At 73.6% G+C, this 46,837-nt stretch carries 44 protein-coding genes (1 of these 44 running past the window's edge); 25 read left to right on the top strand and 19 right to left on the bottom strand.

Going from position 1 to position 46,837, the window contains the following annotated elements:
- Nucleotides 1-7: 7 nt before the first annotated feature.
- Together AB0J46_RS30405 and AB0J46_RS30400 are read right to left on the bottom strand one after the other, a co-directional pair.
- Nucleotides 8-475 carry a nuclear transport factor 2 family protein gene (locus tag AB0J46_RS30405; RefSeq protein ID WP_364337658.1) on the bottom strand — a complete coding sequence of 156 codons (468 nt, stop codon included), beginning with the start codon at nt 473-475 and terminating at the stop codon, nt 8-10.
- Between the two features lie 12 nt (nt 476-487).
- A complete protein-coding gene (locus AB0J46_RS30400; protein WP_357976968.1) occupies nt 488-1,258 on the bottom strand; it encodes a MoaF C-terminal domain-containing protein in 771 nt (256 codons plus the stop codon).
- A gap of 66 nt (nt 1,259-1,324) precedes the next feature.
- Between AB0J46_RS30400 and AB0J46_RS30395 the strand changes: the two genes are divergently transcribed.
- Nucleotides 1,325-2,113: an SDR family NAD(P)-dependent oxidoreductase gene (locus AB0J46_RS30395; protein WP_364337657.1), complete on the top strand. Its 789-nt coding sequence runs from the start codon at nt 1,325-1,327 to the stop codon at nt 2,111-2,113.
- A gap of 67 nt (nt 2,114-2,180) precedes the next feature.
- A complete protein-coding gene (locus tag AB0J46_RS30390; protein WP_364337656.1) occupies nt 2,181-3,020 on the top strand; it encodes a DUF1206 domain-containing protein in 840 nt (279 codons plus the stop codon).
- A gap of 140 nt (nt 3,021-3,160) precedes the next feature.
- Here AB0J46_RS30390 and AB0J46_RS30385 read toward each other — a convergent pair whose 3' ends face one another.
- Complete coding sequence (locus AB0J46_RS30385) at nt 3,161-4,255, bottom strand: glycerophosphodiester phosphodiesterase (RefSeq protein WP_364337655.1); 1,095 nt, start codon at nt 4,253-4,255, stop codon at nt 3,161-3,163.
- A gap of 74 nt (nt 4,256-4,329) precedes the next feature.
- The gene (gene hpaE / locus AB0J46_RS30380; RefSeq protein WP_364337654.1) at nt 4,330-5,796 is read right to left on the bottom strand and encodes a 5-carboxymethyl-2-hydroxymuconate semialdehyde dehydrogenase; all 1,467 of its coding nucleotides are present in this window, start codon (nt 5,794-5,796) and stop codon (nt 4,330-4,332) included.
- A gap of 278 nt (nt 5,797-6,074) precedes the next feature.
- Between hpaE and AB0J46_RS30375 the strand changes: the two genes are divergently transcribed.
- From AB0J46_RS30375 to AB0J46_RS30340, 8 genes are all read left to right on the top strand, one after another.
- Complete coding sequence (locus AB0J46_RS30375; protein ID WP_364337652.1) at nt 6,075-7,334, top strand: ABC transporter substrate-binding protein; 1,260 nt, start codon at nt 6,075-6,077, stop codon at nt 7,332-7,334.
- Nucleotides 7,334-9,220, top strand: coding sequence for an ABC transporter permease (locus AB0J46_RS30370; protein WP_364337651.1), 1,887 nt, complete (start codon nt 7,334-7,336; stop codon nt 9,218-9,220). Before AB0J46_RS30375 ends, AB0J46_RS30370 begins: the two co-directional genes overlap by 1 nt.
- Entirely contained in the window at nt 9,217-9,906 is a 690-nt protein-coding gene (locus tag AB0J46_RS30365) for an ATP-binding cassette domain-containing protein (protein WP_364337650.1), read from the top strand. Before AB0J46_RS30370 ends, AB0J46_RS30365 begins: the two co-directional genes overlap by 4 nt.
- Nucleotides 9,903-10,589: an ATP-binding cassette domain-containing protein gene (locus AB0J46_RS30360; RefSeq protein ID WP_364337649.1), complete on the top strand. Its 687-nt coding sequence runs from the start codon at nt 9,903-9,905 to the stop codon at nt 10,587-10,589. Before AB0J46_RS30365 ends, AB0J46_RS30360 begins: the two co-directional genes overlap by 4 nt.
- On the top strand, nt 10,576-12,063 hold the full coding sequence (locus tag AB0J46_RS30355; protein WP_364337648.1) for a GMC family oxidoreductase N-terminal domain-containing protein: 1,488 nt from the start codon (nt 10,576-10,578) through the stop codon (nt 12,061-12,063). The genes AB0J46_RS30360 and AB0J46_RS30355 overlap by 14 nt, the downstream gene beginning before the upstream one ends.
- Entirely contained in the window at nt 12,060-13,496 is a 1,437-nt protein-coding gene (locus tag AB0J46_RS30350; protein ID WP_364337647.1) for an aldehyde dehydrogenase family protein, read from the top strand. The genes AB0J46_RS30355 and AB0J46_RS30350 overlap by 4 nt, the downstream gene beginning before the upstream one ends.
- Entirely contained in the window at nt 13,496-14,356 is an 861-nt protein-coding gene (hpaD, locus tag AB0J46_RS30345; protein WP_357976934.1) for a 3,4-dihydroxyphenylacetate 2,3-dioxygenase, read from the top strand. The genes AB0J46_RS30350 and hpaD overlap by 1 nt, the downstream gene beginning before the upstream one ends.
- 139 nt (nt 14,357-14,495) lie before the next feature.
- Nucleotides 14,496-15,188, top strand: coding sequence for a GntR family transcriptional regulator (locus tag AB0J46_RS30340; protein WP_352351279.1), 693 nt, complete (start codon nt 14,496-14,498; stop codon nt 15,186-15,188).
- An 81-nt stretch (nt 15,189-15,269) separates the two neighbouring features.
- On the opposite strand, the gene AB0J46_RS30335 is transcribed toward AB0J46_RS30340, so the two are convergent.
- Nucleotides 15,270-16,295, bottom strand: a complete 1,026-nt coding sequence (locus AB0J46_RS30335) for an acyl-CoA dehydrogenase family protein (protein WP_364337646.1) — start codon at nt 16,293-16,295, stop codon at nt 15,270-15,272.
- 153 nt (nt 16,296-16,448) lie between these two features.
- On the opposite strand from AB0J46_RS30335, the gene argG reads away from it, so the two are divergent.
- Both argG and AB0J46_RS30325 read left to right on the top strand, forming a co-directional pair.
- Entirely contained in the window at nt 16,449-17,897 is a 1,449-nt protein-coding gene (gene argG, locus AB0J46_RS30330; RefSeq protein ID WP_364337645.1) for an argininosuccinate synthase, read from the top strand.
- A gap of 77 nt (nt 17,898-17,974) precedes the next feature.
- A complete protein-coding gene (locus AB0J46_RS30325; RefSeq protein ID WP_364337644.1) occupies nt 17,975-19,108 on the top strand; it encodes a cupin domain-containing protein in 1,134 nt (377 codons plus the stop codon).
- Here the strand turns inward: AB0J46_RS30325 and AB0J46_RS30320 are convergent.
- From AB0J46_RS30320 to AB0J46_RS30305, 4 genes are all read right to left on the bottom strand, one after another.
- Nucleotides 19,082-19,681, bottom strand: coding sequence for a class I SAM-dependent methyltransferase (locus AB0J46_RS30320; RefSeq protein WP_364337643.1), 600 nt, complete (start codon nt 19,679-19,681; stop codon nt 19,082-19,084). The two genes, AB0J46_RS30325 and AB0J46_RS30320, sit on opposite strands and share 27 nt — an antisense overlap.
- Nucleotides 19,682-19,688: 7 nt before the next feature.
- On the bottom strand, nt 19,689-20,351 hold the full coding sequence (locus tag AB0J46_RS30315; protein ID WP_364337642.1) for a hypothetical protein: 663 nt from the start codon (nt 20,349-20,351) through the stop codon (nt 19,689-19,691).
- 10 nt (nt 20,352-20,361) lie between these two features.
- Nucleotides 20,362-20,817, bottom strand: coding sequence for a hypothetical protein (locus tag AB0J46_RS30310; protein WP_364337641.1), 456 nt, complete (start codon nt 20,815-20,817; stop codon nt 20,362-20,364).
- Nucleotides 20,818-20,918: 101 nt separating this feature from the next.
- Complete coding sequence (locus AB0J46_RS30305; RefSeq protein WP_358286146.1) at nt 20,919-21,095, bottom strand: hypothetical protein; 177 nt, start codon at nt 21,093-21,095, stop codon at nt 20,919-20,921.
- Between the two features lie 174 nt (nt 21,096-21,269).
- Here AB0J46_RS30305 and AB0J46_RS30300 point away from each other — a divergent pair, with 174 nt between their 5' ends.
- Genes AB0J46_RS30300 through AB0J46_RS30285 form a run of 4 tightly spaced genes read left to right on the top strand, consistent with a single transcriptional unit; the run spans nt 21,270 to nt 24,845 of the window.
- Nucleotides 21,270-22,184, top strand: coding sequence for an ATP-binding cassette domain-containing protein (locus AB0J46_RS30300; RefSeq protein WP_364337639.1), 915 nt, complete (start codon nt 21,270-21,272; stop codon nt 22,182-22,184).
- Entirely contained in the window at nt 22,181-22,975 is a 795-nt protein-coding gene (locus AB0J46_RS30295) for an ABC transporter permease (RefSeq protein ID WP_364337638.1), read from the top strand. Before AB0J46_RS30300 ends, AB0J46_RS30295 begins: the two co-directional genes overlap by 4 nt.
- A 32-nt stretch (nt 22,976-23,007) precedes the next feature.
- Nucleotides 23,008-24,210: a histidine kinase gene (locus tag AB0J46_RS30290; RefSeq protein WP_364337637.1), complete on the top strand. Its 1,203-nt coding sequence runs from the start codon at nt 23,008-23,010 to the stop codon at nt 24,208-24,210.
- The gene (locus AB0J46_RS30285) at nt 24,201-24,845 is read left to right on the top strand and encodes a response regulator transcription factor (RefSeq protein ID WP_358286154.1); all 645 of its coding nucleotides are present in this window, start codon (nt 24,201-24,203) and stop codon (nt 24,843-24,845) included. Before AB0J46_RS30290 ends, AB0J46_RS30285 begins: the two co-directional genes overlap by 10 nt.
- A gap of 13 nt (nt 24,846-24,858) precedes the next feature.
- Here AB0J46_RS30285 and AB0J46_RS30280 read toward each other — a convergent pair whose 3' ends face one another.
- On the bottom strand, nt 24,859-25,686 hold the full coding sequence (locus AB0J46_RS30280) for a metallophosphoesterase (RefSeq protein ID WP_364337666.1): 828 nt from the start codon (nt 25,684-25,686) through the stop codon (nt 24,859-24,861).
- Nucleotides 25,687-25,801: 115 nt separating this feature from the next.
- Between AB0J46_RS30280 and AB0J46_RS30275 the strand changes: the two genes are divergently transcribed.
- A complete protein-coding gene (locus AB0J46_RS30275) occupies nt 25,802-26,638 on the top strand; it encodes an aldo/keto reductase (RefSeq protein WP_364337636.1) in 837 nt (278 codons plus the stop codon).
- Between the two features lie 19 nt (nt 26,639-26,657).
- On the opposite strand, the gene AB0J46_RS30270 is transcribed toward AB0J46_RS30275, so the two are convergent.
- Entirely contained in the window at nt 26,658-28,007 is a 1,350-nt protein-coding gene (locus AB0J46_RS30270) for an amidohydrolase family protein (protein WP_364337634.1), read from the bottom strand.
- Nucleotides 28,008-28,192: 185 nt separating this feature from the next.
- On the opposite strand from AB0J46_RS30270, the gene AB0J46_RS30265 reads away from it, so the two are divergent.
- The 5 genes from AB0J46_RS30265 to AB0J46_RS30245 are packed head-to-tail and all read left to right on the top strand — an operon-like array spanning nt 28,193 to nt 33,636.
- Nucleotides 28,193-28,942, top strand: a complete 750-nt coding sequence (locus AB0J46_RS30265) for an ABC transporter ATP-binding protein (protein WP_364337633.1) — start codon at nt 28,193-28,195, stop codon at nt 28,940-28,942.
- Entirely contained in the window at nt 28,942-30,660 is a 1,719-nt protein-coding gene (locus AB0J46_RS30260; RefSeq protein WP_364337631.1) for an ATP-binding cassette domain-containing protein, read from the top strand. The genes AB0J46_RS30265 and AB0J46_RS30260 overlap by 1 nt, the downstream gene beginning before the upstream one ends.
- On the top strand, nt 30,657-31,808 hold the full coding sequence (locus tag AB0J46_RS30255) for an ABC transporter substrate-binding protein (protein WP_364337630.1): 1,152 nt from the start codon (nt 30,657-30,659) through the stop codon (nt 31,806-31,808). The genes AB0J46_RS30260 and AB0J46_RS30255 overlap by 4 nt, the downstream gene beginning before the upstream one ends.
- Nucleotides 31,808-32,680: a branched-chain amino acid ABC transporter permease gene (locus AB0J46_RS30250; RefSeq protein ID WP_357707625.1), complete on the top strand. Its 873-nt coding sequence runs from the start codon at nt 31,808-31,810 to the stop codon at nt 32,678-32,680. The genes AB0J46_RS30255 and AB0J46_RS30250 overlap by 1 nt, the downstream gene beginning before the upstream one ends.
- Nucleotides 32,677-33,636, top strand: coding sequence for an aldo/keto reductase (locus AB0J46_RS30245; RefSeq protein ID WP_364337629.1), 960 nt, complete (start codon nt 32,677-32,679; stop codon nt 33,634-33,636). The genes AB0J46_RS30250 and AB0J46_RS30245 overlap by 4 nt, the downstream gene beginning before the upstream one ends.
- A gap of 50 nt (nt 33,637-33,686) precedes the next feature.
- Here the strand turns inward: AB0J46_RS30245 and AB0J46_RS30240 are convergent, their stop codons facing one another.
- On the bottom strand, nt 33,687-34,880 hold the full coding sequence (locus tag AB0J46_RS30240; RefSeq protein ID WP_364337628.1) for a S8 family serine peptidase: 1,194 nt from the start codon (nt 34,878-34,880) through the stop codon (nt 33,687-33,689).
- Between the two features lie 37 nt (nt 34,881-34,917).
- Nucleotides 34,918-36,114: an MFS transporter gene (locus tag AB0J46_RS30235; RefSeq protein WP_364337627.1), complete on the bottom strand. Its 1,197-nt coding sequence runs from the start codon at nt 36,112-36,114 to the stop codon at nt 34,918-34,920.
- Nucleotides 36,115-36,178: 64 nt separating this feature from the next.
- On the opposite strand from AB0J46_RS30235, the gene AB0J46_RS30230 reads away from it, so the two are divergent.
- Together AB0J46_RS30230 and AB0J46_RS30225 are read left to right on the top strand one after the other, a co-directional pair.
- On the top strand, nt 36,179-37,138 hold the full coding sequence (locus tag AB0J46_RS30230; protein ID WP_364337626.1) for a LysR substrate-binding domain-containing protein: 960 nt from the start codon (nt 36,179-36,181) through the stop codon (nt 37,136-37,138).
- 66 nt (nt 37,139-37,204) lie between these two features.
- A complete protein-coding gene (locus AB0J46_RS30225) occupies nt 37,205-38,818 on the top strand; it encodes a benzoate-CoA ligase family protein (RefSeq protein ID WP_364337625.1) in 1,614 nt (537 codons plus the stop codon).
- 13 nt (nt 38,819-38,831) lie between these two features.
- Here AB0J46_RS30225 and AB0J46_RS30220 read toward each other — a convergent pair whose 3' ends face one another.
- From AB0J46_RS30220 to AB0J46_RS30195, 6 genes are all read right to left on the bottom strand, one after another.
- On the bottom strand, nt 38,832-40,343 hold the full coding sequence (locus AB0J46_RS30220) for an acyl-CoA synthetase (protein WP_364337624.1): 1,512 nt from the start codon (nt 40,341-40,343) through the stop codon (nt 38,832-38,834).
- 87 nt (nt 40,344-40,430) lie between these two features.
- The gene (locus AB0J46_RS30215) at nt 40,431-42,584 is read right to left on the bottom strand and encodes a choice-of-anchor J domain-containing protein (protein WP_364337623.1); all 2,154 of its coding nucleotides are present in this window, start codon (nt 42,582-42,584) and stop codon (nt 40,431-40,433) included.
- A 119-nt stretch (nt 42,585-42,703) separates the two neighbouring features.
- Entirely contained in the window at nt 42,704-43,675 is a 972-nt protein-coding gene (locus tag AB0J46_RS30210) for an LLM class flavin-dependent oxidoreductase (protein ID WP_364337622.1), read from the bottom strand.
- A gap of 29 nt (nt 43,676-43,704) precedes the next feature.
- The gene (locus tag AB0J46_RS30205; protein ID WP_364337621.1) at nt 43,705-44,463 is read right to left on the bottom strand and encodes an aminotransferase class IV; all 759 of its coding nucleotides are present in this window, start codon (nt 44,461-44,463) and stop codon (nt 43,705-43,707) included.
- On the bottom strand, nt 44,460-45,443 hold the full coding sequence (locus AB0J46_RS30200; RefSeq protein WP_364337620.1) for an adenylate/guanylate cyclase domain-containing protein: 984 nt from the start codon (nt 45,441-45,443) through the stop codon (nt 44,460-44,462). Before AB0J46_RS30200 ends, AB0J46_RS30205 begins: the two co-directional genes overlap by 4 nt.
- A 29-nt stretch (nt 45,444-45,472) precedes the next feature.
- Nucleotides 45,473-46,264 carry a GntR family transcriptional regulator gene (locus AB0J46_RS30195; protein WP_364337619.1) on the bottom strand — a complete coding sequence of 264 codons (792 nt, stop codon included), beginning with the start codon at nt 46,262-46,264 and terminating at the stop codon, nt 45,473-45,475.
- Nucleotides 46,265-46,353: 89 nt separating this feature from the next.
- Here AB0J46_RS30195 and AB0J46_RS30190 point away from each other — a divergent pair, with 89 nt between their 5' ends.
- Nucleotides 46,354-46,837: the 5' portion of an ABC transporter substrate-binding protein gene (locus AB0J46_RS30190; RefSeq protein ID WP_364337618.1), read on the top strand. The gene runs 1,016 nt beyond the window's last position; only the first 484 of its 1,500 coding nucleotides appear in the window; its start codon is at nt 46,354-46,356; the stop codon falls past the right edge of the window.

Below are 46,837 nucleotides of genomic sequence, written 5' to 3'. Positions count from 1 at the left end.
CATCGTCTTACGACTTCGCACGGACCTGTGTTTTTAGTAAACAGTCGCTTCCCCCTGGCCACTGCGACCCCCACCAGCTCCGAGTGCAAGACTCAGCCTCCCGGACCAGGGCCGTGTCGGTGAACTGCTCGAACCGGGTGGCCACGCCGTCCTCAAGGTGCCAGACGTGGGTGAAGCGCACCCTCATCGACTTGCCGGTGGCGCGGTAGGTGCCGCTGTAGTGGCCGATCACGACGACCACGTCGCCGCCGTCCACGAACTCCTCCGGCTCGGCCTGGTAGCCGTCCCACTCGCTGCCCAGCTTGGCGAACACCTCCGACAGCACCTGCTGCGGCCCCACGTACGTGCCCGCGTACGGGAAGCCGGCCATCTCCGTCCACCGGGCCGCCGGGCCCAGCAGGGACACGATGCCGTTCACGTCGCCGGCCGCCGAGGCCGCGTAGGAGGCGCGTACGGCGTCGAGATTGTCGCTCATCTGTGTTTCTCCTCAGACCGGTTCCTCACCGGCCGGATAGGTGACCTGACCCAGCGGCTCGATGTGCGCGCCGCCGGGGGAGTGGTGGATCTCGCCCTCGCCCGACAGGCCGAAGAAGGTGCCGACCGTGCGCAGGGCCGTCCAGTCGTAGAGCCAGGTGGCCGCGACCGGGATGCGGAACTCGCGGAAGGTGAACACGTACAGGCCGTCGGCGATCTTCCAGGCGGCGGCCAGATCGACGTCGCCGTGGCCGCGCTGCGCGCCGGCCAGGCACTGCCAGGCGTAGCGCTCGGAGCTGAGGTAGACGTGCTCGTAGAGGTGCTCGGGGCTGTAGCGGTACAGGGCCCGGCGGCCGATCAGCTCGCGGGTCGGCGCGGGCGGCTCGCCGGTGACCTCCCGGCCCTCGATCACGCCGGGCGTGAACGTCTGCGACACCCGCGGCTGCCCCGGGACCGGCTCGGGCGCGATGACCGAGACCACGCGCAGCGCCCGGCCCGTGCTGGTGTGCAGGACGGTGACCGTGTACTCGCGGGGCCGCTCGGCGTGCGCGCGGCCGACGTAGAACAGGTCCTCGCGCATGGCCACGGCCTCGTACGGCTCGGCGGGCCCGCCGTCGGCGTGCACCTTGTAACGACCGGCGAAGGCCAGGGACGTCTTGCTGCCGTCGTCGAAGGTGAGGTCCACCTCGGTGCCCGCGAGCGCGTACGTGGCCGGAAGGCGGTTCGTGGCGATCCCGGGCGCGAAATCGTCCATGTTCTTCCAACCGGCAGGGCGATCGGTCATGGCCGCTCCTTCCTCCACGAATTCGTCTATGAAATCATATAGCTTCCCGTTGTAAAGGAGTAGGCGATGAGGCTCAAGGGAAAGGTCGCGCTGATCACCGGGGCGGGCACCGGCATCGGCGCGGCGACCGCCCGCAGGTTCGCCGCCGAGGGCGCCTCGGTCATGCTGACCGGCCGCCGTCCCGGGCCGCTGGCCGAGGTGGCCGCGGACCTCGGCGACGCGGCGGCCGTGGCCTGCGCGGACATGTCCGACACCGGCCAGGCGCGGGCGGCGGTCGAGGCGTGCCTGGGCCGCTTCGGCGGGCTCGACGTGGTGGTGGCCAACGCGGGCGGCCACGGGGGCGGGCCGGTCGGCGAGACCGACGACGCGTCCTGGCGGCTCAGCCTCGACGTCAACCTCAACACCTGCTTCGTGACCTGCCGGGAGGCGCTGCCGGCGCTGGTGCGGTCGAAGGGGGCGATCGTGGTCGTGTCGTCGATCGCGGGCCTGGCCGCCGGCCCGGCCGTGTCCGGATATGTCACGACGAAACACGCACTCATCGGCCTGACCCGCTCGATCGCCCGCGACTACGGGCCCCAGGGCGTCCGGGCCAACTGCCTGTGCCCCGGCTGGGTGCGCACGCCGATGGCCGACGAGGAGATGGATGTGCTGGTCGGCCGGGACGGCATCACCCGCGACGCGGCGTACGAGCTGGTCACCAAGGACGTGCCGCTGCGCCGCCCGGCGACGGCCGACGAGATCGCCGCGATCTGCCTGTTCCTCGCCTCGCCGGACAGCGCCGTCATGACCGGCAGCGTGGTCGTGGCCGACGGCGGCGCCACCGCCGTTGACCTGCCCACCCTCGCCTTCGACTGATCGGCGACGCCTAGGACCCCGTTTCCCGGGCAAAGGGGAGTTCTTCCGCAAACCCCCAGGAGGAACGGTGAGCACCGCACAGAGCGCGGGCCGCGAAGCCATGGACGCGGGCCGCGAGGCCAAGAACGCGGCCCGCAGAGCAGCGGACAGCCCGGCGATGACCACGCTGGCCCGCATCGGGCTGGCCTGCCGCGGCGTGCTGTACGCGCTGATCGGAGTGCTGGCGTTGCAGATCGCCTTCGGCGACGGCTCGCGCCAGGCCGACAAGTCCGGAGCCATCACCACCATCGCCGGACTGCCCTTCGGCCAGGTGCTGCTGTGGATCATGACGGTCGGCTTCGCTGGGCTGGCGTTGTGGCAGGCGTCGGAGGCGCTGTTCAGTCACCGCAAGGCGAGTGACCGCGCGCAGTCGGCCTTCCGCACCGGCGTGTACGTCCTGATCTGCGTGACTTTGCTGAGCGTGCTGCTGGCCGGCCAGGCCAAGTCCGACGACAAGCAGTCGCAGAACCTGACGAGCAAGCTGCTCGACCTGCCCGGCGGCCAGATCATCGTCGGCCTGATCGGGCTCGGCATCGTCGCCCTCGGCATCTACTGGATCCATGAGGGCGTCACCAAGAAGTTCGAGCGCGAGCTCGACCTTGGCCGCATGTCGCCCAAGGCCCGCAAGGTGATGGAACGGCTGGGCCAGGCCGGCTACATCGCCCGCGGCGTGATCACCGGCGGCGCCGGCGTCTTCGTCGGCTACGCGGCGGTCACCTTCGACCCCGACAAGGCGGGCGGCATCGACGCCACCCTGCGGCGCTTCGCCGACACGCCGGTGGGGCCGTGGCTGCTCGCGGTGGTGGCACTCGGGCTGCTGCTGTTCGCGGGCTACTGCTTCGGCGAGTCCCGCTGGCGCCGCACCTGAGGCCGTCCCGGCGGCGCACCGGCGGCGGGTCCCCGGCACGGGGGCCCGCCGCTTCGTGTGCGCGCCCGATCAGGAGGGGCCCGCCGCTTCGTGTGCGCGCCCGATCAGGAGGGGCCCGCCGCTTCGTGTGTGCGCCCCGGTCAGGCGGGGCGTCCGGTGACCACCGCGCGGCCCATCGCCGGGTCGTCGCAGAACGCGCCGTCGATGCCCAGCTCGATGAGCCTGCTCAGCCAGCCGGCCACGTCGCCGGTGGCCCGCCCGTAGACCGGGCTGGCCGGGTTGCCCCTGCGGTGGTCGGCGGGCAGCTGGGAGTTCTCGTTGCGGATCGTCCACACGTGCACCTCCAGCCGCCTGCGGTGGGCGTCCTGGACCAGCGTGGTCGGGGGCAGCGTCGCGCCCGCGGCGTCCACCGGGACCACCCGGCGGGTGTCCACGCCGATCCCGGCGGCGTACCGGGCCACCTCGCGCAGCCCGTCGGGGGTCGCCATGTCGTCGTAGGTGCGGGTGCTGCCGGCGGCGACCCAGTCGTAGGGCGCGCCGCCCGAGGTGATGAGCTGGATGAGCGGCAGCCGCGTCCGTCCGCGCAGCTCGCGCAGGTTCGCCGTCTCGAAGGACTGGATGTACGCCTTGCGCACGTGGTACCGGTTCAGCACCTCCAGCAACGGCTCCTCCAGCGACAGGCCGATCGAGTCGAAGTACGTCGGGTGCTTGGTCTCGGGATAGACCCCGACGCCGTGCCGCTGCGCCAGCTGGACGACCTCCTCGAACGTGGGGATCTCGGCCAGCCCGTCGAAGGCGGTGTTGTCCGGCCGCAGGTCGGGCACGCGTTCCTTGGCCCGCAGCGTCTTCAGCTCGGCCAGCGTGAAGTCCTCGGTGAACCAGCCGGTGACCGGCCGGCCGTCCACGGTCCTGGTGGCGCGCCGATCGGCGAACTCGGGGTGGGCGGCCACGTCGGTCGTGCCGGAGATCTCGTTCTCGTGCCGGGCGACCAGCACGTGGTCCTTGGTGGAGACGAGGTCGGGCTCGATGTAGTCGGCGCCCATGGCGATGGCCGCCTCGTAGGACAGCAGCGTGTGCTCGGGCCGGTGGGCGCTGGCGCCCCGGTGACCGATCACGACGGGTGCCTGGCCGCGGCGCTCGGCCGTGGCGGGTGGCGTCTGGGTCAGCACGACAGCGACCGTGCCGCCGGCCAGGACGGCGGCCAGCACGCTCGCGAACAACCTGCGCGTCGTCATGCGGGCACGGTAGACCGCCGAGGTGGCCCGGACGTTACGCCCGGGCGCACAGTGAAGGACGCGGCGGGGCGGGTTCAGCCGAGGCCGAAGCGGGGGATCGGCAGGTCCTCGGTGGCGACGTGCACGATGTGCGCCTCGGTGTAGACGTCGATGCTGTACCGGCCGCCCTCCCTGCCCAGGCCGCTGGCCTTCACGCCGCCGAAGGGCGTGCGCAGGTCGCGGATGTTCTGGGAGTTGATCCAGAGCATGCCGGCCTCGACGGACTGGGCCATGCGGTGGGCGCGGCGCAGGTCGCTGGTCCACACGTAGGCGGCCAGGCCGTACCGGGTGGCGTTGGCCAGCTCCAGGGCCTCCTTCTCGGTGGCGAAGGGGGTGACGCAGACGACCGGGCCGAAGATCTCCTCCTGGAAGACGCGCATCGCGGGCGTCACGTCGGCGAAGACCGTGGCGGCCAGGAAGTTGCCCTCGGGCAGGCCGTCCGGGCGGCCGCCGCCGGCCACCAGGCGGGCTCCCTCCTCGACGCCGGCCCGCACGTAGGACATGACCCGCTCGTAGTGCTCGGGGTGGATGAGCGCGCCCAGCTCGGTCGCCAGGTCGTGCGGCGGGCCGACGCGCACCCGTGCGGCGCGCTCGGCGAGCCGGGCCACGAACTCCTCGTAGACGGTGTCCTGGACGAGCACCCTCGAGCTGGCGGTGCAGCGCTCGCCGTTGAGCGAGAAGACGCCGAAGACGGCCGCGTCGAGCGCCCGTTCCAGGTCGGCGTCGTCGAAGACGAGCAGCGGGGACTTGCCGCCCAGCTCCATCGACAACGTCTTGAGGCCGGTGGCGGCGTCGCGCATGATCGTCTGGCCGGTGGCGGTCTCGCCGGTGAAGGAGATCACCGGCACGTCGGGGTGGGCCACCAGCGCCGCCCCGGCCCGTTCGCCGATGCCGTGGACCAGGTTGAACACGCCCTCGGGCAGCCCGGCCTCCTCCATGATCTCCGGCAGCAGGCTGGCCGAGAGCGGCGACCACTCGGCCGGTTTGAGCACCACCGGGCAGCCGGCCGCCAGGGCTGGCGCGAGCTTCCAGGTCTCCAGCATGAACGGCGTGTTCCACGGCGTGATCAGCCCGGCCACGCCGACCGGCTTGCGCACGACGTAGTTGAGCTGGGCCGAGCCGACGCGGTAGACGTCCTCGCCCAGGCTGCTGATGACGTCGGCGAAGAAGCGGAAGTTGTGCGCCGCCCGCCGGGCCTGGCCCCTGGCCTGGGTGATGGGCAGGCCGGTGTCGCCGCACTCCAGCTCGGCGATGCGCTCGTCGCGCGCCTCGATGGCCGCCGCGATGCCGCGCAGCACCGCCGCCCGCTCCTCGCCCGGCATCCGCGGCCACGGCCCGTCGGTGAACGCCCTGAGCGCGGCGCGCACGGCGAGGTCGACGTCCTCGGCGTCCCCGGAGGCGACGGTCAGGGCGGGGCGGTTGGTCGCGGGTTCCAACGAGGTGAACGTCTGGCCGGACACGCTGGGCACGTGGGCCCCGTCGATGTAGTGCTCCAGGTTCAACGGGCGATCTCCTTGCACTGGGACGGCGGCCCCCCGGCCACGGGTGCGATCGATCCCCTGTCGGACGTGCGGCCGGACCGCCCTGTCATGGCACTCCTCCTCCGCCCCGCCACGATGATTTCCCAGGTGGAAGGCCCAGCGGAAGGCCCCTCGCAACCCCGTCAAATCGTATAGGACATCGTCGATGATACATGGGGGAACCTATGGACAGAAATATCTGATGTCGTACATGATTTGTCCATCGGGGCTGGACGCACGGCGCTTCGAGGAGGATGCGTATGCGATGTCCACGACGCCTGGTGTGGTGGGCCGCGATCGCCCTGGTGGTCTCCGCCTGCGGGACCGGCCAGGACGGCGGCGCCGCCAGAACGGCCTGCGGCACGGGGAAGCCCGCCACCGGGACCCCGATCACCGTCGGCGCGATCGTCACCGCGAGCGGCGGCATCGACTTCAGCTCGGCCACCAAGGCGGCCAAGGCGTACTTCGACTGCGTCAACGCCGGCGGCGGCATCGGCGGCCGTCCGGTCGAGTACCTGGTCGAGGACGACGGCCTCAACCCGCAGAAGGCCTCGGCCCTGGCCACCAAGCTGGCCGGCAACCGCGACCTGGTCGCCCTGGTCGGCGGCTCCAGCTTCGTCGCCTGCGGCGTCTCCGGCCCGATCTGGGAGCAGAACGGGCTGTTCGACGTGCTCGCGGTCGGCGTGCCGAGGGCGTGCTTCGAGTCGCCGCGCATCGCCCCGGTCAACGCCGGCCCCAGGGTCAGCGCGGTGGCCGCCGCCCAGTACGCCGTCGAGGTCAAGGGCGCCAGAAGGGTCGCCCAGATCAGCAACCGGGTGCCCGGCGTCGGCGACTGGACCCAGGACGGCGTGCGCGCCTACCTCAGGACCAAGGGCCTGACCTCGGCCGGCGACGTGCTGCACGACCCCGGCGTCAAGGACGCCACCGCCGTGCTCCTCGAAGCCATGCGGGGCCGCCCGGACGCGATCATCCTCCAGGACCCCGCCCCCGACGACGCCGCCATCCTCAAGGCCGCCCAGGCGCAGGGCCTCAAGGACAAGGTCACCTTCGTCTGCCTGACGCCCTGCTACGACACCACCTTCCCCGGCCAGGTCGGCAGCTACTGGGAGGGCTTCGTGTCCAACTCCGAGTTCACCATGCTCGACGCCGGCACCCCCGACAACAAGCTCTGGCGCCGCGTCATGGACGAGTACGCCGACGACAAGGCCCCCCGCGACTCCTTCTCCCAGGGCGGCTTCCTGGCCGCCAAGATCTTCGTCGACACCCTGACCAGGACCGGCGGGACGATCGACCGCGCCTCGGTGAGCCGGGCCCTGTCGCAGGTCAAGGGCTTCCGCAGCGACCTGCTCTGCGCCCCCTGGTACTTCGGCCGCGCCGCCCGCCACAACGCCAACCACGACACCCGCTACATCACGATGAAGGGCGGCGGCTGGTCGAAGATCAAGGACTGCACGCCGACCCAGGACCCCGACCTCGCGCCGCTGCTGCGGGAGGAGAAGCAGTTGGGGCTGACCGGCTGATGCTGCCGTTCGTCATCAGCGGGCTCGCCCTCGGCGCCGTCTACGCGCTGTCGGGCGTGGGCATCGTCGTGCTCTACCGCGCCACGGGCGTGCTCAACCTGGCCTACGGCGCGCTCGGCGCGATCGGCGCGCTGCTGTCCTGGCAGCTCCTGCAGGACGGCTGGCCGGTCGTGCCCGCGCTGGCGGCCGCGCCGCTGCTGTCGGCGCTGCTGTCCGGCCTGTACGGCGGCCTGGTCGGCCCGCTCGTCGCCGCCCGCGACCCGCTGGTCAAGGCGGTGTGCACGCTCGGCCTCGCGCTCATGCTGCTCGGCCTGTGCTACTGGACGTGGAGCGACGACCCGCGCACGCTCACCCTGCCGACCGACACGGCCGGGTTCGACGTGGGCGGCGCGCGGGTCACGCTCACCCAGGCGCTCGCGCTGGCCCTGGCCGTGGCGCTGACCGCCGGGACCGCCGTGCTGCTGCGCCGGACCGGCTTCGGCACCGCCATGCGCGCGCTGGCCGACGACCGCGAGATCAGCGCGCTGCTCGGCGTGCCCATCCGGCGGGTCGAGACCGTCACCTGGGCCGCGGGCGGCGCGGTGGCCGGGCTGACCGGGCTGGTGCTCGGCTCGCTGACCCGGCTGGAGGCGGGCACCCTGACCTTCCTGGTGATCGCCTCGCTGGCGGCGGGCGTGGTCGGCCGCTTCCGGTCGCTGCCGGTCACGCTGGCGGCCGGGCTGGCGATCGGGCTGGCCGAGGCCCTGGGCGGGGCGTGGGAGCAGACCGCGCCGTACCGGTCGGTGGCGCCGTTCGCGGTGGCGGTCGCGGCGATCCTGTGGCTGCAGCGCACAGGGGCGCGGGCCAGGCGCGGCGGCACGGTCGAGGTGCGCCCGGCCGAGCCCGCGCTGCCGGCGCGGACCCGGCCGCTGCCGCCCGGCGACGCCCGCTCGGTGCTGCGCGTGGTGCTCGGGCTGGCCGCCGGGGCGGCGGCGCTGGCGGTGCTCGTGCCCCTGGCCGTGGACGGCTACTGGGTGCGGGTGCTCACCTCCGCGGTCATCTTCGTCATCCCCGCCGCGGGCATCGCCCTGCTGTACGCCCGGCTCGGGCTGGTCTCGCTCGGCCAGGTGGCGCTGCTCGGCGTCGGCGGCTGGGTGGCGCTGCGGCTGGCGTTCGCCACCGGCTGGCCGTTCCCGCTGGTCGTGCCGGCGGCCGGGGCGATCACCTGCCTGGTCGGCATCGTGTACGGTCTGCCCGCGCTGCGCCTGTCCGGCGTGGACCTGGCCCTGGTGACGCTCATGGCCGGCGGGGCGTTCCAGGTGGCGTTCTCGGCGACCGGGTTCCCCGACGGCGGCCCCGGGTTCCTCGGCCGGGTGGCGGGCAGCGGGACGCAGCAGGCCATGCCGCGCCCTTCGATGGCCTCCTCCGACGCCGGGTTCTTCCGGTTCGCCGTCCTGTGCGCGGTGCTCGCGCTCGTCCTGGTCGTGCTGCACCAGCGCGGGCGGCCGGGGCGGGCGTGTGCGGCGATCAGGGGCGGCGAGGCCGGCGCGCTGGCCGTCGGCGTGGCCCTGACCAGGTACAAGGTGTGGGCGTTCGCGCTGGCGGCGTTCGTCACCGGGACCGCCGGGGCGCTGCTGGCGGCCAACACCGGGCGGCTGGACCCGATCTCGTTCCGGGCCTCGGACTCGGTGCTGCTGTTCGCCGTCGTCCTGGTCGGCGGCGCGTACGGGCTGACCGGCGTGGTGCTGTCCGGCGTGGTCGGCCAGGTCGTGCCCGCCGCCCTCGACGCCGCCGGGCTCGACGGCAACCTCATGCTCGTCGTCTTCGGCGCGGGCACCATGCACGCTCTGGTCACCGCGCCGCGCGGCATCGGCGGGCAGCTAGAGGACCTGCGGCGGCCCGCATGAGGCTGGAGATCGAGGACCTGCGGGTGCGCTTCGGCGGCGTGCGCCCGCTGGACGGCGTCACCCTGACCTTCGACTCCGGCCTGTGCGGGCTCATCGGGCCCAACGGCGCGGGCAAGACCACCCTGTTCGACGTGCTGTCCGGCTTCGTCCGGCCGGTCTCCGGGCGGGTCACGGCCGGCGGCGCCGACCTGCTGGCGCTCGCGCCGCACCGGCGGGCCAGGTGGGGGCTGCGCCGCACGTTCCAGCAGGAGCAGGTGGTCGCCGAGCTGAGCGTGGCCGGCAACCTGCGCCTGGCCGCCGACCACCTGGGCGGCCCGGACGAGGGCCTGCTCGCGTTCTGCGGCCTGAGCGACCCCGGACGCCCGGCAAGCGAGCTGACGCTGCCGGAACGGCGGCGGCTCGAACTGGCCCGCGCCCTGGTCGGCACGCCCAGGATCGTGCTGCTCGACGAGCCGGCCGCCGGGCTGTCGGAGGCGGAGTCGCGCTCGCTGGCCGAGGTGGTGACGGCCGTGCCGGACCGGTTCGGGGCGCTCGTGCTGCTCATCGAGCACGACGTGGCCCTGGTCGGCGAGGTCTGCGCCACCACGGCCGTGCTGGACTTCGGCCGGCTGGTCGCCGCCGGCCCGACCGCGGCGGTGCTGGCCGACGAGCGGGTGCGCGCCGCCTACCTGGGGGAGGCGCCGTGAGCCTGGAGGTGCGCGACCTGCGCGTGCGCAGGGGTGGGCGCGAGGTGCTGCACGACGTGACGCTCGACGTGCCGCCCGGCGAGATCACCGCGCTGCTCGGCGCGAACGGCGCGGGCAAGAGCACGCTCGTGCTCGCCGTGGCCGGGCTGCTGCCGGTCGAGGCGGGCGCGGTCAGCGCCGACGGCGACGAGCTGACCGGGCTGCGCCCCGAACGCGTCCGGGCGCTGGGCGTGGCCGCCGTGCCCGAGGGGCACCGGGTGCTGCGCTCGCTGAGCGTGGCCGACAACCTGCGCGTGGCCGGGCCCGACCCGGGACCGGCCCTGGCCGCCTTCCCCGAGCTGGCCGGGCTGCGCGACCGGCGGGCCGGCACGCTGTCCGGCGGCCAGCAGCAGATGCTCGCCCTGGCCCAGGCCGTCACCGGCGGCCCGCGCTACCTGCTGGTGGACGAGCTGTCCTTCGGCCTGGCCCCCGCCGTGGTGTCCAGGCTCGTCCCCGCCCTGGCCGCGCTCGCGGAGGGCGGCGCCGGGGTGCTGCTCATCGAGCAGTACACCCGGCTCGCCCTGGAGCTGGCCACCCGCGTGCACGTGCTGGACCGGGGCCGGGTCGTGCTGCGCGGCACGCCGGACGAACTGCGCGGCCGGCTGCGCTCGGCCTATCTGGGAGCGGGCGATGGAGACCTTTGACGTCGTCGTGGTCGGCGCGGGCTCGGCGGGCGCCGCGGTGGCCCGCCGGCTGGCCGACGACGAGGCGCTGCGCGTGCTGCTGCTGGAGGCGGGCGGCCCCGACGTCAACCCCGACATCCACGACCCCGGCGGGGTGTTCCGGCTGTGGGGCGGCCCCGAGGACTACGACTACCGGGTGGCGCCGCAGCGGCGGCTGGGCGGGCGGCGTCCGCACTGGCCGCGCGGGAAGGTGCTGGGCGGCTCGTCCTCGCTCAACGGCATGATCTTCGTCAGGGGCGCGCCGGCCGGCTACGACGCCTGGGGGCCCGGCTGGTCGTACCCCGAGGTGTTGCCGTACTTCAAGCGGCTGGAGGACTTCGACCGCGGGCCCGGCGACTACCACGGCGCCGGCGGGCCGGTACGGGTGATCGCCGACTACGCGCCGCACCAGGTCAACGCGGCGATCGTGGCGGCCGCCGTGGAGCAGGGCCTGCCGTTCAACCCCGACTGCAACGGCGAACGTCCCGACGGCGCCGGGTTCTGCCAGCTCACCATCCGGCACGGCCGCAGGCACAGCACGGCCGACGCCTACCTGCGCCCGCGCTGCGACCGGCCGGTCCTGGAGATCCGCACCGGGGCCCGCGCCCGCCGGCTGCTCCTGCGCGGGCGGCGGTGCGTGGGCGTGGAGTACCGCCAGGGCGGCCGCCTGCACCGGGTCGGGGCCGCCGCCCAGGTCGTCCTCAGCGCCGGGACCGTCGAGTCGCCGCGCCTGCTCCTGCTGAGCGGCCTCGGCGACGCGGCCGAGCTGCACCGGCACGGCATCAAGGCGGTGGAGGACCTGCCCGGCGTCGGGCGCAACCTGCACGACCACGCGCTCGTCCCGGTGATCGTGGCCGCCCGGCGGCCCGTGCCGCCCGCGATGCCCGGCCTGCAGCCGATGCACAGCCAGCTCTTCTGGCGCAGCCGCCCCGGCCTGCCCGGCCCCGACGTGCAGCCGCTGTTCTTCCACATCCCCCTGTACGACGAGGGCATGACCGGCCCGCCGGACGCCTTCACCCTCATGGCCGGGATCGTCCGGCCGGAGAGCAGGGGCCACCTGGCGCTGACCTCGGCCGACCCCGACGCCCCGCTGCACATCGACCCCGCCTACCTGGAGGCGGCCGCCGACCGCGCGTGCATGCGCGCGGCCGTCGAGCTGTGCCGGGAGCTGGCCCACGCCACCGCCCTGCGGGAGTGGGCGGGCGCGGAGCTCTACCCCGGTGACCGTGAACTGTCCGAGCACATAGAGAGGACCTTGGTGACCTACCACCATCAGGTCGGGACCTGCGCCATGGGAACCGTCGTGGACCAGCGGCTCAGAGTCCACGGCATCGACGGGCTGCGCGTCGCCGACGCCTCGGTGATGCCCGCCGTCACGTCAGGGAACACGAACGCGCCCGCCATCATGATCGGCGAGCGGTGCGCGGACATGGTGCGAGAGGAGATCGGCTCATGACCGGCCTGTACATCGGCGGCGCCTGGGGCCCGGCCGCGGACGGCGCGACGTTCGCCACGCTGGACCCGGCCGAGGCCACCGTCATCACCGAGTGCGCCGAGGCGGGCCCCGTCGACGTGGACCGCGCGGTGGCGGCGGCCAGGGCCGCGCTGGACGACCCGGCCTGGGCCGAGCTGCCCGCCGCCGCCCGCGCGAGGCTGCTGTGGAAGGTGGCCGACCTGGTGGAGGAGCACGCCGACGAGCTGGCCGAGCTGGAGACCAGGGACAACGGCCAGCCGCTGGCGGTGGCGCGGAACGTGACCGTCCCCGGCACCGCCGAACATTTCCGATATTTCGCAGGATGGTGTACGAAAATCGAGGGGTCGGTGTTGCCCGTCTCGTACCCCGACACCCTGCACTACACCCGGCGCGAGCCGGTCGGCGTGTGCGCGCTCATCACCCCGTGGAACTTCCCGCTGATGATCGCCGCCTGGAAGCTCGCCCCCGCCCTGGCCTGCGGCAACACGGTGATCGTCAAACCCGCCGAGCAGACCCCGCTGACCACGGTCCGGCTGGTGGAGCTGATGGCGCTGGCCGGTTTCCCGTCCGGCGTGGTCAACCTGCTGACCGGCGGCCCGGAGACCGGCGCGGCGCTGGCCGGGCACGCGGGCGTGGACAAGATCTCCTTCACCGGCTCGACGTCGGTCGGGCGCTCGCTCGTGCACGCCAGCGCGGACAACCTCAAGCGCCTGACGCTGGAGCTCGGCGGCAAGACCCCGAGCATCATCGCGGCCGACGCCGACATCGACGCCGCGGTGGCGGGCAACGTCCAGGGCGCGCTGTTCAACAGCGGCCAGGTCTGCGCCGCGTACTCGCGCTTCTACGTCGACCGCAAGCGCGTCGACGAGTTCACCTCGAAGATGGCCGCCGCGGCCGACGCGCTCAAGGTCGGACCCGGCCTCGACCCGGCCACCGACCTCGGCCCGCTGATCAGCGAGGACCACCTGATGGCCGTGGACGCCCACGTCCGCAGCGCGCTGTACGATGGCGCGCAACTCGTCACCGGCGGCAGGCGCGCCGAGGGCCCCGGCTTCTTCTACCGCCCGACCGTGTTCGCCGAGGTGACCGACGCCATGGCCGTGGCCCGCGAGGAGGTGTTCGGGCCCGTCATCCCGGTGCTGGCCTACGACGACCCCGACGAGATCGCCGGCCGCGCCAACGGACTGGAGTACGGCCTGGCCGCCTCCATCTGGACCAACGACCTGTCGACCGCCCACCGCCTGGCCGCCCGGATCCGGGCGGGAGCCGTGTTCATCAACATGATCCACGTGCCCGACGCCGCCACCACGTGGGGCGGTTACAAGGCCAGCGGGTGGGGGAGGGAGATGGGCCCGTACGCCATCGACGCCTACACCGAGGTCAAGGGCGTCTGGACGCACCTGGGGAGGGTGTGATGGGAGAGCTCGTCCTGGCAGCCAAGATCACGCATGTGCCGTCGATCTGGCTGTCGATCCAGCCGGGCAGGCACTTCGGCATCCGCCGGCCCGCCGAGCTGGCTCTCACCGAGGTCGGCAGGCGGGCGCGGGAGCTGGGGGTGGACACGTACCTGATCGCCGACACCCACTGGATGAACAGCATCGGCTTCCACCTCAACGGCAAGGAGCGCCACCGCGACTCCTACGCCAGCCACGAGCTGCCGCACTTCATCCACGACCTCGACTACGACTACCCGGGCGACCCCGAGCTGGCCGAGCTCATCCGCGCCGAGATCGCCGCCGGCGGGCAGAAGGCGCTCGTGCACACCTACCGCGACCTGGGCCTGGAGTACGCGACGCTGGTCCCGATGCACTTCATGAACGAGGACTCCGCCGTGCGGGTGTTGCCGATCGGCTGCAACATCTACTCCTCGATCGACGAGAACCGGCGCATCGGCGAGGCGCTGCTGCGTGGCATCCAGCAGAGCGACCGCCGGGTCGCCTTCCTGGCCAGCGGCTCGCTCTCGCACGCCTTCCCCTCCAACGAGACCGCCGAGTCGCTGCTCAACGAGGTCAGCAGCCCGCTCAACCGGAAGATCGACATGGCCGTGCTGGACATGTGGGCCGAAGGGCGCATCGGCGAGTTCCTGGACATGTTGCCCGACTACAACGTGCGCTGCGCGGGGGAGGGCGCGATGGCGGACACGGCGATGTTGTTCGGGTTGCTGGGGTGGCGGTCGTACAAGGGGCGGGGGGAGCAGTTGTGCCCGTACTTCGGCTCGACCGGAACCGGGCAGGTGGTCGTGGACTTCCCCGTGCCCGCGTACGATAAGATCTGAAATCATATGTGAAATAGGACAGACGGAGGTTCTGGATGGCGGGGGTCCAGGCGTCGCGCGGGCTCGTGGTCGGGCAAGATGAGGGGATGACAGTGGGCGCGGGCTTCCGCGACGCCATCATGAAGGTCCTGCAGAGGTGATGGTGAGCAGCACGAGAAAACCGGCCCAGGCCAAGCGGCCCAAGGGCTCCAAGGCCGAGATCAGCTACGACCTGCTGCGGGCCCGCATCCTCGACGGCACGTACGGCCCCGGCTACCGGCTGGTCATGGACCAGCTCGCCCGGGAGACCGGCGTCAGCACGATCCCGCTGCGCGAGGCCGTGCGCAGGCTGCAGTCCGACGGGCTGGTCGAGGTCGTCCGCAACATCGGCGCCCGGGTCGCCGTCTTCGACTCGGTGCAGGTCGAGCACACCCTCAACGTGCTGGCCCGGCTGGAGGGCTACGCCACGGCCATCTGCGCGCCGCACATGGACGCGGCCAAGATCCAGGAGTCGCGGGAGATCAACGAGCGGATGAAGGAGGCGCTGGAGGAGTTCGACCCCACCTCCTTCACCGCGCTCAACCGCGAGTTCCACTTCTCGCTCTACCGCCACTGCCCCGACGAGCACCTCAACGCCCTGCTGGAGTCGGAGTGGGCGCGGCTCGACCACATGCGCCGCTCCAGCTTCACGTACGTGCCGGGGCGGGCGCGCAGGTCGGTGGAGGAGCACGACCACCTGCTGAGCCTGATCGAGGGCGCCGCCGAGGCCGAGGTGATCGAGCAGGCGGCCCGCAACCACAAGATCGCCACCGCGGACGCCCTGCACACCGCCCAGGTCTCCCGGCAGCACTGACCTTCTGGCAGCGCTCGACGTCCTGCGGCGGGGCTCAGGGCTCCGGGGCAGGGGTTCAGGGCGGCGCTTCGGGGCAGGGCTTCAGGGTGGGGCAGGGGTGCGGGCCGGGTCAGGGTTCCAGGGTGAAGAGTGTCCATTCCTCGCCCTGGGCCAGGCCCGCCAGCTCGCGGCCGCACTCCCGCAGCGCCTGCGGGCCCGAGGTGATGTGCTGGGCGCTGGCGTGCGCGTCCCGGAACAGGCGCTGGAGCAGGCCGTCGCGCAGCGCCGTCGTGCCGCCTCGGCGCGGGCGAAGCCGGTGTGGAAGGCGTCGCTGACGGCGAGCTGACCCGGACGTCCGGCGCGGGCCGCGACGTGCCGGCCCAGCTCGTCCAGCAGGCGGCGGCCGAGGCCGAGCGCCCAGCCGGAGTGGGCGATCAGCGCCTGGTCCAGCAGTCCCAGCCGGTAGATCGCGCCGCCGCGCAGCGGCTCCCGCTGGGCGAACAGGTGCGTGCGCGACTCCGGCACGAAGGCGCCGTCGATGGCGTAGTCGAGGCTGCCGGTGGCGCGCAGCCCCAGGACGTCCCAGTTGCCGAGCAGTTCGGCGTCCTCGACCGGGGTGATGAAGATGCGCTCCTCGCCCGTGCCCGCCACGACGCCCAGGCTGTGCACGTACCGGGCGTGCGGCATGGCCGAGGCGAAGCTCCAGCGGCCGGTCAGCCGGAAACCGCCGTCCTCGCGCACGGCGGTGCCCGGCCGGGTGCCCTGGCCCGCGAACAGCGGCGTGCGGGGGCCGCCGAAGATGTGCTCGACGGCGTCGTCGCCCAGGTAGGCGCCCGCCGTGCCGTTCTCCAGGGTGGTGGCCATGACCACCCAGCCGGTCGAGGCGTCGGCGTAGGTCAGCTCCTCGAAGAGGGCGAGCAGCTCCGACGGCGACAACTCCGAGCCGCCCAGCGGGGCGGGCAGCCAGACGCCGAACAGCCCGGCCTCGTGCAGGGCGGCCACGACGGGCTCGGTCAGCCTGCCCAGCGCCTCGGCCTCGGCCGCCTCGCCCTCGATCAGCGGGCGCAGGTCGCGGGCGCGGTCCAGGTAGGTGGGGCCGGCTGAGTGCAGTCGCGGCTTGTCGGTCATGTCCCGGTGCTCCTGTTCGTGATCGTCGGCGGTGCTTCCTCCGTCAGATCACGTCCCCGCCCGGTTGTCCACCCTCCGCCGGAGATCCCGGCCCGCACCCGGAAAAGACGCTGGCTTTGCATGAACATGCGTTGCAATGCATAATCTTCTTCTATGTCCAAGGTTCTCACCTCCCTGCCCACCGGCGAGCGGGTCGGCATCGCCTTCTCCGGCGGTCTCGACACCTCGGTGGCCGTCGCGTGGATGCGCGACAAGGGCGCCGTCCCGTGCACCTACACCGCCGACATCGGCCAGTACGACGAGCCCGACATCGCCTCGGTGCCCAGCCGCGCGCTGGCCTACGGGGCCGAGCTCGCGCGCCTGGTCGACTGCCGCGCCGCGCTGGTCGAGGAGGGCCTGGCCGCGCTCACCTGCGGCGCGTTCCACATCCGCTCGGGCGGCCGGGCCTACTTCAACACCACGCCGCTCGGCCGCGCCGTCACCGGGACCCTGCTGGTGCGGGCCATGCTCGAGGACGAGGTGCAGATCTGGGGCGACGGCTCCACGTTCAAGGGCAACGACATCGAGCGGTTCTACCGCTACGGCCTGCTGGCCAACCCCCACCTGCGCATCTACAAGCCCTGGCTCGACGCGGACTTCGTCTCCGAGCTCGGCGGGCGCAAGGAGATGTCGGAGTGGCTGCTCGCCCATGGGCTGCCCTACCGCGACAGCACTGAGAAGGCGTACTCGACCGACGCCAACATCTGGGGCGCCACCCACGAGGCCAAGACCCTCGAACACCTCGACACCGGCATCGAGACCGTCGAGCCGATCATGGGCGTGCGCTTCTGGGACCCCGAGGTCGAGATCCTCCCCGAGGACGTCACCATCGGCTTCGACCAGGGCCGCCCGGTCACGATCAACGGCAAGGAGTTCGGCTCCCCGGTCGACCTGGTCATGGAGGCCAACGCGATCGGCGGCCGGCACGGCCTGGGCATGTCCGACCAGATCGAGAACCGCATCATCGAGGCCAAGAGCCGCGGCATCTACGAGGCCCCCGGCATGGGGCTGCTGCACGCCGCCTACGAGCGCCTGGTCAACGCCATCCACAACGAGGACACCCTGGCCACGTACCACAACGAGGGCCGGCGGCTCGGCCGGCTCATGTACGAGGGCCGCTGGCTCGACCCGCAGGCGCTCATGCTGCGCGAGTCGCTGCAGCGCTGGGTCGGCACGGCGATCACCGGCGAGGTCACCCTGAGGCTGCGCCGCGGCGAGGACTACTCGATCCTCGACACCACCGGCCCGGCCTTCAGCTACCACCCCGACAAGCTGTCGATGGAGCGCACGGAGGACTCCGCGTTCGGCCCCGTCGACCGCATCGGCCAGCTCACCATGCGCAACCTGGACATCGCCGACTCGCGCGCCAAGCTGGAGCAGTACGCCACGCTCGGCATGGTCGGCACCACCCACCCGGCGCTCATCGGCGCCGCCCAGGCGGCCTCGACCGGCCTCATCGGCGCGATGCCGCAGGGCGGCGCGGAGGCCATCGCCTCGCGCGGCGAGGTCGCCGAGGACGACGAGCTGCTCGACCGCGCCGCGATGGAGTTCGGCACCGACTGACCGCGCCCCCGGGCCTCCCGGGCCGCCCCTGCGCGGCCCGGGGCGTGGCGTGCGGACGCCACGGGTACGGACCGGAGATGATGATCGACGAGCGGGACGGCGCGGACGTCACGCCCGCCACCGACTGGCTGCTCGGCCCGGTGTCCCGCGAGGAGTTCCTGCAGGACCACCAGGGGCGGCGGCATCTCCTGCTGCGCAGGCGGTCGCCCGGCCACTACCGCGAGCTGTTCTCGCTGGCCCGCCTCGACGAGCTGCTGTCCGGCTCCGGCCTGCACGCCGGGGCCGTGCGCGTGGTCCGCGACGGCCACGCCGACGGCGGCGCGGCCGGGCTGGAGGACCTCTACGCCCGCTACCGCGACGGCTCGACCCTGATCATGCCCTCGGTGCACGAACGGTGGCCGCCGCTGCGGGAGCTGTGCCGGCGGCTGGCGGGCGAGTTCAGCGCGGAGTGCCGGGTCAACGCCTACCTCACACCGCCGCGGTCGCGCGGCTTCGGCGTCCACCGCGATTCCCACGACGTGTTCGTGCTGCAGGTGGCCGGGACCAAACGCTGGCGGATCCACGAGGACGCCCGCCGCGAGTTCGACCTGGGCGAAGGGGACCTGCTCTACCTGCCGCGCGGCCTGCCGCACGAGGCCGCCTCGGCGCGGGGCGCGTCCCTGCACCTGAGCGTCGGCGTCCACCCCCTGACCTGGGCCGACGTGCTGCTGGCCGGGTGGGAGGCGGCCGTCTCCGCCGACCCCGACTGCCAGGAGCCGCTGCCCTTCGGCTTCGCCCGTACGAGCGGCGGCCGGGCCGCCACACGGGAGCGCATCCGGGAGCTGACCGCCCGCCTGACGACCGTCCTCACCCCCGAGAGGCTGGCCGACGACGCCGTGGACATGGCGATGCTCGCCGAGGGCGACCGGCTGGGCGGCCACCTGCTCGACCTCGCGGGCCTGGCCCGCCTCGACGCCGGCACCGCCGTCCGGCTCCGCCCCGGCCTGCGCTGGGAGAGCAGACGGGACGCCGGCACGCTGGTCCTCGCCTTCCATGGCAAACGGCTCACCCTCCCCGCCCGGCACGAGGCGGCCTTCCTGCGCATGGCGGACGGCGAGCCCTTCACGGCGGCCGGTCTGCCGGGGGAGGACGGCCTGGCCCTGGTACGCCGCCTGGTCGAGGAGGGTTTCCTGACCCTCGCGACGTCAGGCCGACCCGGCGGCGCCATCTGAGCCTGAGGCAGCGGGCCTGCGGAAGACGCAGCGCACCACGTGCCAGTGCTTGGGCTCGTCCCGGGCGTCGATGCCGTCGTAGCGGTCCTCGCGCAGGACGACCGGCTCCAGCCGGGGGAACAGCGCGCCGGCCTCGGGGGCGCGCAGGAACGTGCGCCCCGGCCGCCCCGCCCAGGCGTCCTCCGGGCCGAAGAACGTGCAGCACAGCACGCCGCCCGCGGCCAGGCCGCCGGCCATCGCGGCCGCCACCCGGCGGACGTCGGCCTCGGGCAGGAAGGGCAGGACGTGGATCGCGACGATGAACGTGTAGGCCCCCGCCGCGACCGGCACGTCACGGACGTCGGCGTGCACGACCCGCAGCCGCGGGTGCCGCCAGGCCGCCGCCAGCGCGAGGGTGCAGGGGTCGGTGTCCACGGCCTCGACCGAGAAGCCCAGCTCCAGCAGGAAGCGGGTGTCGTTGAGCGGGCCCGCGCCGATGTCCAGCGCCCGCCCGCGGACGCCGCCGAGCACGTCCAGCGCCTCGACGACGAGCGCGTTGGGCCCCCGCCCCGCCCGCAGGGAGGCGTAGGTCACGCCGCCGCTAGCCGCTCACCTTGAGGATCCGCTGCTCGACCAGCACCTCGGCCAGGGCGACCCGCTCCTGCCCGGTCAGGCCGCCGGGCAGCTCCCGCACGTAGAAGGCGCCGGTGCGGGCCACGAACTCCAGCGCGGGCGAGGCGATCATGTTGGCGGCCACCAGCGGTTCGCCCGACGGGGAGAGCAACTCGACCTGGTTCCCGTCGCGGCGGGTGGTGAGCAGCCCGGCGCGCTCGTTCACCACGCGGCGGGTCAGCGTGACGGTGCGATGGTCGTACCAGACGTCGGGGAGCGGGCAGCCGAAGAGCTCCTCGTAGCGGTCGCGGAACTCGGCGAACGTGCCCGCCGGCGTCTCCTCGGCGGGCTCGTCCCGCGTGCCGGGGTCGTTGCTCGGGCTGTGGTGGACGTACCGGCCGAAGTAGGTGCGGCAGAACTCGGTGTACAGGCCGGTGAAGAGGATGAAGTGATGCCAGGCGTCGTCGACGCGCGTCGAGTGCATCGTCCAGATCCGCGACCGGTCGACCTGCGTGAGCACCAGGTACTTCTTCGCCTCGGCGAACAGCTCCCCGGCCTCCTCCTCCGTCGCGGCGACGCGCTCCTTGACGAGCCGTTCGAGCAGGTAGGGCGCCTGGTGGTCGAGCGCGGCGAGCGCGGTGTCGGTGATCATCGCGGTTCCCCTACTCCGGCGACGACTTCACGCGGCAGGACGAGACGCACACGCTGCTGCAGTCGCGGCAGGTCATGCAGGGGCTGTGGCAGTCGGCGCGCTCGGTCTTGACCCGCAGGTGCAGCCGGCCCGTCCGGATCTCCCCGGCGTCCTCGGCGGCCTCCGAGGTCAGCGACGCCTCTGCCGTGCCGGCCTGCCGGCGGACGACCTTGGCGTCCCGGCGTACCCACAACACCTTCGCGCCGAAGAGCAGGATGCCCTCGGGCACGTCCTCGATGTGCAGGACGTCGCTCAGCGGGATGTCGAGGGCCGAGTTCAGATCCTCCAGGCTGGGATACAGCGTGACGCATCCGTCCTGGTACGGCGGGCCCACGTAGCCCCAGAACGTCATGGTGTCCGGGGAACCCTCCTGGAGCAGCTTGACCAGGAGAGGATGCGCCTCGGGCCCTTGCCCGGCTTTGCTCATGGCGGTACTCCTCGTTCCCGGCGAGCGTGACATCCCGGACCCGGGAGCGGCGGCGCGACGCGCCGCCGCTTTGCCGAACCCGGGGCCGCGCCGGGCGCGGCTCAGCCGAGGTCGCCCTGTGCCGCGCCCGGCGCGTTCGCCTCGGCGAAGACGCCCACCTGCTCGGACGCCGGTGACGGCGGCTGCTCCATGAGCGCCTGGATCGCGGACCTGCGCTTCTCCAGGCCCACTTCGTCGATGCTGATCCGCCGCCGGTTCCGGCTCTTGTCTTCGGTCATGCTCGGCAACCGTAGTGAGCCGCACGTCAACGCGGGGCAACGGCATCGTCTTGTTTGGGCGCGCTCGCCCCGGCCGGACGGCGCCGCGACCTGGTCTGTTCCGGTTTTCCGCCATCGAGGTCGGCGGCCGGACCCCATGGTGGCCCGCACCCCGGCTGCCTAGCGTTGACCCTCGTGATCAGTCTGAGGGGTTTGACCAAGCGGTACGGCGACCGGACGGCGGTGGACGACCTGTCGCTGGAGCTCAGACCCGGCGCGGTGACCGGGTTCCTCGGTCCCAACGGCGCGGGGAAGTCCACCACGATGCGGCTCGTCCTCGGGCTCGACCGGCCCTCGGCGGGCACGGCGCTGGTCGGCGGCGTGCCGTACCACCGGATCAGGAACCCGCTGCGGACGGTCGGCGCGCTGCTCGACGCGCGGGCGCTGCACCCGGGGCGCAGCGGCCGGGCGCACCTGACCGCGCTGGCCCGCAGCAACGGCATCCCCGTGCGGCGGGTGGCCGAGGTGCTGGAGAGCGTCGGCATGGCCGGCGCGGCGGGCCGCCGGGCCGGGGCGCTCTCGCTCGGCATGAGCCAGCGGCTCGGCATCGCCGCCGCGCTGCTCGGCGACCCGGCGGTGCTGTTGTTCGACGAGCCCGTCAACGGGCTCGACCCCGACGGCGTGCGGTGGGTGCGCCGGCTCATGCGGTCGCTGGCCGCGGAGGGCCGCACGGTGTTCGTCTCCAGCCATCTGATGAGCGAGATGCAGCTCACGGCCGATCACCTGGTGGTGATCGGCAAGGGCCGGCTGATCGCCGACGCGCCCCTGGCCGAGGTCATCGGGCGCAGCTCGCTGACGGCCGTGCTGGCCCGCACCCCGCACGCCGGGGAGCTGGCCGGACGCCTGCGCGCGGCCGGGATCGCCGCCGAGCGCGTCGCCGAGAACGAGGTCGTCGCCACCGGCGCGCCCGTCGAGCGGGTGGGCGACCTGGCCTACGAGGCCGGGATCAGGCTGCACGGCCTGCGCACCCGGGAGGCGTCCCTGGAGCAGGCCTATCAGGAGCTGACGGAGAGCAGCGTGGAGTACGGGACGACGGAGGCGGGCGCGTGACGGCGGCGTTGTGGCAGGCGGCACGGGCCGAGTGGGGCAAGTTGTGGTCGGTCCGGTCCACGTGGTGGTGCCTGGCCGGCGCGGCGGCGCTCATGGTGCTGACCGCCGTGGCCCTGGCCGCGGCCGCGGCCACCGACGCGGTGCGGGAGGGGGTGCCCGGTGCGCGGGTGACGGCGAGCGAGTCCGTGGTGTCGGCCACGTCGTTCGTGCAGTTCGCGCTGGTCGCCCTGGCCATGCTGGCGATCACGTCGGAGTACTCCTCGGGCGGCATCAGGGTCACGCTGCAGGCCACGCCGGTGCGCGGGGTCGTGCTGGCCGCCAAGGCGCTGGTGGTGGCGCCGGTGATGTTCGCCGCCGGGGTGCTGTCGGGGGCGGTGGCGACGGTGGCGGTCTACGTGGTGCTGCAGGCCGACGCGTTCGGCGGGCTGGTCGTGCTGCCGTTCGGGGAGGCGGTGCGGGACGTGACGGGCGCGGGCGTGTTCTTCGCCCTGGTGGCGGTGACGACGCTGGGCTGCGGGGCCGCGATGCGCAGCGCGGCGGGCACGCTGACCGTGGTGTTCATGCTGCTCCTGGGCCTGCCGCTGGTGCTGCTGATGACCGGGAGCCAGGCGGCGCTGGACGCCTCGCTGCGCATGCCGACGTTCGCCGGGCTGGCGTTCATGGGCAGCGTGGACAACCTGACCGGCGGGCCCGTCCCGTACTCGGCGGGGGAGGGCCTGGCCTGGCTGCTGGGCTGGGCGGCGGCGGCGCTGGCGGCGGGCTACGCCGTGCTGCGCCGCCGCGACGCCTAGACTTCGGGCCCGTGTCGGACAACTTCGGGCCCATGCCAGATAACCGGGAGAACACCGGCTTCGGGCTCATGCCGGACAACCGGGAGAACACCGGTAGCCGGGCGGTCAAGGCGCTGGTGGGGGTGCTGGCCGGCATGGCGCTCGGCGCGGTCGAGCTGGCCTTCCTCTGCGTGGCCTGGCCCGCCTGGCTGGTCCCGGCCGCGCGCCCCCTGGCCCGGCGCGGCGCGGCGCGGCTCATGGCGCTCGAACGCGCCCGGCTGACCCGGTGGTTCGGCCACCCCGCCCCCACCCGCGACGGCGGCTACGCCTACCTGGCCGCCCGCGCCGCCCTGGGCGTGCTCGGCGGGTACGGCTGCGCCGTCGCCCTGTTCGTCGGCGGCCTGCTGCTGGGCGGCGGGGCGTGGGACCTGATCACCGGCGGCTCGGACCCCGTCCCCGTCGAGCTGCCGGGCGTCCGGCTCGTCACCACCGGCGGCATGCTCGGCCTGACCGGCGGCGTGGCCCTGCTGACGGTGACCGCGCTGCTCGCCCTGGCCGCCGGCGTGCTCGAACGCCGCCTGGCCGCCCACTTCCTCGGCCCCGGCGGCCGGGAGCTCATGCGCCGCCGCATCGCCGAGCTGACCGCGACCCGCTCGGGCATCGTCCGGGCCGTGGACGACGAGCGCCGCCGGATCGAACGCGACCTGCACGACGGCGTCCAGCAGCGCGGCGTGGCCCTGGCCATGCTGCTCGGCCGGGCCCGGCACGGCCGCGACCACGACCGGACCGCAGAGCTGGTCGACCAGGCCTACGCCGAGTCCCGCCGCCTCCTGGACGAGCTGCGCAGCGTCGCCTGGCGCATCTACCCCACCGCCCTGGACGAGCTGGGGATCGAGGCCGCGCTGGCCGGGGTCGCCGAACGCGCCGCCGTGCCGGTCACCGTCCACTACGGGCTGACGGCCCGGCCCGCCACGGAGATCGAGACCGCCCTGTACTTCGTGACCAGGGAGGCGATCACCAACGCGGTCAAGCACGCCCGCGCCCATGACATCCTGGTCGTGGTGGGCGAGGACGAACGGACGGTGAGCGTGGCGATCTCCGACGACGGCGGGGGCGGCGCCGACCCCGCGGGCGGCGGCCTGTCCGGGCTGGCCCGCCGGGTCCTGGCGCTCGACGGCGCGTTCACCGTGGACAGCCCGCCCGGCGGGCCCACGAAGATCGTCGCCACGCTGCCCAAGGAGCCGCCGTGCGGCTGATCCTGGCCGACGACTCCGTGCTGCTGCGCGAGGGCCTGACCCGGCTGCTCGCCGAGGCCGGGCACGAGGTCGTCGCGGCCGTGGGCGACGCGCCCGCGCTGCTGGCCGCGGTCGCCGACGACCGGCCCGACGTGGCGGTGATCGACGTGCGCATGCCGCCCGGCCACAAGGACGAGGGGCTGCGGGCGGCCCTGGAGATCCGCGCGCGGTGGCCCGAGGTGGGCGTGCTCGTCCTGTCCCAGTACGTCGAGCCCCACTACGCCGCCACCCTGCTGGCCGGGCCCGCCGAGGGGCTCGGCTACCTGCTGAAGGACCGGGTCTCGGAGGTGGCCGACTTCCTCGACTCCCTCGACCGCGTACGCGCCGGCGGCACGGCCTTCGACCCCGAGGTGGTGCGGCGGCTGCTGGCCCGCACCAGCCACGCCGACCCGCTGAGCCGGCTCAGCCCGCGCGAGTCCGAGGTGCTGGCGCACCTGGCCCAGGGGCTGGTCAACGCGGCCATCGCCGAGCGCCTGCACGTCTCGGCGTCCACCGTGGAGAAGCACGTCAACGCCATCATGGAAAAGCTCGACCTGCCGCGCGACACCGGCTACAGCAGGCGGGTGCTGGCGATCCTGCGCTACCTGGAGGGCTGACCCGGGCCGGCGTTCACACGTCGATCACGCGGGGCAGCGCCGGCGGGTTCGGCCGCGGCCGCCACTCGCGCGGATAGCCGAGCGAGACCTCCATGAACGGCACGCCGTCGTGGTGGGTCAGGCGCGGGATGTGCAGGTGGCCGTACACGACGGCGGCGGCGTCGTGGTCGAGGTGCCAGCGGGCGGTGCGCTCGGTGCCGCACCACTGCGCGAACTCCGGATGGGTGAGCACCCGCGTCGGCTCGCGGACCAGCGGATAGTGGTTGACCAGCACGGTCGGCAGCCCCGGCGGCCGGGCGGCCAGCCGCGCCTCGGTGTACTCGACCCTGGCCGCGCACCAGGCGTCCCTGCCGGGGTGGGGGTCGGGGTGGAGCATGACCTCGTCGGTGCAGACGATCCCCGCGTCGTAGGCCGTGCGCAGGGCCTCCTCCTTGGTGGTCGCGCCCTCCGGACGCCAGGTGTAGTCGTACAGGACGAACAGCGGCGCCACCGTGACCGGGCCGCGCGCCCCCTCCCACACCGGGTACGGGTCCTCCGGCGTGAGCACGCCGAGATCGCGGCAGAGCTCCACCAGGTACCGGTAGCGCTCCTCGCCGCGCAGCCGCACCGGGTCGCGGGCCGGCGTCCACAGCTCGTGGTTGCCGGGCGCCCAGACCACCCTCGCGAACCGGTCGGCCAGCAGCTGCAACGCCCAGGCGATGTCCGTCGTCAGCTCGCCGACGTCGCCCGCGACGAGCAGCCAGTCGCCGTCCGACCCGGGGCGCAGCTCCTCGACGAACGCGCGGTTGTCGGGATGGTGCACGTGCAGGTCGCTGACGGCGAGCAGGCGGGGAGCGGTGATCACGTCTCGGATCGTACGCCGCCCGCGCCGCGACGTGGCGCGGGGTCCACCGGCAGGTTGATCATCCCGGCGGCGGGTAGGTACGTCACCTGCCCGCACCCGGAAGAGGACCGCCATGACGACCGCGCCGACCTTCGTGCTCTCCGACGGCCGCGCCATGCCGCGCCTGGGCCTCGGCACCTGGCCGATGGACGACCGCCAGGCCCACCAGGCCGTCGGCCACGCGCTCACGCTCGGCTACCGGCTGATCGACACCGCCGCCAGCTACGGCAACGAGCGCGGCGTGGGCGCGGCGGTCGCCGAGTCGGGCGTGCCGCGCGAGGAGCTGTTCGTCACCACGAAGCTGCGCGGCGCCCAGCACGGCTACGACCTGGCGCTGCGCGGGTTCGAGGAGAGCCGGTCCCGTCTCGGCCTCGACCACGTCGACCTCTACCTCATCCACTGGCCGCTGCCCGGCCACGGCCTGTTCGTCGACACCTGGAAGGCGTTCGTCCGGCTGCGCGAGGAGGGGCTGGCCCGCTCGATCGGCGTCTCCAACTTCACCCCGGAGCAGATCGAGCGGCTGGTCGACGCCACCGGCGTGTGGCCCGCGGTCAACCAGGTCGAGCTGCACCCCGGCTTCCCGCAGCCCGGCCTGCTCGCCTGGCTCACCGGGCACGGCGTGGCGACCGAGTCGTGGAGCCCGCTCGGCGCCGGCGGCAAGCTGCTCGACGACCCGGCCGTCACCGCGGTCGCCGCCGCGCACGCCCGCACCCCCGCGCAGGTCGTGCTCCGCTGGCACGTGCAGCTCGGCGCCGTGCCGATCCCCAAGTCGGCCGACCCCGGGCGGATGCGCCACAACCTGGAGGTCTTCGACTTCGAGCTGTCGGCCGAGGAGATGGCGCGCATCTCGGCCCTGGGCGGCGGCGGCGGCCGCCTCGGCGGCGACCCCGACCACCACGTGGAGCTGTGACTCCAGGAGCGGCCCCCGGTCAGCGTTCGTAGACGATCCTGCCGTCCACCATCGTCATCGCGACCGGCACCTCGGGCAGGTCGGCCGGGTGCGCGTCCAGCAGGCTGTCGTCGAGCACGCACAGGTCGGCGACCTTGCCCGGCTCCAGCGAGCCCTTCCACGACTCCGCGCCCTCCTGCCAGGCCGGGGTGCTCGTGTAGGCGCGCAGCGCCTGGTCCAGGGCGAGCCGCTGGTCGCGCGCGCCCTCGACGGCCCACCGGGTGGCGGCCGCGGCCACGCCGTGCCGCCAGTCGGGGGTGAGCATGGGGGCGTCGGAGCTGAGGCTGAGCCGCACGCCGGCGGCCAGCGCGTCCCGCACCGGCCAGGCGTGCCCGAGCGCGGCCTGGCCCAGGGCGTCGCGCAGCATGGGGGAGGCGGCGGCGGCGATGCCCGGCTGGGTGGTCAGGCCGATGCCGGCCGCGGCCATCGTCTTGAGGGTGTCCGGATGCAGGACGTCGCCGTGGACCAGGTAGTGGCGCCGCCCGGGGACTCCGGCCAGGGCGCGGGTGACCGTCCTGGTCGCGCGGCTGCCGGTGGCGTGCACCGCGACCTGGTGCCCGGCCGCGGCGGCGGTCTCGATCATGGTCGTCAGGGCGGTCTCGCGCTCGTCCTCCGAGCCGCCCTCGACCAGCGGGGCGCCGTGCGTGCCGTCCTCGTACGGCTCGTCGCTCCAGGCCGTGCGCATCGGCGGGATGCCGTCGGCGAAGATCTTCACCCCGGCCACCTTGAACCAGCCCGGCACCTCGGCGGGCGGCGTCAGGTCGCGCAGCCCGGCGACCAGGTCGGGCAGTGAGCTGCGCCCGTCCACCTCGGCGAACAGCAGCAACGCGCGCACCCGCGCCTTGAGCTCGCCCCGCGCGGCCATCCCGGCGTACTCGCGCAGGACCTCGACGCCGAAGCGCCCGCCGCCGTCGTGCTCGCAGGGGCCGAGGCCGGGCTCGGTGTAGCTGGTGATGCCCAGGGAGGCCAGCAGGTCGCCGGCGCGCAGGATCGCCGCCCGCCGCTCCTCCTGCTTGCCCAGCCGGGAGTCGGGGACGAGGTCGGCGGCGCCGGTCAGGCGGTCCAGCAGGAGGTCGGGCCAGCGCAGGCCGAGCCACGCGCCGTGCAGGTGGCTGTCGTTGATGCCGGGCAGCACCGATCTGCCGCGCAGGCGCACGACCCGCGTCCCGGGGCCCACCATGGCCTGGACCTGCAGTGGAGTGCCGACCCTGACGATGCGTCCGTCCTTGATCGCGATGCCGGACGCGAGATGGCCGGACGCGTTCATCGTGTGGACGACGCCGCCGGTCATGACCAGATCCGCCGACCTGTTGTCAGCCGCAGATTTCATATCCGCTCCGCTCTGGACACTCTCATTTCCATCCGCATAACGTACATGGAATCAGATACGATTTCGTGCCGGGAGGTGACGATGCCTCTACCTTTCGAGGCACGGCGCATCATCGATCAGGCCCCTCGCGGACCGGCGCACGCGCCGCAGGCCGCCGCGGCCGACGACCGCCGCCGGAGCCGCTGATGGGCGCTCCCGCGGACGACGTCCTCGACGTACGGGGCCTCAGCGTCTCCAGGGGAGAGGTGCCCGTCGTGCACGAGGTCAGCCTCGGCGTCGCGCCCGGCACGGTCACCGTGCTGCTCGGCGCGAACGGCGCGGGCAAGACCACCCTGCTCGACGGCATCGCGGGCCTGGCCCCCGCCGCCGCCGGCACGGTCACCCTCGCCGGCACGCCGCTGACCGGCCTGCCCACCTACCGCCGCGCCCAGGCCGGACTCGGGTACGCCGAGCAGGCCCGCACCGTGTTCCGCACGCTCACGCTGGAGCAGAACCTGCTGGTCTCCGGCGACGGCGACCCGGCCATGGTCTACGACATCTTCCCCGAGCTGGACCGCAGGCGCACCCTGCCGGCCGCCAACCTGTCCGGCGGCGAGCAGCAGATGCTCGTCATCGGCCGGGCGCTGATCGCCGGGCCCAAGGTCGTCCTCATCGACGAGATGTCGCTCGGGCTCGCGCCGGTCGTGGTCCGCCGCCTGATGGGCTCGGTGCGGGAGCTGGCCGAGCGGGGCATCGGGGTGCTGCTCGTCGAGCAGTTCGCCAACCTGGCGCTGGAGATCGGCGCCCGCGCGTACGTGCTGCGCAAGGGCCGGGTGGTCTTCGAGGGCCCGTGCGAGGAGCTGCGCGGGGCGCAGGACCGGCTGCACGAGTTCTACTTCGGCGCCGTCACCGACGACGGCCTCGCCCGGGCGGCCGGCACGGAAGGCGGGAGCTGATGAACGCGCTGCTGAGAACCTGGGGTCCCGGGCTGGGGCTGGCCGTCGCGGCGTGCGCGGTGCTGCCCTGGGTGCTGCCGCCGTACTGGATCTACCTGGCGATCGCGGCCGTGGTCAGCGGCGTGCTCATGCAGAGCTACGGCGTGATCGTCGGGCGGGCCGGGGTCATGTCGCTGTGCCAGATGTCGTTCGCGGCGATCGGGGCCTGGGTGGTGCTGCGGCTGAACCTGGCCGACGCGCCCGGCGGCTTCCTGCTGTGGCTGGTGCTCGGCGGCCTGGCGGCCGTGCCGGTGGGCGTCGCGATCGGGCTGCCCGCGCTGCGCATCCGGGGCGTCAACCTCGCCGTCGTCACGCTCGGCTTCGCCGTCTCCACCGACATCGTGCTGAACGCCAACCAGTTCCCCGGCACGACCGAGCTGAAGACGCTCGTCCGGCCGGAGCCGTTCGCCTCCGACGCGGCGTACTTCGTGCTGGCCATGGCCGTGTTCGTGCTGATCGCGATCGGCCTGGCGCTGGTCAACCGGACCAGGATCGGGCGGTCGTGGCTGGAGCTGCGGCACTCCGAGCGGGCGGCGGCGGCGCACGGCATCTCCGTGGCCCGCAGCAAGCTCACGGCCTTCGCCATCAGCGCGTTCATAGCCGGCATCGGGGGCGGGCTGATGGCGGGGCAGCTCGGCCTCGTCGTATCCGGAAATTTCGCGATGATGCAGTCGCTGGCGCTGTTCGCGGTCGCCGTGCTCATCGGGCCGCACAACACCGAGGGCGCCGTCCTGGGCGGCATCTTCGGCGCGGTCATGGCCACGGTCCTGGAGAAACTGCGCCTGCCGCAGGACCTCGGCGGCATCCTGTTCGGCGTCATGGCGATCTTCGCCCTGCGCAGCGGGGTCAGCCAGACCGACTTCACCCGCGCCCGCAGGCGCGAACGGGCCGCCCGCCCGCTGCTGGAGGCCGCGTCCGCCGCGCCCGCCGAGGAGCCCGCCCCGATTCCTCCGGCGGCGGGCGAGGGGAACGTGCTGGAGATCCGCGGGCTGAGCGTGCGGTTCGGCCAGGTCGTCGCCCTGGACGGCGTGGACCTGACCGTGCCCGCCCTCGGCGTCTGCGGCCTGATCGGCCCGAACGGCGCCGGCAAGTCCACGCTGATCTCCGCGGTCACCGGCTTCGCCGCCCGCTACGAGGGCTCGGTCGTGCTCGCCGGGCAGCCACTCGACCGGCTCAGCCCGAGCGTCAGGGCCCGGCGCGGGCTGCGCCGCACGTTCCAGACCACCGCCATCGCGCCGGAGCTGACGCAGGAGGAGTACCTGGCGATCGTCGCCGGGCGGCGCCTGCCCGGGCAGGAGGCGGCGGAGGTGCTGCGCTTCTTCGGCTGCCCGCCCGGCGAGGTGCCGGTCTCGATCCTCGACGCGGGCACCAGAAGGCTGCTCGACGTCGCCGCCGCGATCGCCGCCAGGCCGAAGGTCGCGCTGCTCGACGAGCCGGCCGCCGGCCAGTCCGCCGCCGAGTCGCTGCGGCTCGGCCACCGCCTGGCCCAGGTCCCGGCCCGCTTCGGCGTGTCGATCCTGCTGGTGGAGCACGACATGGATCTCGTACGAGCCGCCTGCGGCCAGGTCACGGTGCTGGACTTCGGGCACGTGATCGCCTCGGGGCCGACGCTCGACGTCTTGGACGCACCGGCCGTCAGGGCCGCCTACCTCGGCACCGTCTTGGAGGAGACATCGTGAAACGCGTACTCGTGGCCCTGCCCGTCCTCGGCCTGCTGACCGCTCTGACGGCCTGCTCCGGCGGCTCGGGCACCGACGGGCCCATCAAGGTCGGCGCCGTCAACGGCGTCACCGGCCTGTTCCAGACCCCCGAGGTGCCGCAGGCGGTCAAGGCCGTCTTCGAGGAGGTCAACAAGGCCGGCGGGATCAACGGCCGCAAGATCGAGCTGATCAGCAAGGACGACGCGATGAACCCGCAGCGCTCCACGGAGGCGGCGCGCGAGCTGATCGACTCCGAGGAGGTCGTCGCGTTCGTCGGCTCCTCCAGCGCCGTGGACTGCGGGCTCAACCGGGCCACCTACAGCAAGGCGCAGATCGTCTCGATCCCGGCCGTGGGCGTGGACCCGGCCTGCTTCACCAGCCCGAACATCGCCCCGGTCAACCCCGGCCCGTTCAAGCTGCTGACCGCGATGCTCTACTACGCCTCCGAGACGCTCAGGCACGACAAGGTGTGCCTGGCCTTCACCGTGCTGCCGGGCAGCGGCGGCGGCATCGACGCGGCCATCAAGGAGTGGAGCGACATCACCGGCAAGACGCTGGCGGTCAAGGACACCTCGGTCGGGCAGGGCGACCCGACGCCGTACCTGGTCAAGCTCAAGAGCGGCGGCTGTCAGGCGGTCGTCTACAACGCCCAGGTCGGGCCCTGGTTCGCCCAGGCCAAGACCCAGGGCATGCAGGACGTCGACTTCATCCTCATGGCCAACGCCTACACCGACGCCAACGCCGCCCTCATCCCGGCCGGGATGAAGGCCCAGGCGGGCACCGAGTGGCAGCCGTACACCGACGAGACGCTGCCGGGCAACGAGCGGTGGGCGAAGATCGTCAACGACAACAAGATCCAGAAGACCGCGTTCAGTCAGGGCGGGGTGATGGCGGCCGACGTGTTCGTCCAGGTCCTCAAGACGATCAAGGGGGACGTCACCCGGGAGTCGGTGACCAAGGCGTTCAAGTCGATGCAGCCCATCACCTACCCCATGGTCGGCACGCCCTGGGTGTTCGGCCCCGGCCAGACGCACAACCCCATCGAGGGCAGCCGCTTCGTCAAGGCCGAGAACGGCAAGTGGACGGTGCTGCCCGAGGGCTTCATCGTCCCGAAGCGGAACGGCTGATGCTCGACTCCGTGGTCGCGGGCCTGACCAGCGGCGGCGTGTACGCGCTGCTCGGGCTCTGCGTGGTCCTGACCTACCGGCTCGTCGCGGTGGTGAACTTCGCGATGGCGGCCGTGGGCGCGATGGGGGCCTTCGTCATGGTCACCCTCACCGACGCCGGCCTGAACGTCTGGCTCGCGCTCCCGCTCGGGGCGCTGGCCGGCGGGCTGGTCTCGGCGCTGCTCGGCCTCGGCCTGGTGCGCTGGTTCGGCGAGCACGACCTGCGCACCAAGGCGGCCGTCACCGTGGCGGTGTTCGTCGCGCTGATGTCGGTCGGGCTGCGGCTGTTCGGCAACAACACCAGCGGCGCGCGGCGCTTCCCGCAGCCGTTCGACGCGCCCGCCTTCACCGTGGGCGAGGTGGTCGTGCCGCAGGCGGTGCTGGTGTCGCTGTCGTTCGCGGTGCTCATCACGGTCGGCGTGGGGCTGCTGCTCGGGCGCACCCGGGTGGGGCTGCGGCTCCAGGCGCTGTCGGAACGACCGGCCACCGCGCAGGTCGTCGGGATCCCCGCGCCCCGGCTCGCGCTGGCCGTCTGGGTCGCGATCGGCGCGGTCAGCACGCTGGTCATCGTCCTGGTCGCGCCGCGGCTCGGCGGCGACTTCTCCACGCTGGGCAACCTGGTCACGACCGCGCTGGCGGTGGCCATGGTGGGGGCGTTCAGCAGCCTGTGGCTGACGCTGGCCGGCGGGCTGCTGCTGGGCTGCCTGGAAGGGGTGACGGCCTCGCTGGAGGCGGTCCAGCAGTACCGCGGGGTGCTGCCGTTCCTGGTGATGGTGGCGTTGTTGTGGTGGCGCAGCCGCCACCAGGTCTGGGACTCGGAGGCGAACGTATGACGGTCAAGGTCCCCCAGCGCCAGATCGGCGCGCACGGCCCCGAGGCGTCGGTGCTGTCGCTGGGGTCCTGGCACACCTACGACCGGATGGACTTCGGCGCGGCCGTCGAGCTGCTGCGGCACGCCGTGGAGATCGGCGTCAACCTGTTCGACGTGGGCGTCTACGGCCTGCCCGGGCAGCGGCCGGTCTTCACCGACGTGCTCTTCTCGGCCATGGTCAGGGCCGCCGGCCTGGCCCGCGAGGACTACCTGCTCTCGGTCAAGCTCTGGCTCGAGGACCACCCCGGGCGTCCGCTGCGCGACCAGCTCGAACGCGCGCTGCTGCGGGCCGGCACCGACCACGCCGACCTGGCCGTGGTCGGCGACGTCCACCGGGACGACCTCGACCTGCGCCGCCTGGCCCGCGAGCTGGCCGAGCTGGAGGCCGAGGGGCTGCTCGGCTGCTGGGGCGTCAACAACTGGTCGGCCACCTCGATCCTGACCGTCCGCAACCACGCCCGCGACCTCGGCTCGCCGGGGCCGCAACTGGCCCAGCTCAAGTACAACCCGTGCCGCCGCTCGATCCCGGAAGGGGTGCCGTTCTCCGAGGTGTTCGACGCCGGCGTCTCGCTGCAGGCCAGCGACGTGCTCGAAGGCGGGCTGCTGGCGGGCAGGGACAGGCCCGCCCGGCCGGTCTTCCCCGACCCCGGCGGCGTGCGCGCGCGGGCCGCGACGGCCGCCGCCGGGCTGGCCGAGGTGGCGGCCGCGCTGGAGGCGACGCCCGCGCAGGTGTGCGTGGCGTTCTGCCTCACCCATCCGGCGGTGGCCAGCGTGCTGTTCGGCGTCACGAGCACGGCCCAGCTCGCCGACAACGCGGGCGCGCTCGCCCTGCTCGACCGGGTCGGCGCGGCGCGGCTGCGCGAGCTGGCCGCGCCGTTCTGGGCCGACGCCGACACGGTGGATCCCGAAGGCCCCTGACGGTCTCCCGGCCACCGCGGCCGGAAAACCGTGCCGGGCTGCCTGCCGGCTCAGCGGGGCGCCTGGACCAGCCCCGCGCCCAGGTCCGCGACGTCGGCGTCCGGGACGAACACGTCCGTCGCGGCGGTCAGCAGCAACCTGCCGGTGACCGCCGCGGCCCGCGCGCCGTCGCTGGCCGCCCGCAGCTCCTGCCACCACAGCGCCGCCGCCCCGGCCACGTGCGGCGCGGCCATGCTGGTGCCGCTCTTGCTGGTCAGCCCGCCTCCGGTACGGGCCGAGACCACGTCCACGCCCGGCGCGGACACCTGCGGGAAGGTGTTGGAGAACCGCGCGACCGCCAGCCGCCCGGACGGCAGCCGCTGCACCGCGCCCACGGCCATCATGCCCTCGGCGGCCGACGGCAGCTCCGGCCCGACCTCGAAGTCCGGCCGCAGCTCCCGGTGGCTGGCGTTGCCCGTGGCCGCGACGACGATCGTGCCGGCGCCGAACGCCGCCCTGGCCGCGATCATCCGCATCAGCGAGTCGTAGAGCCGCAACGTGGCCCGGTACGACTCCAGCGCGATCGACGTGGCCAGGAACTGCGGCAGCCCGCGCTCCTCCAGCTGCCGCATGGCGGCCGGGAAGTCGATGCCGAGCGACATGGTGATGACGTCGGCGTCGTTCCCGAGCGCCCAGAGCAGGCCCTTGACCGTCGCGGCGGTCGAGCCCTTGCCGTCGTCGCCGAGCACCTTGCCGATCAGCGCCCGCTCGACGCCGGGGGCGACGCCGATGCGCATGCCGTCGACCGGGCGGCCGAAGACGGTGCCGGCGCAGTGGGTGCCGTGGCCGACCTTGTCGCCGCGGCCCGACCCGGTGAAGTCCTCCTCCACCAGCGTCATCCCGGTGAAGGCCGGGTGCGTGGCGTCGATGCCGGTGTCGAGGACGGCGACCACCGTCCCCGCCCCCGTACGGGTGGAGGCGTCGGCGCCCAGCGCCCGCACCCCCCACGTGACCTGCGCGCCCGCCTCCGCCGCCGGCGGCGGGGCCTCGGCGTCCTCGGGCGCGCCCGGGACGGTGGTCGGCATCGGCCGGGCGACCGCGGCCACCGACGGGTCCCGCGCGAGGTCGGCCACCTCGCGCTTGCCGAGCCCGGTGACCTCGACGTGCGGCTCGCTCGGCGTCTCGGCCACGGCGGCGGCCCGCTCGAACGGCGCGGCCATGCGGGTCCTGCTCAGATCGCGCAACACGATGAACTGGTCGGCCATCGTCTTCCCCTCCTGGAAGTAGCCCACCCCTGTGATGTCAGGCGTACTCCTGCCGGGGGCGCCTGGCAACAGCCCGCGGCCGCCGGCCCGCGACGAGCACGGCCACGATCGCCAGCAGCAGCCAGGCCGAGGTCAGGACGATCAGCCAGGTCCATCCGGCAGCGCCGTAGACGGCGCTGCCGGCCGTGCCGCCGGCGCCGCTGCCCAGGTAGTAGCACAGGGTGTAGATCCCGGCGGCGCGCCCGCGGGCGGCCGGCGGGGCCTGCGCGGCGACCCACGCGTTGGCCACGGCGTGCGCGGCGAAGAACCCGGCGGTCAGCACGGCGAACCCGGTCACGACCGCGGCCAGGGGGCCGAGCGCGGTCAGCGCCGAGCCGGCGGCCGTCACGGCCAGGGCGGCGACCAGGGCCGCCCGGCGTCCCAGGCGGTCCGCCAGCCGGCCGGCGGCGGCCGAGGAGGCGGTGCCGAGGGCGTAGGAGAGGAACACCAGGGAGGCCACGGCGGGGGAGAGCGACAGCGGCGGCGCGGACAGGCGGAAGGAGGCGGCGTTGTAGAGGGCGACGAACGCGCCGACGCCCAGCGCCCCCACCGTGTACGGCGCCAGCAGCGCCGTCCCGATCCGGCCGCCGCCCCTGGCGTGCGGGGCGCGTACGACGGGCGGCGGGGCGGGCAGCGTGCGGGCCGCGTACGCCGAGCAGAGCAGCGACACGCCGGCCACCACCAGCAGCGCGCCCCGCCACCCCCACGGCCCGGCGGCGAACCCGGCGCCCAGCCGGCCCAGCATCCCGCCCACCGAGTTCCCGGCGATCATCACGCCCACCGCCCCGGCCAGCCTCGTCGCCCCCACCAGATCGGCCAGGTACGCCGCCCCGACCCCGGCGAACCCGGCGACCGCCACCCCCTGCGCCGCCCGCATCGCCACCAGCACCGGGAACGTCGGCGCCAGCGGCAGCGCCAGCCCGATCAGCGCCGAGGCCAGCACGGACCACACGATCATCCGCCGCCGCCCGACGACCTCCGCCAGCGCGGCCAGCGGCAGCACCGCCACCGCCAGCGCCGCCGTGGCCACGCCGACGGCCAGCGACGCGCCGCCGGGGTCGAGCCGGAAGTCGGCGGCCAGCTGCGGCAGGACGGGCTGCGGCGCGTACAGCAGGGCGAAGGAGGAGACGCCGGCCGCCGCCACGGCCGGACCGGCCCGCCGGGTGCCGACTCGTTGAGCTTCGATGACCGCCACGCCTGGAAACGCTAAGCAAGGCTAATAAATACGTCCAATGCAGAAATAGGCCATAATTCATGCTGTGGTGGATGAATACCAGCTCGTGGACGAGCGGCTGGCCGCCGGGCTGGCTCCCACGCTCGCCCTGCTGGCCGCCGTGGGGGAGACCGGGCACGTCACCCGGGCGGCCGAGCTGCTCGGCATGCCGCAGCCCACCGCCAGCCGCCGCCTGGCCGCGCTGGCCGACCTGGTCGGCGCGCCCCTCGTCGTCCCGTACGGGCGGGGCATCCGCCTGACCAGGGCCGGGCGCGTCCTGGCCGCCGCCTCGGGCAGGGCGCTGGCCACCATGGAGTCGGCCGCCCGCGAGGTGCGCGAGGAGATCGACCCGGGCAGCGGCCGGATCGTGCTCGGGTTCCTGCACCTGCTGGGCCGCACGCTCGTCCCTTCGCTGATCCGGGGCTTCCGCGAGTGCCACCCGGGCGTGCGGTTCAGCCTGGCGCAGGGCTCGCGCCAGGACATGCTGCGCGCGCTCGCCGAGGGCGAGATCGACCTGGTGTTCGTCGCGCCCCTGCCCGACGGCGACCTGGGCCTGGCCGGGCACCCGCTCGCCGATCAGGAGCTGGTGCTGTCCGTGCCGCCCGGTCACCGGTTCGCCGGACGCGCCCGGGTGCGGCCCGCCGAGCTGGCCGGGGAGGAGCTGGTGACGCTCGAACACGGCTACGGCGTCCGCCAGATCACCGACGACCTGTGCGCGGCGGCCGGGTTCACGCCCAGGATCGCCTTCGAGGGGCAGGAGTCGGAGACCGTGCGCGGCCTGGTGGCGGCCGGGCTCGGCGTGGCCGTGCTGCCCCGTCTGACGCCCGCGGAGGGCGTCGTGCAGATCCCGCTGTCGCCCCCGGTGTTCCGGACGATCGGGGCGTGCTGGCCCGCCGGGGCCCGGCTCACGCCCGCCGTGCGCGCCTTCCTGGACCACGTGCGCTCCGGCGCCGCCGACGTCGGCCCGGGGTTGCGGCCCTGCCGGCACCCGTCCTCGCAGAAGTAGTTGACGGCTCATCGATTCTGTATGGAGACTTCAGCTGCACACGCCCTTCTGCGGATGGGGACGACCATGCCTGCCGAGTCGTTCAACGCCGGCGTCCATCTCACCGACCGCCTGGTCGAGGCCGGGCACGGCGACCGCGTCGCCGTCGCCGGGCCGCTCGGCGCCATGACGTACGCCCAGCTCGCCACGCACGTCGCCGAGCTGGCCGGCGGGCTGCGGGTGATGGGCGTACGGCCGGAGGAGCGCGTGCTGCTCGTCCTGCCCGACCGGCCCGAGACGCTGATCACGATCCTGGCCGTGCTGCGGATGGGCGCGGTCGCCGTCCCGGTGCCCGCCCTGTACGACGGGGCCGAGCTGGGCGCGCTGATCCGCGACTCCAGGGCGCGGGTGGTGGTCTCCGCGCCCGAGTTCGAGCCGGCCGTGCAGGAGGCGCTGCTGTCGGCGCCCGAGGTCGTGGCGCTCGTGCTCACCGACGCGAGCCAGGTCCCCGGCCACGTCGCGCGCATCGCCACCGCGACCGGAGCGGGCCCGTCGGCGGCGGTCGAGCCCGGCGTGCCGGTCTGCCTGTGGTCGGACGTGCTGGAGGCCGGCCGGGGCGCGACCGGCGCGTACGACACCTGGCCCGACTCGCCCGCGCTGTGGCTCTACACCGCCGGCACCACCGGCGCGCCCAAGGCGGCCATGCACCGCCACGGCGCGCTGCGCGACGTCCACGAGGCGTACGGGCGGCAGGTGCTCGGCGTGCGCCCCGAGGACCGGTGCCTCTCGGCGGCCCGGCTGTTCTCGGCCTACGGCCTCGGCAACTCCCTGGTCCTGCCGCTCGCCGCGGGCGCGACCACGATCCTCGACCCCGCCGCGCCCACCCCGGGCGGCGTCGTCGAACGCCTGCTGGCCGAGCGCCCCACCCTGTTCTTCGCCGGCCCGTCGTTCTACGCCGCGCTGCTGGCCGCCGAGGCCCCCAAGGACGCCTTCGCCTCGGTCCGCCTGGCCGTCTCCGCCGGTGAGGCGCTGCCCGCCGAGCTCCACCGCCGCTTCACCGGCCGCTTCGGCGTGGACCTCATCGACGGCCTGGGCTCCGCCGAGTCGCTGCACGTCTTCCTGTCCGGCCGTCCGGGCCGGGCGCGCCCGGTCGGCTCGGGCGCCGTCGTGCCCGGCTACGAGGTGCGCCTCCTGGACGACTCCGGCGCGCCCGTCCCCGACGGCGAGCCCGGCCACCTGTACGTGCGCGGCGACTCGATCGCCACCGGCTACTGGTGCCGCACCGCCGCCACCCGCCAGACGTTCCAGGGCGAGTGGCTGCGCACCGGCGACACCTGCGCCCGCGACGCCGACGGCTCCTACCGCTTCCTGGGCCGCTCCGGCGACCTGATCAGGACGGGCGGCGCCTGGACGTCACCCCTGGAGGCCGAGGCCCGGCTGCTGGAGCACCCCTCGGTCGCCGAGTGCGCCGTGGTCGCCCACACCGGCGCCGACGGGCCGGACCGGCCGGTCGCCTGCGTGGTGCCCAGGCCGGGCCGCCCGATCGACGCGGGCGAGCTCATCGCGTTCTGCCGCGAGGGCCTGGCCGCCGACCGGCTCCCGCACGAGGTGCTGGTCCTGGACGAGCTGCCGCGGACGGCGACGGGGACGGTCCAGCGCGCGGTGCTCCGGCAACTGGCCGCCGACCTGCTCGGCAAGTGACCGGCGCGGGGTCTCAGAAGGCGTCGCGCAGTTCGCGTTTGAGCACCTTGCCGGAGGCGTTCTTCGGCAGGGCGTCCACGAACACCACGTTCTTGGGCGTCTTGAAGGAGGCCAGCCGCTCGCGCAGGAACGCGTTCAGCTCGGCGGCGGTCAGCCCCGCGCCCTCGCGCAGCACCACCGCGGCCGTCACCGCCTCGATCCACCGCTCGTCCGGGACGCCGAACACGGCCGCCTCGGCGACCGCCGGATGCTGGTAGATGACCTCCTCCACCTCGCGGCTCGCCACGTTCTCGCCGCCGGACTTGATCATGTCCTTCTTCCGGTCGACCACCGACAGGTAGCCGTCGGCGTCCATGACACCGAGGTCGCCGCTGTGGAACCAGCCGCCGCGGAACGCCTCGGCGGTCTTGTCCGGGTCGTTCCAGTAGCCGAGCATGGCGTGCGGGCTGCGGTGGACGATCTCGCCGACCACGCCCGGCGCCACCGGCCGGTCCTCGTCGTCGACGATCCTGGTCTCGACGTTGAGCGCGGGCCGCCCGGCCGAGCCCAGCCGGGTCAGCTGCTCCTCGGGGCGCAGGATGGTGGCCAGCGGCGCCATCTCGGTCTGGCCGTAGAAGTTGAACAGGCGCACGTCCGGCAGCCGGGCCGAGATCTCCTTCAGCACCTCGACCGGCATGATCGAGGCGCCGTAGTAGCCCTTGCGCAGCGAGGACAGGTCACGGCGGTCGAAGTCGGGGTGGCGCAGCAGGGCGATCCACACCGTGGGCGGGCAGAACAGCTTGGTCGCGCGCTCGCCCTCGATGGTGGCCAGGATCGAGGCCGGGTCGGCGCCCGGCAGGACGAGATTGGTGGCGCCCAGGTAGATGCCGGGCGTCAGGAAGCAGTGGAGCTGGGCGCAGTGGTAGAGGGGCAGCGCGTGCACCTCGACGTCGTCGGAGCTCATCTCGCCGTCGACGACGCAGCTCACGTACTGGGCCAGCAGGCTCCCGCTGGACAGCGTGGCGCCCTTGGGCCGGGACTCGGTGCCGCTGGTGTACATGAGCTGGATCGGGTCGTCGGCGGCGATCTCCACCTGGGGCTCGGCGTCGTCGCCGCGCCAGGTGGAGAAGGACTCCCAGCCCTCGGCCGCGCCGATCACGCCGCGCACCCGCACGGCGGGCCCGGCCGCGGCCTCGGCCACCGGCAGCAGCGCCTCCTCCACGAGCATCCCCGTCGCGCCGGAGTGCTCCAGGATGTAGGCCACCTCGCGGGGCCCGAGCATGAAGTTGATCGGCACGGAGATCGCGCCCAGCCGGGCCAGCGCGAAGTAGGCCACCACGAAGGCATGGTTGTTATGGCTGAACAGGGCGAACCGGTCGCCCTTGGCCACGCCCCGCGCCGCCAGCGCGTTGGCCGTGCGGTTGACCTCAAGGTCGAGATCGGCGTAGCTCTGGCGGACGTTGCCGTAGATCACCGCGGTCTTGGCGGGGAACCTGGCGGCCGAGCGCCGCAGGAGGTCGCCGATCGTGTGCTGGCGCGTGGTCATGCTGGGCACCCCCATGCCGAATGATGTTCGGCGATCGTACCCGACGAAGGAGGCGCCCGCCGACCCCCGGCGGACGCCTCCTCGGGCTCACCCTGGCTGGGTGACGCCGTTGACCTTCAGCGTGTACGGCGCGTACTGCTGGACCTGCTCGGTCGGCTCGTCATAGGCCACGATCGCGACCACCGACGGGAAGACCGCGAACGGCGCGAGCTGCAGCCGGTTGAGGCTGATCGAGCCCTTGCCGTCGAACTGGGCCTGCAGCACCACCGAGTGCCGCTCGTCCAGGCCGACCAGACGCACGTTCCAGTTGCTGACCGGCGTCGGCGAGATCTCGGTCGGGGAGTCGAACGGCTCCAGGCTGGCCCCGTCGCTCACCGCCGTCGCGCCCACCGTGACGTCGTCGATCTTCCAGCCGCCCTCGTTGACCCCGCCGTCGCTGACGTACTGGAAGCCGACGAGGATCTCCTTGCCCGCGTAGGCGGACAGGCTGTAGGTGTGCGGCTGGAACCCGGTGGTGGTGCCGTTGACGGCCGGGCCGAGCGGGCCGGCCACCGTCTTGTCACCGGGGATCGCGGTGTAGGTCTTGCCGCCGTCCGCGGAGACGATCACGTAGCCGTAGTCGAAGCCGGACTCCGCGCCGTACTTGGCGAGGAAGCGCAGCGTCGGGTCGGCGGCCGGGACCGTCACCTTGGTCACCGCGGCGACGTTGAGGTTGCTGGCGTTGCCCGACCACAGCACCGGGTTGCCCGCGCGGTCGGGGTCGTCGGAGACGACGGTCCAGGCCAGCGGGATCGGCGGCAGCGTCTTGGCGCCCTGGAAGGACAGCGAGGTCGGCGCCGCGCCGCCCGGCTTGCGGATCTGCACGTAGTCGGCGCCGTTCGGGGCCGCCCCCGGAGTGTTGTACGCGGCCGGGTTGGCGAGGTTGACCGTGGAGTTCAGGCTCGCGGTCGTCACCCGCTTCTTCGGCACGCCCAGCACCACGCCGCGGCTGCCGACGACCTTGTCCACCAGCACCATCGTCTGGTAGTCGTGCAGCACCTGATACAGGTCCGTGCTGCCGAGCGCCGCCTTGACGCTGGCCAGGCCCTGCAGGGAGCCGTCACGGTGCAGCTTGGACAGGAAGTCCGCGCCGTACCGGTCGTACAGGAACAACATGAACGAGTAGGCGTTGCCGTAGTCGGCCAGCACCGCGTCCGGGTTGCCGCCGTCGCCCCACAGGTTGAGCGAGTTCTGCGGGCCGCCGCAGTTGCGCGGGTTCGGGTTGTACGGCGTCTGGACGATGCCGAAGCCCTGGAAGCAGTTGATGTGGTTGTCGAAGCCCTTCTCGAACACCGTCGCCTTGGGGTTGCCGTAACCCGTCACCGAGATCGCGAAGTCCGACAGGCCCTCGTTCATCCAGGTGGTCTCGAGCGGGTCGGTGTAGTAGTGCAGCAGGTGCTGCCACTCGTGGGCGAAGACGCCCTCGTACTGGAAGGGCCGGGCCGAGCGCGAGGTGCACACGTCGGAGGTCGGGTTGTCCGGCGGGTTCGCGCCCGTCCTGTGCAGCCAGTCGAACGCGTCGATCGTCATCACGTTGCGGTCGAGCAGCTCGTTGTACTGGGAGGAGAAGAAGCCCGCGATGTACGTGGTCGCGGCCGGGAAGGTGTAGTAGTTGTCGTCCCGGACGTTGTCGATCAGCGTCACCGTGCGGTCGCCGGCGCCGGTGTAGACGCCGCCGTTGCCGTTGGCGTCGGGGCCGAGCACGGCGTTCGTGCCGTCCCGGTCCGGCGGCGTGCTGAAGGTCGCGGTCTCCTTCGGGAACATGTTCGTGTCGAACTGCTGCACCAGGTTCGTGACCTGGGCGTCGGTGATCTCCGTCGTCCCGGGCACCTGCATCCGGCAGTCGCCGGCCGGGAAGGCCAGGTCGTTGGCGACCCAGACCTCGATCTTGTCGCCGACGCCGCGCAGCGTGTAGTCCTTGCGGTACAGGCGGCCGTTGTAGTCGTCCGTGGCCAGCCACTGCCGTACGGTGCCGACCGGCGGCGTCTCGGCGGCGGCCTTGGTCTTGGCCGTGGTGCGGGCCTCGTACTTCGCGGGGACCTTGACGGGCTTGCCGTCGAGGGTGAAGTCCTTGCGGGTGAGCTCCTTGACGTCGCTCGGCGGCGCGGCCGCCTGCGGGGACTCGGCCGACGCGGGTATCGCGGTCAGCGTGGGCAGTAAGAGAAGTGCGGCAGCGATTCCGATGATTCGGGTGCGCGCCATTGAACCCCCTAGGTATGGGTGTTGCCCGGATGGAACAGGGGTGACATCCGGTAATTACCGGAACCGAATTGGCGCGCGCAATGGGGGCATTTGCCAACAAAATGCGGTGGAATTGGCGATCAAACCAGAACGGCCAGCCGCCGGTACGACTCCAGCCGCCGCTCCAGGTCGTAGGTGTTCATCGTGACCAGCACCTCGTCGGCGCCGGTGGCCTCCACCAGTGAGCCCAGCGCGACCGCCACCTCCGGCGCGGTGCCGTGGATCTGCCCCTTCAGCGCCTCCGCCAGCAGCGCCCGCTCCCGCCCGGTCAGCTCCAGCCGGGCGATCTCCTCGGCCGGCACCAGCGGCGGGAACGCGCCGCTGGTGCGCGAGCGCGCCGTGGACCACGCCTCCGGCAGCTGGAGCTGCGCCGCCTCCTCGCGCGTCGCCCCGACCGCGACGCTGACCGCCGCCATCACGTACGGCCGCGCCGCCCACTCCGAGGGCCGGAACCCCGCCCGGTAGCGCGCCGCCGCCTCCACCGCCCGCGGCCCGGCCCCGATCACCATGGGCAGCCCGAGCTCCGCCGCCAGATCCGCCCCCGACCCCATGGCCAGCACGAACACCTGCGGACGCAGCCCCTCGGCCGGGACGGCGTGCACGCCCGGATGCGCCCGCTGCCCGCCGGTGAAGTACCCCAGCAACTCGCCGACCTGGTCGCCGAACCCGTCCGCGGCCTCCTTGCCGTGCCCGAGCGCCCGCCGGACGCCGCCCGTGAACCCCACCGAACGCCCGAGCCCCATGTCGATCCGCCCGGGGTGGAGCGACTCCAGCACGCCGAACTGCTCGGCCACCACCAGCGGCCGGTGGTTGGGCAGCATCACACCGCCGGTGCCCACCCGGATCCGCCCGGTCGCCGCCGCGACGGCCGCGGCCAGCACGGTCGGCGCCGCCCCCGCCACGCCGGGCACGCTGTGGTGCTCGGCCACCCAGAACCGGTGGTAGCCCAGCTCCTCGGCCTGCCGGGCGAACGCGACGGTGTCCCGCAGCGCGGTGGCCGCGTCGGAGCCCCGGCGCAGGAGCGAACGGTCGAGAATCGAGTAGAGGGTCACGCCTGCGTGCAACGCCGCACGCCCCGGGATCAATCCAGCGGGTCCCACGGGACGGCGTCGTAGCAGGAGAGCAGCCGGGCCAGCGCCGGGCCGTCCTGCCGCAGCGGGACGCCGTCGACCTCGCCGACCGGGACCACGCCGTGGGAGTTGCACAGGAACACCAGGTCGAAGCCCGGCAGGTCGGCGACCTGCAGCGGGCGGCGCTCCTGGGGCACGTCGACGCCTTCCAGCAGGCCCATGGCGGTGCCGTGCAGCATCGGCGCGTCCGGCCACACCAGGCGCCCGCCGGACCAGCAGCCGACGTTCGTGATCGCGCCCTCGCTGATCACGCCGTCGGCGGTGGTCAGCAGCGCCTCGTCGAAGCCCAGGGGCGCGACGGTCCGCCGCAGGTGCGCCTGGGCGAACCCGGCCGCCTTCTTGACGTGCGGCAGGTAACGCTGGTAGACGACCGCCGTGACGCGCTGCGGGCGGGCGGAGACCTCGGTGGGCGGGGCGGCCGTGGCCACGACGCGCGGGCGGCCGTCGTGCTCGACGACGTAGACCCGCACGCCCGCGTCGCGCAGGTCGTCGCCGAGCACGGCCCGGATCGAGCCGAGCACCGCCGCCGGGTCGAGCCGGGCGCCGAACAGCTCCAGGTTGGCCGCCGCCAGCCGCTCCAGGTGCAGGGCCAGGCCGCGGGTGCGCCGGTCTCTGACCTGCATGGCGGTGAAGTGCCCGTAGCGGGCCTCCAGCGCGAAGCGCGCGTCGGCGTCCACCGGCCTGCCCTCGACCACCGCTCGTACGATCATGCGTCCAGCATGTCCTGTCCGCCGGACCCCGCGCGCATGATCGTGAAGGGCGCCAGCTCGCCGAGCCCGCGCACTGACAGCCGGTCGACCGCGCGCAGCAGGAAGGCCCGGTCGCCCTCCAGCTCCTCGGCCATCTCGGGGTCGGCCAGGATCGTTCCCGGCAGGGAGAGCGCGGTGAGCCGGCTGGCCAGGTTGACGGTGGTGCCGAACACGTCGCCCATGCGCCAGATCACCGGCCCGGCGGCCAGGCCCACCCGCAGCTCGGGCATGTCCCGGCCGCGGTGGGTCTCCACCAGGCGCAGCGCGATCTCGGCCGCCACGTGCGACTTGTCGGCCACGAACAGCACCGAGTCGCCGAGCGTCTTGACCACCCGCCCGCCCGAGGACGTCACGACGTCGGCCGAGCGGCCCTCGAACCTGTCGACCAGCCGGGCCAGCTCGGTCGCCGTGATCTGCCGGCTGAGCCGGGTGAAGGCCACCAGGTCGGCGAACCCCACCGCCATGCGCACGGCGCTCATGTCCTGGTCGGCCAGCCGGCCGGCGGCGGCGGCGAGCTGCCGCTGCCAGGCGTAGACCAGCAGCCGCGCCAGGTCGGGCACCACCCGCTCGGCCCGCCGCCGCCAGGCCCGCGGGCGTTCGGCCAGCGGCACGCCCGCCTGGTCGAGCGCCTCGGCGCCCAGCTCGGCCTGCGACTCGGCGAGCCGGGCCGTCGCCCGCCCGATCGAGCGGGCCATCAGCAGCATGTGCTCCTCGTCGTAGGCGCCGGAGCTGACCATCGAGAGCATGGTGCGCAGCGCCTCGACGTCGGAGTCGGTGAACTCGACCGCGTCGTCGGCCACGTTGGCGAACCCCAGCGCCCGCCACAACCGGCGCGCCCGGTAGACCGGGACCCCGGCCATGTGGGCCACCTGGTGGCTGGTGTAGCGGCGCGGCGCGCGCAGGAACGCCTCCGCCACCCCGTCCCCGTCCTCGCGTGACACGCGTGCAACATAACACCCTGTGGCGGGCGTCACTCCAGGAGGGCGCGCAGGGCGGGCCGCTCGGCGTCGGGCAGGTGGACGGCGTAGTAGTCGTACATGGACCGGCGCAGCAGACGCGCGGCCGAGGCCCCGTCGCCGGCGCGCACGGCGGCCAGCACCTCCTCGTGGTGCCGGATGCTGCGCCGCATCAGCGACTCGCGGTCGGGCGCGTCGGCGATCTTCCCGGCGATCAGCCCCAGCACGACCGAGCGGACCACGTCGGTGCAGACCTGGATCAGCGTGTTGCCGCTGGCCGCCACGACGACGTCGTGGAAGGCCACGTCGGCGGCGCTGAAGGCGTCGTGGTCGGACGCGGCGGCGGAGGCGGAGGCGGTGGCGGCGGGCGCGGCGGCGCGCAGGGCGGCGCGCATGCCGGCGATGGCCGCCTCCATCTCGGCGAGCTGCTCCTCGGTGCGCAGCCGCGCGGCCAGCAGCACGGCCGAGGAGTCGAGCACCATCCTGAACTGCACCAGCTCGGCCAGCGACAGCTCGGCCACTCGCGCCAGCGTGGTCATCGACTTGTGTAAGGCGGCGGGGGAGAACGGCAGCACCTCCGCGCCGTTGGGATCGCCCGGCCGGGACCGCACCAGGCCGCGTGCCTGGAGCACGCGCAGCGCCTCCCGCACCGTGGAGCGCCCGACCGAGAACTGCACCATCAGCTCGCGCTCGCTCGGCAGCCGCGCCCCCGGCCCGAGGGCCCCGCTCTCGATGGCCTCCTCGACCTGTTCCACGACCCGCTCGTAAGCGCGTACGGCCCGCACCGGCTCGAACCGTGCACCCATCGGAAGCCCCCTTGACCCGAGCCGTCACGGACTGGCAATGTGCGTAGCCTACTGGTCAGACCAGTGCACTAGCCAGGAGGCTGTAAGACATGAGGCGAATCGGAATCTGGATCGCCGTGGGCGGTCTCCTGCTGGTCACAGCCGCCTGTGGCGGCGGTTCCGGCTCGGGCGGTTCCGGCACCGCAGGCACCCCCAAGGCCCAGTCCCTTTCCGTGGGGTTCGTGGCCGAGCCGGCCAACCTCGACTTCACCGCCACCGAGGGCGCGGCCATCCCGCAGGCGTTGCTGGTCAACGTCTACGAGGGCCTGGTCAAGCTCGACCAGGACGGCTCGATCAAGCCGCTGCTGGCCGAGAAGTGGTCGGTCTCCGACGACCGGAAGACCTACACCTTCACCCTGCGCAAGGGCGTCACCTTCAGCAGCGGGGCGCCGTTCACGGCCGACGACGTGGTGTTCTCGCTCGACCGGGTCAGGAGCGACTGGAAGCTCAAGATCAAGGCCCAGCTCGACGTCATCGACAAGGTGGCCAAGACCGACGACGCCACCGCCGTCGTCACCCTCAAGCGGCCGAGCA

Origin of the sequence: Nonomuraea sp. NPDC049758 (genome assembly GCF_040674635.1) — a bacterium.
GTDB lineage: Bacteria > Actinomycetota > Actinomycetes > Streptosporangiales > Streptosporangiaceae > Nonomuraea.
The sequence above is the reverse complement of the archived record's forward strand: the minus strand, read 5'-3'. Positions and strand labels throughout refer to the sequence as shown.

Excerpts from the sequence above, each read along its gene's own strand:
- AB0J46_RS30405 (WP_364337658.1), bottom strand. The coding sequence starts at position 475 with ATGAGCGACAATCTCGACGCCGTACGCGCCTCCTACGCGGCCTCGGCG.
- AB0J46_RS30400 (WP_357976968.1), bottom strand. The coding sequence starts at position 1,258 with ATGACCGATCGCCCTGCCGGTTGGAAGAACATGGACGATTTCGCGCCC.
- AB0J46_RS30395 (WP_364337657.1), top strand. The coding sequence starts at position 1,325 with ATGAGGCTCAAGGGAAAGGTCGCGCTGATCACCGGGGCGGGCACCGGC.
- AB0J46_RS30385 (WP_364337655.1), bottom strand. The coding sequence starts at position 4,255 with ATGACGACGCGCAGGTTGTTCGCGAGCGTGCTGGCCGCCGTCCTGGCC.
- AB0J46_RS30375 (WP_364337652.1), top strand. The coding sequence starts at position 6,075 with ATGCGATGTCCACGACGCCTGGTGTGGTGGGCCGCGATCGCCCTGGTG.
- AB0J46_RS30370 (WP_364337651.1), top strand. The coding sequence starts at position 7,334 with ATGCTGCCGTTCGTCATCAGCGGGCTCGCCCTCGGCGCCGTCTACGCG.
- AB0J46_RS30365 (WP_364337650.1), top strand. The coding sequence starts at position 9,217 with ATGAGGCTGGAGATCGAGGACCTGCGGGTGCGCTTCGGCGGCGTGCGC.
- AB0J46_RS30355 (WP_364337648.1), top strand. The coding sequence starts at position 10,576 with ATGGAGACCTTTGACGTCGTCGTGGTCGGCGCGGGCTCGGCGGGCGCC.
- AB0J46_RS30350 (WP_364337647.1), top strand. The coding sequence starts at position 12,060 with ATGACCGGCCTGTACATCGGCGGCGCCTGGGGCCCGGCCGCGGACGGC.
- hpaD (WP_357976934.1), top strand. The coding sequence starts at position 13,496 with ATGGGAGAGCTCGTCCTGGCAGCCAAGATCACGCATGTGCCGTCGATC.
- AB0J46_RS30340 (WP_352351279.1), top strand. The coding sequence starts at position 14,496 with ATGGTGAGCAGCACGAGAAAACCGGCCCAGGCCAAGCGGCCCAAGGGC.
- AB0J46_RS30335 (WP_364337646.1), bottom strand. The coding sequence starts at position 16,295 with ATGACCGACAAGCCGCGACTGCACTCAGCCGGCCCCACCTACCTGGAC.
- argG (WP_364337645.1), top strand. The coding sequence starts at position 16,449 with ATGTCCAAGGTTCTCACCTCCCTGCCCACCGGCGAGCGGGTCGGCATC.
- AB0J46_RS30325 (WP_364337644.1), top strand. The coding sequence starts at position 17,975 with ATGATGATCGACGAGCGGGACGGCGCGGACGTCACGCCCGCCACCGAC.
- AB0J46_RS30315 (WP_364337642.1), bottom strand. The coding sequence starts at position 20,351 with ATGATCACCGACACCGCGCTCGCCGCGCTCGACCACCAGGCGCCCTAC.
- AB0J46_RS30310 (WP_364337641.1), bottom strand. The coding sequence starts at position 20,817 with ATGAGCAAAGCCGGGCAAGGGCCCGAGGCGCATCCTCTCCTGGTCAAG.
- AB0J46_RS30305 (WP_358286146.1), bottom strand. The coding sequence starts at position 21,095 with ATGACCGAAGACAAGAGCCGGAACCGGCGGCGGATCAGCATCGACGAA.
- AB0J46_RS30290 (WP_364337637.1), top strand. The coding sequence starts at position 23,008 with ATGCCAGATAACCGGGAGAACACCGGCTTCGGGCTCATGCCGGACAAC.
- AB0J46_RS30275 (WP_364337636.1), top strand. The coding sequence starts at position 25,802 with ATGACGACCGCGCCGACCTTCGTGCTCTCCGACGGCCGCGCCATGCCG.
- AB0J46_RS30270 (WP_364337634.1), bottom strand. The coding sequence starts at position 28,007 with ATGAAATCTGCGGCTGACAACAGGTCGGCGGATCTGGTCATGACCGGC.
- AB0J46_RS30265 (WP_364337633.1), top strand. The coding sequence starts at position 28,193 with ATGGGCGCTCCCGCGGACGACGTCCTCGACGTACGGGGCCTCAGCGTC.
- AB0J46_RS30260 (WP_364337631.1), top strand. The coding sequence starts at position 28,942 with ATGAACGCGCTGCTGAGAACCTGGGGTCCCGGGCTGGGGCTGGCCGTC.
- AB0J46_RS30250 (WP_357707625.1), top strand. The coding sequence starts at position 31,808 with ATGCTCGACTCCGTGGTCGCGGGCCTGACCAGCGGCGGCGTGTACGCG.
- AB0J46_RS30245 (WP_364337629.1), top strand. The coding sequence starts at position 32,677 with ATGACGGTCAAGGTCCCCCAGCGCCAGATCGGCGCGCACGGCCCCGAG.
- AB0J46_RS30240 (WP_364337628.1), bottom strand. The coding sequence starts at position 34,880 with ATGGCCGACCAGTTCATCGTGTTGCGCGATCTGAGCAGGACCCGCATG.
- AB0J46_RS30225 (WP_364337625.1), top strand. The coding sequence starts at position 37,205 with ATGCCTGCCGAGTCGTTCAACGCCGGCGTCCATCTCACCGACCGCCTG.
- AB0J46_RS30220 (WP_364337624.1), bottom strand. The coding sequence starts at position 40,343 with ATGACCACGCGCCAGCACACGATCGGCGACCTCCTGCGGCGCTCGGCC.
- AB0J46_RS30215 (WP_364337623.1), bottom strand. The coding sequence starts at position 42,584 with ATGGCGCGCACCCGAATCATCGGAATCGCTGCCGCACTTCTCTTACTG.
- AB0J46_RS30205 (WP_364337621.1), bottom strand. The coding sequence starts at position 44,463 with ATGATCGTACGAGCGGTGGTCGAGGGCAGGCCGGTGGACGCCGACGCG.
- AB0J46_RS30195 (WP_364337619.1), bottom strand. The coding sequence starts at position 46,264 with ATGGGTGCACGGTTCGAGCCGGTGCGGGCCGTACGCGCTTACGAGCGG.